The sequence below is a fragment of the Mucilaginibacter sp. P25 genome (assembly GCF_050859465.1).
In the GTDB taxonomy this organism is placed as follows: Bacteria; Bacteroidota; Bacteroidia; order Sphingobacteriales; family Sphingobacteriaceae; genus Mucilaginibacter; species Mucilaginibacter gossypii.
This window is the reverse complement of record NZ_CP193937.1, coordinates 6606099-6660697: the sequence shown is the minus strand read 5'-3', so window position 1 is coordinate 6660697 and position 54599 is coordinate 6606099. Positions and strand designations below refer to the sequence as shown.

The window sequence follows — 54599 nt, the reverse complement described above, 5'->3', positions numbered from 1 at the left end:
ACCATAGCCAGCGCTCACCCGGCTCGGCAGATATAACTACCGGATGGCCGGTAGCGTGGAAATGCTTGGTCATATGTGTATTAGGTGAACTATCGCAGCAAAGCGTAACGCCGCATGTTTGACAGGTACGCAAATGCAGCCATGTACCATGGTGCTTTATACATTCTTCGCAAACATAATCCTTAGGTTGGGTTATGCTTTCAATAGCTTCGATATGGGCGCAGGTTTCTTCCATAGGTATAGGTAGTTTATGATTAAACTTCGGCCAGGTATTTATGTACAAAACTTATCGCCATCGAACCTTCGCCTACGGCAGATGCCACACGGTTCATGGCCCCGGCACGCACATCGCCCGCGGCAAAAATACCGGGACAACTGGTTTCTAACAGGAATGGATCTCGTTTAAGCTTCCAAACTTTTCCAAAGCTTTCATAGCTGCGCAACTCGCGGCCGGTTTCAATAAAGTCTTTACTGTTTTTAATAATATCCAGCTTTATCCAGTCGGTATAAGGTTTAGCACCAATAAATATATATAATGCGTTAGCCGTTTTAACCACAGATTCTTTGGTCTTGCAGTTTTGTATCGTGAGCTTTTCAAGGCAGTTGGTACCTTCGGCCTCAATTACCTCGGTATTTGGCATAACCTTTATATTTGGCGTATCGGCAATCTGGTTGATCAGGTAGGCAGACATGGTTGCCGTCAAATCATCCCTGCGGATAATGATATGCACGTTTTTTGCAAATTTGGAAAGGTACATAGCTGCCTGTCCGGCCGAGTTGCCCCCGCCAATTACAAACACCTCTTTACCTGTACATGCCGAAGCTTCGGTAGTAGCCGCGCCATAATAAATACCTGCCCCGGTAAAGTTATCAACGCCTTTAACTTCCAGCTTGCGGTAATCAACCCCGGTGGTAATTACTACTGTACGGCTGATGATCTCGGGCCCATCATCCAAAATAATGGTTTTGTAGCCATCTTTTTGTTTGATATCGCTAACAGATTGGGGTGATAAAAATTCGGCGCCCAAACGCATAGCCTGACTTATGGCGCGACGGGTAAGATCGGCGCCGCTTAAACCTGCCGGGAAACCCAGATAATTTTCGATACGGGAACTGGTACCGGCCTGTCCTCCCGGTGCTTTACGCTCAATCAATAAAGTTTTTAAGCCTTCTGATGAACCGTATACAGCGGCGGCTAATCCTGCCGGACCTGCACCAATGATCACCACGTCGTAAACATCGGTGAGCTGGGTTGGATTTTTCCCCATTTTATCGGCAATATCCCTTATGGTAGGTTTTGTTAAACAACTGCCATCCTCAAATATCACCATCGGCAAATCATCGGTTGTGCGATTATTGATGGTAAGCAAACTGGCCGAATCGATATTTTTTTCGATATCAAACCAGCGATAAGGGATCAGGTTACCGGCTAAAAAATCTTTTATCACATGTGATTGCGGCGAAAACTGGTAACCTACCAGCTTCATACCCACAAATTCGGGGATGTAGTGGCTGTGCCAGTCGCCAAGCAGATCATTAATTACCGGGTAAAGCTTTTCCTCGGGAGGGTTCCATGGCTTCATCAGGTAATAATCAAGCTGCACATCGTTGATGGCTTTAATGGCGGCATCAGTATCGGAGTAGGCGGTCAGCAGTACACGTTTAGCTTCGGGGAATACTTTTTTAGCTTTCTCCAGAAATTTAACACCTTCCATTTCGGGCATGCGCTGATCGCACAAAAACAAGGCAACCACTTCCGAACTGTTTTTCAGTTCAATAAGGGTTTCATATGCTTCATTTGCCGATGTTGTGCTTAGTATTTTATATTCTTTGCCATACTGCGACTTTAAATCGCGGCTTATTGATCGCAGTACCTGCGGATCATCATCTATGGAAAATATTATCGGACGGCTCATAGGGTAAATATGCAGGCAAATTAACTAATATTTTTGGTAAAATCAGCTTTTTGCTAACCATTTATCGGGAAGCAAACTATAAACTCGGTATGCCCGGGCCTTGATTTTACCTTTATCGAACCGCGGTGCTGCTTCACAATACGCTGCACCACTTCAAGGCCCATACCAGTACCTTTACCCATTTCTTTAGTGGTAAAGAAAGGGTCGTATATACGGCTAACATTATCTTCCGGTATACCGGGTCCATCATCAATAATGGTTACCTCAACAAAGTCGTTATCTTTTTTAGTGCGGATGGTAAGCGTCCCTTTCTCATTCACTTCCATAGCATCAAGAGCATTATCGACCAAATTGGTCCATACCTGGTTAAGTTCGCCAATGAGTGCTTTAACCTCTGGCAGCGTATCATCAAACTCCTCAATCACCGTGATATTCTCCTTCCTGATCTTGTAGCCCAGCATGGTAATGGTATTACGGATACCCACATGAATATCGGCATATTGCTTATCCTGAGCACGGTCCATATGGGTAAACGTTTTAACTGAGCTTACAAGCTCGGCGATACGGCGTGCCGATTCCTGGATATCCTCGATCATTTTTTCGCCCATTAGCTTGGCGCTAAGCCAACCCATAATAATGGATACCGCATGTTCGGGTATATGCGCTTTCAGGGCCTCCAGGTTTTCGGTGGTAAAACTAAAGTCTACAAAGCTTTCGGCTATATCATAGGCGTCTTCAACGCCGTTATCTTCCAGCCATTCAGATATTTCATCTTCAAGCTGGGTGCGTTGTTTAAGTGTAAGGCGGGTATAGCATTCTTTTTGTTCAGGATCCTGAACAACTCGTCGGTAAGACCGTCAACCTGTTCATCGCTGGCCCTTATGGCAAACATATTTTTTAGGTGGGCGGGCACCATACGCAGGTGTTTTCTTAATGATAACGAGTCGCGCACTATGGCCGATGCCGGGTTATTAAGCTCATGAGCCAAGCCGGCAGACAACTTGCCTAAAGCCATCATTTTATCATTTTGCTGCTGCATGGCAGTAAAATCTCGTACGCGGGTGGTCATGATATGAACCAGCGCCTGGGTAAGCTCAAAATGGTTCCGAATCATCTCCATGATCTCGCCCGTGGGATAGCTTAATACCGTTAATTCGCCAACGGCCTGTGCATAACCTTTGGCTATAAGGCCGCGCGAATAGGGCATATAGCCGGTGATACTTCCTTTTTCAACCAGGGTGTAATCACGGCGCGAACCTTGCTGCATCATAAAGAAGCGCATATTGCCTTCGATGATAAAATGCGGGCCAGTAAGGTCCTGCCCCGGCTCCATCAGGTATTCACCATCTTCAAATGTTAAGATCTCGCTTTTATCAATCAGCCACTGCAGCTGATCGTCGGGTATATTGGCTAAAGCTTCAAAAGCTTTCAAGTCTGATACGCTTACCTGTAGTTCACTTACCTTTTGCATAATTTAAAAGTAGGGAATATTATTTAATGATGTAAAAATGAGGTGAAAAATTGCAATAGGGTGAACCTGACCGCTGGTTTCTTTGATTGCGTTGATTCTATCTGTGTTTGGAATAAATGGATTTGAGGATTTATGATATTGACTTAAAGAATTCAAGGAATTAATTGATGTTGAGCAATTCTATAAAATCAAACAATGGTACGGTGATAGCATCCACCATAAGCTTAATGACATTAAAATCCTTTAATCCGGTAAATCAGCTTAATCCCGGTTCAATTCCACCTACTCAAAAACACCCCGAAAGCTTCTTTGTACTGATCGCCAACGGTGATATTTACTTTGCCTATCTGTAAAGCGTTGCGGGTAATGGAGTTAATTTTATTGAGCGAGACAATGAATGAGCGATGTACGCGCATAAACCGTTTGGACGGCAGTTTTTCTTCTAAAACCTTTAAACTGGTGAGGGACAGCAGCGGCTTTTCTTTATCCTGCAGATAGATTTTCACATAATCTTTTAAACCTTCAATATAAAGAATTTCGTTAAGTGCTATACGAACCAGTTGGTATTCGATCTTTAAAAACAGGTATTCCTCTTCTTCCGGCTTTGCGGCGACTACGGTTGCAGGGATGTTTGAGCGGTTCACCAATTCAAAATAAGTTAAGGCTTTATTTGAAGCATGCAGAAACTCTTCGTAGTTAAAAGGCTTGAGCAGGTAATCGAGAGCATCAACCCGGTAGCCTTCAATAGCAAACTGGTTGTAGGCGGTGGTAAAAATAATGCGGGGTTTAGCTGCTCCGCGACTGTCAAGCACCCGGGCCAGCTCCATGCCATTAAGGTTAGGCATTTGGATGTCCAAAAAAATAAGATCAACCTTTTGATCCTGCAAGCCGACAAGCGCCTCTACGGCACTGCTATAACGGCCGATCAGTTTCAGGAAGGGGTTTGCTCGATAAAAGCACAAACCAGGCCCAGCGCAAGCGGCTCATCATCAATCGCTATGCAGTTAATTATCATGACAGGTTAAGGGTTAAGTGAACAGTATAGATATTGGCGGTTACATCTTCAGTAATATCCAGTTTATATTTTCCTGCATACAGCAAATCAAGCCGGCGAATGGTATTGGTTAAACCGATACCTTTATTTTCGCCAATGCTTGGGTTATGATCTTTATAGATACCATTTTCTACCTTTAACTCCAGCAGGTTATCATGTTGATCGATAATGATGTGGATAGCACTCGGCTCTGTAGCGCTGATGCCGTGTTTAAAGGCGTTTTCTACAAAAGGTAAAAAAATCATTGGGGCCACGGTTACATCATCAGTATGTGCAGGCGGTGTAAATGTAACGGTTACTTTTTGGGTAAGGCGCAGTTCCATAAGGCTGATATAGTCTTTAATGAAAGCTATCTCCTGGCTTAATAATGCGGTGCCATGCTGCGTATCATATAATACATACCGCATCATGCGCGAAAGCTGGTGCAATGCCTTGCGCGATGTTTCGGCATTAACATGCGTAAGCGCATAAATGTTATTAAGCGTATTGAAAAAGAAATGAGGGTTGATCTGGGCTTTCAGGAATGATAATTCTGAACTGATCTTATCCTGCTCCAATGCCTGGCGCAGGCGGATATCCATTTGCCATTTTTGGATTGCGGTAATGCTGGTGCTGATCCCTAAAACCAACGCTACGATAACGGTACCAAAAAATCCCATCCTCCGCGGTCCCTTGGTTTTGGCGGGCGGTGCTGCCGGTGAAAAACAGCTTCCATATGCTCATGCATATGCAGCACCTTATCAGCCCAGCTATTGAGCATTAAAAAAACAATTACCACCCCCACAACAGCCATAAAGTACATCCCTATGCGATCATGTAATAAAAACCGTGGAACAAGTAATTTGCTGTTGAAGTAATAAGCAGCAACAAGTATAAAAAGAGTAACCGCCTGTTTGACCCAGAACTGGTACGGTATTTCAACATTCCAGCTAAGGGGTTGGTAGAAGAACAACAGCAATCCAAAAACTACCCATATTAAAACATGGATGAGTATTGTGATGGTGTTGCTTTTTGACTTAAGGCTCATTGAAAGAGTTTACTATAGTGCACGAAAAATAAATTTACATATATAATTCAGCAATATTACAAATCAATAAAGCTTTAGGACAATCATAATCGCCCGGGAGGCAAAAAACACCGATGAGCGCTTTGATCTGATCTTTAAAGGCTGCTAAAAGCTTTATACAGAGTAATTATCCGTTTTCATGGGCGAAAAGTGGTGCCCTGTCTATACATTAATAGTGCCTGTCCATTATGTTTTTTACACTACAAGCAATGCTATTGTTTTGTGGCTGTTAAACAGCACAAAATGAAAATCCTATACTCCTTTGCGGTAATAATTGCCTTAGCGCTTGTATTACCATTTAACGCAAATGCCGAAACCGGTCGTACGGTTAAAGGTGTCGTAAAAGACTCTACCGGTTACCTGGTTGCGGGTACGAGCGTAAAAATGCTTACCGGTACCGACAGCACTACCGTTATTACGGGTGCCGATGGTACCTTTACATTTAACAATGTGACAGTAAGCCAGTTTAGTTTAGTTTTTAGCTCGATAGGTTATGAACCACTCAGGCGCAGGTTTGTGTTGGCTAATGATAACAAGCCGGCTAATTTGCCGCCGGTTATCCTGAAAATAGGAACTACGATGTTAAAAACCGTAATTATCGCGGATGTGAACCCGGTAAAGCTTAAGGAAGATACCATTGAATTTAATGCCGATGCCTATAAGGTGCGCGATAATGCCCCTGTTGAAGATGTGATTAAAAAGCTGCCCGGCATGGATGTTGATAAAGATGGAAACATCACCGCCCAGGGCAAAAGCGTGACTAAAGTGCGTGTTAACGGCAAGGATTTTTTGGAGGCGATGTTAAAACCGCCACTAAAAACCTACCTGCCGATATCGTACAAAATATCCAGATCATTGATGACTATGGCGATCAGGCAAATCTCACCGGTGTAAAAACCGGCGAACCGGATAAGGTACTGAACATTACCATTAAACAAAATAAAAACTATGGTTACTTTGGCCAGGCCAGCTTAGGAGGGGGCCGTGATGCCATTCCCGGTGTCTCAAGCGATAAGGAGAGCAACAGGTATGTGGCTTCGGCCAATGTGTTTAGCTTTAACGGCAACAGGCAGCTTGCCTTTTTAGGTAACCTTAACAATACCAATACCAATCTGTTTAGCTTTGGGGGTGGTGGTCCAAGAGGCGGCGGACCGGGTGGGCCTCCGGGAGGCAATAGCAGCTCATCGAACGGCATCACTACAGCACGTTCATTCGGGTTTAATTATCGCGATAGCTGGGGCAAGAAGATTACCGCTTATGGTAGTTACAGCTTTGCCGATAATTCGGTGAACACCATCAGCAGTACCATTCAAAATAATCTTTCATCAACCAACCCGAGCACCAATACGCAAACCAATAACCAGCAGGACGAAAAGCTGAACCACCGGGTTAACTTCAACATTGAGTATAAACCCGATACCGTAAACTATATAAAGATCACCCCAACATATGCCTACGCCAGCACCAACACCACATCTGATGCAACCAGCTTGCTGCTCCGGAATTCGGAAACGGTATCAAACTACAGCCTCGCCAACCTTAGTAAATCAACCGAGCCCAATTATGGTGTTAATGTATTGTTTAACCACAAGCTTAATAGTCATGGGCGCAACTTCAGTATAAATGTCGGCGCAGGGAGTTATACCATTAACAAATATCAAAATCCGGTTTATACCTATATTGATGGCGCCCGTAATGCCCCTCTTAACCAGTTCATCAATACCGATAGCCGTACGGATAGCCTTGGGACTACCGTATCGTACATGGAACCGATAAGTAAAAAGGGCTACATGGAATTGAACTATGCCTACCACTACGCCTATACCACTGCCGATAAAGCTACCGACACCCTGGCCGGTGATGGAAATATAAACAGGTATGATTTGTTGAGCAATAACTATAATTCAACCTTCGTTACCAACCGGTTCGGGCTTAACTATCGTTTTATCGATAAAAAATACAATTACACTTTAGGTATTGTGGCCCAGCCAACGCTGTTAAGAGGATCGTCGATAGTTGATGGTACACCGTTTACAACCAATAACAATACATTTAACTGGGCACCTACTGCAAGGTTCATTTATAACTTTTCGCGTAGCCAATCGCTTAGTTTAAATTATAACGGCAGCAGCAATCAGCCTACTTATACAGAATTGCAACCTGTTACAGATTTCAGCAATGCATCATACCCGGTACAGGGTAACCCCGATCTGAAACCGGAGTTTAATAATACACTTTCGTTAAAATACAATAAGTTCAATTTTGAAAGCGGCAACGTATTTTTTAGTAACCTGTCGTTCATTAAAACTGATAATAAAATAGTAGCCAATACCATTACCTATCCTAAAACCTATACGCCCAACAGCAAACTGGCCGGAAGTATTTTAACCCAGTATTTGAATGCCGATGGCTATTACTCGGCACAAGGATTTTATGTGTTTGCTAAGCCATGGCAAAAAAGAAAATATAATCTGTTCATGATAGGTAACATTTCATACAATAACAACGTCTCATATATAAGTAATGTGGATTCCGCTACCTATAACATGACAACCGAGAAAAATATCGCCAAAAACCTGGTGTTATCTCAAGGCGCACGCTTTAGGGTAAGCATTACCGATGTTATTGATGCCGAAGCAAGTACTACTTATAGCGTTAATACCTCAAGCAACTCCATCAAACAGGCAAACGTTAACAGCAATTTCCAAACCCTTAACCTGGGCGTTAATGGCAAAAGCTATTTTAAAGACTGGACATTGAGTTATGATTATTCAAAAATGATCTATTACGGCTATACCGGTGCTACTAATCCTAATATATTGAATACCTATGTAGAACGCCGGTTTTTGAAGGGCAATGCAGGCACCCTGCGCTTTTCGGTCATGGATGTGTTTAACGAAAACACCGGTTATACAACCACTCAGAACGGCAGCTATATCACTCAAACCAACAGTAACCGTTTGGGGCGTTACTATCTGCTAACTTTTACGCTTAAGCTGCAGAAATTTGCCGGCAAAAGGCCAACTATGGAACGTGGCGGACCAGGTGGTCCACCTCAGGGCGGCGGTCCCGGCGGACCGCCACCGTTTTAATGAACGGCAAGGTTCATAAAATATTAAAAACCTTCCCATCCCTGAGAAAGATGGAGAGTTCAGATCAAAACATGATGATCTGAGATTTAGTTGATGTTATCATAAGATAACTGCAGGGCGTTCCGAGGTGAGATACGGGACGCCCCTTTTTTATTAATTATACGTTAATGAACTTATTAAGGTTTTGATTTTTCCGTTAAACTCACTTATTATTTAATCAATCTGTATATCAATCCAATAACCGTGAGGTATTATTCTCGTTTTTATTATTATTTAATTAAGCTACACAAACCAAGATTAAACTTTTATGTATTGATTTACCCGGGCCGTTTTTGCGGGGCTTCGCAGCTCGAATATTTTGTTAATTTAGCTCCTCATAAAAAATAAGCTTTTTTTACAGTTTTTATCTACATTTAGCCCGTTGTTTGTAAATAAAACTGAATGAAGCCGCTTTTACTTAAAGTTTCTGCCGATCCTGCGCATTCCTTTAGCGTAAGGCATGATGTATCACCGGATATCAATAACCGCTGGCATTGCCATCCAGAACTAGAACTGATTTATTTCGCAAGTGGCGGCGGAACGCAATTTATAGGCGATAGTATTAAACAGTTTGAAGCCGGCGATATGGTTCTGGTTGGCTCAAACCTGCCACATTACTGGCGCTTTGATGATGTACATTTTGGCAGCGGTGCAGAGCATATTCCGGTAGATACCGTTGTAGTACATTTTTGCGAAAACTTTTGGGGCGATCAGTTTCTTCAGCTCCCGGAAAATAAGCTGATCAAGGTATTGCTTGAACGCTCTAAACGTGGATTGCAGATAACAGGCGAAACAAAAAAGCAGGTTGCCAACACTTTAGCCACTATGCTCAACACAGATGGGGCAGAAAGGATCATTATGCTACTCAAAGCATTGAATACGATAGCAGGCAGTTCGCCGCTTAATTATTTAACTTCTATAGGTTTTAAGTACGATCATAATGAATCGGAAAGCGATAGGCTCAATAACATTTATGAGTACTCGGTACGTAATTTCCGTAAAAAGATCTACCTGGAAGAAATAGCAGATATAGCTGGCGTAAGCGCTAACTCTTTTTGCCGATACTTTAAATCAAAAACCCGTAAAACCTACTCGCAGTTTGTAATCGAGATAAAAGTAGGTTACGCTTGCAAGCTCCTGATTGAAAACAAGCTCAACATTAAACAGCTTTGTTACGATAGTGGGTTCAATAATTTCTCCACTTTTCACAAGCATTTTAAACAGGTAACAGGTAAAAGCCCACTCATGTACCAAAAGGAGTTTACGAAGAAAACATAATTTTTTGCTATCCCCGAGTGGTTTTAATTGTATTGAAAATAACTCGGGATGGGCTGACCTTTAGAAAAAAGGCAGTTCATGACAGGGCAGCAGTCCCTTCAATATCCTTTTCCATAAGGATGAAAATAATTCTATTATCCTATCCTGGGAATAATTTTTTAAATTCACGGTGATATATCTCTCGTTTTGCGCACTTATTATTAAACGCATTGATCATGGCACATGAGATAGTTTTTGATAAACCGGCCGCCCAAAGGGAACAACTCATTACGGAGCTTTACCAAAGCGCTTTCCCAACAGTGGCTAAATATATAAGCAAGATGGGTGGTTCCTTTGACGACGCAAAAGATATTTTTCAGGATGCCCTTGTTATTTATTATGAAAAGGCGGTGAACAGTGATCTGTCCCTGCATAACGGTGAAAAGGCTTATCTGCTGGGTATTGCCAAACATCTTTGGTTCAAAAAGTTTAAGGGTGACCGCAATAACCTGCCGCTCGATAATTGCACCGAAGATTTTGATGTTACAGATGAAACTGAAGATCAGCCATCGTCAGTTAAACTAATGAGATACCTGGAAACGGCCGGTAAAAAATGCATGGAGTTGCTAAGCGCTTTTTATTATCATAAACTACCCATGAAGGAGCTTGCGGATTTGTTTGGTTACGCGGGCGAGCGGTCTGCTACTGCGCAGAAGTATAAATGCATTGAAAAGGTAAGGGAAACAGTTAAAGAACAATCACTGGCTTATGAGGACTTCATTGAATGAGATCAAAGAAATTGACGATCATGTGCTTGGGCAAACCGCGCCTGATGATGCACTGTTGTTCGAGGCCAAACGGATCATCAATCCAAGCCTTAAGTATAAGGTGATGTGGCATAAACAAACTCTGACCCTGGTGCAGCAATATGGCCGTAACAGCCTTAAGGCCGAAATTGAAACCGTACATCAAAAGCTATTCAGCTTGCCTGAGCATGCGGGTTTCAGGCAAAAGGTCATGCGTTTGTTCGGTAAACGCTAAACATCAAATTTTATGAATATCAATCAAAACGAGTTCCGCAAATATGCGGTGGGGCATCGCCGTGTCCGAAGTTTACATGTCGACAGGTTTATTGCGCAGGTGAATAACAGCCAATTAAGGATGGGTATGACGCCCTATATTATGGAAGAACGACAGCTCAATATCTCGCAAATGGATGTTTTTTCGAGGCTGATGATGGATAGGATTATTTTCCTGGGCACTGCGATAGATGAGCAGGTGGCTAATATCATCCAGGCGCAATTGCTGTTCCTGCAATCGGCCGATGCTAAAAAGGATATCCAGATCTATATCAATTCACCGGGCGGTTCAGTATATGCCGGACTGGGAATTTATGACACCATGCAGTTTATATCGCCTGATGTAGCTACCATCTGTACTGGTATGGCTGCCTCAATGGCTTCGACATTACTTTGCGCCGGTGCCAACGGCAAACGGGCTGCGTTGCCGCATTCACGCGTTATGCTGCACCAGCCATCAGGTGGAGCGCAGGGGCAGGAATCGGACATTGAAATTGCTGCCAGACAGATCTCTAAAATGAAGAGAGAGCTGTACGAGATCACAGCCAAACACAGCGGGCAAAGCTACGACAGGGTTTATGAAGTATCCGACAGGGATTACTGGATGATAGCTAAAGAAGCGAAAGCTTTTGGGATGATAGACGAGGTTTTGGGAGCTAAGGAGGACTGATTAGCATATTGAAGACTTACGAAGTAATTAAACTTCGTAAGTCTGGTTATTTAGATCACTTATTCAACGCATCTACCTTATCAAAAAACTCATTTTGCAATTTGATGGTACTGGTATCGGCCTTAATTGCTTTGAGCGCTTGTACAAAGCTGGCTATTTCATGCTCTGCTATAAATTTGCCAAATTCGGGTGTAGCTTTAGCACCTTCACCGGCATAGTGGTTAGGGTAAGCGGCATACCACCATATAGGTGTATAAATATTAGCCAGGTTTAAACGGTGCTGATTATCGCCCGATTGTGATGCCGCCCTGTCCATCTTCATCAGATCTGGGCGATAGTAAAGCATCGACGCGGTTTCACTTTCGCCGGCATCTGATCACCTTCAATAGCTGATTTATGCATTTTGCGGTATTGATCTGTGTATTCCTTATCTGCACCATGCGGGTTATAAAAATATACTGCATAGCTGTGACGTTTGTTGAGCAGAGATTGCATAAAGAACTGGATAAACTCGGGATTGCCGCCATGGCCGTTCAGTATTACTATTTTATCAAACCCGTTTCGCGCAATTTCATCACAGGTAGCTTCCAGTAAATCCCAGATCACTTTGCTTGGCAGGGCAAATGTTCCGGGCTGATGGCGGGCCTCATTGATCTGTCCATAAAAATAATCGGGAAATACAACAGCATATTCCGACTTAACAGCATGGGCAGCCCACTCACGTACGTGGATCAGGTCGGTTCCCAAAGGGGAATGGGGGCCGTGTTTTTCCAGGATCCCAATGGGCAGGATACAAGTTTTCGACGATTTTGCGAGCGCAGCAGGAAAATCTGAGGCAACAAGCTCGTCCCAGCGGGCAGGTATTTGCTGGGCAAAGGAATATGCAGAAAGCAGTAGCGCTGCAAACAGTAATAAATAAGTTTTCATAAATTATAGGTTTAATAACAGGGTATAGCAAACTGTATTTGAACTGAAATTTACGAACTTAAAATATTGTTTTTCAACAGGTAATTTAAAAATTACAATGAAGAGGTTAATGGATATTGGGCAATGAGTAGCAGAAAATAGCCCCTTTTTCCTTGTTGTTTTCAACCCAGATCCGGCCATTCATTTTTTCGGTAAAATCTTTACAGATCATGAGCGCTACGCCCGCGCCTTTTTCCTTTTCGTTACTGTACTGCATGTTGGCTTTAAAATTAAAGAGCAACTTCAGCTTATCGGGCGAAATACCTTTTCCCTCGTCCTGTACACAAACAGTTACATCGTTGTTATCGCTTGATGCACCTATAGTAATGGTTGAATTATCTGGCGAAAACTTAATGGCGTTATGTATAAAATTGCGGTGGATAAACTGTACCAACTCTTTGTCGGCGTGAATAACAATGGCCGGATCCACTTTGATTACGAACCTAAGCCCGCGGTCTTTACCCATTAAATAAAATGGTTGTATTGCCTCATCTATCAGGTCCTTTAAAGGCAGTGGAACAGCTTTGTAATTAAAGCCCGACAATTGCTGTTTGATCCATTGCAATATGTTTTCAAAAATCTCCAGCGAAATATTTGAAGAATGCTCCATGGTATCTACCAATTCCATCAATTCTTCCCGTGTAAAAGTATCGGCGTCTTTAAGTACTGTTGCCAGTGTTTTGAGTGCGCCTATTGGCTGCCTGAAATCATGCGCAAGAATAGATACCAGCCGGTTGTTGAATTCATGATCTATTTGCAGTTTTTCGTTTCGTAGCTGTACGGTGTGATTAAGCTCTTCCAATGTTTGGCCATGCTTTTTCTTCAGGTTGTAAAGGCGGTAAGTAAATATTACGGTAATGGCGGTTATCACAAATAAAACACCAAGTACAATCGCAAGCACCTGCCTGTTTTGGCTCCGGATGGTTATAGCTTCCAGTTCCTGGTCTTTCAGGGCATAATCAATATAATCAAAGCCTGTTGTATTAGTGTACTTCTCCTCGTCGTCATATAGTTTCAGCAATTTTGAACTGTAGCGCTGTACTTCGGGCAGATTATTTTGAGCAATATAAATATCATATAATTTTTTCCCGAAGATTTTTTCATAATAGTGATAGCCGCTTTTTTCGGCAATAGAAAGTCCCTGTTTGTAGTAATCAATAGCTTGGGGAACATTATTTTCGAGGTACAAATCGCCAAGGTTCATGACTATATCAAGGCTCAGGTAATAAAGCTCCATGGCTAAACCATTATCTACTGCTTTTTGTAAAACCGCCACACCTTGTTCACGGTTATTGCTTTGAAGGTATAGCAATCCCTGTACCTGGTCTGCTTCAACGAGCATACGTTTATCTTTATACCTTGTGCCAATTTCGCGTGCTTTATCAAGGTAGATTTCAACCGAATCTTTGGGGATTTGCCCGGGGTATAAGAGGAGGTAATTGCACAGCACCAACGCCACGATAGAGTCGCGCTGCAGGGTTTTACCAATGTTTAATGCCCGCTTAAAAAAGTTTATCGCTTTTTTATCTTCCTTGTTCTCGTTAAACACAAGGCCAATATTCATTAACCCCTGTACAACGTTTGAGGTATCATTTAATTCTTTGTACAGGTTATAAGCCTCGTTATAATAGCGTAGTGAAAGCTGCAGATTTCCTTTAAGATCATAAACAATGCCTATAACATTTAGTGCATCGGCCTTTCCGGCCTTATAGCCAAGCCGCTCAGCTATAGTTCTGGCCTTTTTAGCATAATTGAAAGCACTGTCGATATTTTGCTCATACATAAGCATCCCCAGCCTGTTAAGCGTATTTACATACTGTATGCTATCATGAGTTAAGGGCAAGTCTTTTTTTAGTTTATTAACCTCCCTGAATTGGCCGAAACATTCAGATACAGCAAGCAACAGTAATACTAAAAGGCTTACGTTTTTTTTCATTAATTAATATTTGCAAAACGGGCTAACGGTTCATGATATAGCCTAAAGCTATTATACGGATAAAAAGCTGTATGGTTGAAGAATGTTAAATAAAAAAGGCTCAGGTACAGTTAGTTTTACTGTTATTCAAAAATATTAAACCTTCTGCAGGTAATACCGGATAATGGCTCAAATAAAAAATGATTCAAAGAACTGTTATAGCGAATCGGGATTAGGAATAAAGTTCATAAATGCCTGAAACTTGGCATAATAGTTTTGCATGTTTAACTGGTAATAATAAGCACCGCGTTTTGAGCCTGCTTTATCCTTATCGGCCAGTTTAATGAGTAAACCGGTTGCCAGCACCCTTTTACTGAAATTGCGTTTATCAATAGTGGTATTAAACACGCTTTCGTAAAGAGTTTGCAATTGCGGGATGGTAAACTTAGTGGGCAAAAGCTCAAACAGGATAGGGTGCATAGCTGCTTTGTAGCGGATGCGTTTGCGGGCCTGCTCAACCATTTCCTGTTGGTCAAATATCAATTTAGGGGCACGTTTAAGCTGAAACCACTCGGCATGGTAATCATCACTGATCTGGGCTTCATATTTATGGATATCAACCAGTGCAAAGTATGCTACAGATACTGTACGCTCAATAGGGTCGCGCTGGGGTTGCCCAAAAGTATATAATTGTTCAAGGTACACGCCCTCCAAGCCGGTTAATTGCTTTAAAATGCGGTTGGCACTTTGATCAAGACTTTCATCTGGCTGAACAAAGCCACCCATCAGGCTCCAGTTTCCCTTTTCGGGTTGAAAGCCTCTTTTTATCAGTAGGATCTTTAAAACTTCGCCATCAAAGCCAAAAATGATACAATCAACAGCTAATAATAACCTTGTTTGCTTGGAGTACTTGAGCATTTATAAACAGTAATAATTTTATGGTAAAAACAAATATAGAATAACATTCGATATAAGCTTGCAAATTTGCTGTGTTACACCCGTTAAAAAAGCATTAATTTACAATTGTTAATCAAATGTGTAAATTAATTGTGCTTTTTACAATAATAATTAACACTTATTCATTATTTATTCGCCCCATGCCGATATTACCAGCATGCGGTTGCCGCCGTGGTTACGATGCTCGCACAAATAAATTCCCTGCCACATTCCTAAAGCCAGTCTTCCATTGCGGATAGGAATAGTTACTGAACTGCCCAGCATCGCAGCTTTCAGGTGGGCAGGCATATCATCAGGACCTTCATCATCGTGTAAATAATCCGGGTCGTTTTCGGGTACGGTTTTACTGAAATACATTTCAAAATCCTGCCTTACGGTTGGGTCGGCATTTTCATTAATGGTTAATGATGCCGAAGTATGTTGGATAAATACCTGGCAAATACCGGTTTTTAACTCGTGTATTTGAGGTAGGGCATTAATTACTTCGGCCGTGATGAGATGAAAACCTCTTTTGCGCTCCCTAAGCTGAAGGATTTGCTGAAATATTTTCATAAACAGTTTGCTTTATAACAGTGTTGCAAACATATCTATAAAGATTGTTCCGTTTTGTTTTGAATGGCGTGCCAATTAAAAATTGTTTGCAGGTTTACATTACTTATGCAGCAATGGCCGGATTAAGATCATCGCTTTGAACTGCGAACAAGCGATCAATGAAAGCTTTTATCTTTTCGATGAAACTTTTCCTGACCGGTTTTTCAACCATTTGAATTTGATTATCGTCCGGAAGCTTTGGAGTATCGGCGTCCTGCATTTCCTCCAAAACAATTTCACGGATCTCAGGGTCACGGTTTACGATCTCATCCAATTCGGTGAGCTCGTTAAAGGTGGCTGTACCGTTTTTTTGCCGCTTAATAAGTATTTCAAAACGGTCCTGGTTGAAAGTACGCCTTTCCAGTTGCTTGCCGTGTCTCATGATATATACAGTAATCTTTATTAAGAACTCAAATTAAGTGCCATGTATTTATAGTATTGTTAGTCAATTAATTACATTTGTTTTCAATCCAGTAATGTGCATCGTTATAATACATTTATTGTTCGTTTTCGCGCAGGGGTATCTATTATTTAGATAGGTTTTGATGAACAGTATTGGTACTTTTAATGTAACTATCTATTAGTTATGAATTGGTGGCCATATGAAAAATTTTCCATTATAAGTCCGCTCAACCCCGAAGAGGTAAGATTAAGATTGACAGAACAAGTAAGCCCTGCTTTCACAGGAAGTTTCTTTGAACAATTAACCAACAGGTATCCCACTCCTTTTAAAGGGTATGTAAATATTAGTGAGTTTAAAATTGAACCCGTAGTTGTTGGTAGGAATTCGTTTATACCTTTTATAAAGGGGCGCGTGGAGTTTGCGGAAACGGGAAGTTGTCTTTATATAACCATGGCTATGCACCAGGAAATAGAATATATTATCATTGGAATGGCTGCTTTTTTAATGGTCGCGGGTTTTGGCGGTTGGATACATTCTTCAATGTCTGATAGGTTTGATCCCTTATCAATAACTCCATTTGGTATGTTGGTATTCATTTATCTTATTATGATATATGGCTTCAACTCGGAAAGTAATAGCTGTAAATCTTTTTTATTAGAATTATTAGAAGGAGATTATGAGCGATAGCACTACCACAAAACAAATACAGGGCATAGCCCCCTTGCTTCAGGTTTTTGATATGCCCGTGGCCTTAGGATTTTACCGCGATGTGCTGGGTTTTGAAATAGTGCAGGCATCTGGCGAAGGAGATGATGTTGATTGGGTTTTATTGAAACTTAATGGTATAGAACTAATGCTCAACACCGCGTACGAAAAGCCCAACCGCCCTGCCGAACCCGATGAGCAACGCACAGCAGCGCATACTGATACCTCACTTTATTTCGGTCACCCGGATATTGATATGCTATATAGCTATTTATTAAGTAAGGGCATGCACCTTAAACAACCTCAAATTACAGGTTATGGCTGGAAAGCCATTTATCTGCTTGATCCGGATGGATATCAGTTGTGCTTCCACTGGTCTGTACCATAATATTATAACCGCTCATAGTGAGATTCCGGCCCGTCTGCTGCAAGGGGAACTGTTCCGTAGAAAGTGAGTATTTTACCTTCTATCCTGAAAAATGTGATGCTTTTGCTGGAGGTATCTTTGTCATACATGATCTGCTCATGTGCATTGTCATATTTACGGGTACGGTAAGTGCCGCTGTTTATCAGGGTGTCTTTTTTAAATCGTTTGTAGGTACTGGCGGTAAAAACAATAATGTTGCCGTTGCCTGCCTTTATCGAATTAAGATCTTTGGGAGGCTCGCAGTAACAACTGGTGCCGCGGTACTCCCACCTGCCAATCAACTGATCATTATTAGGGGTATTGTCTTTTTTACAGCCTGATAAAACGGCGAGTATGCCAAATAAAAACAGCTTTTTCATAGCATAAGGTTTATAATACTTTACGTTAATACCAGGCAAAACGCTACAAGTTAACTTTGTTAGTAACACTTTCAATACACAATTTGCAGGCATCAATTAATTGATAACTTTGGTGTAAACCAATGTATTTCCTATAAAATTTATGAAGCAGCATAACTTATCAAGGCGCAGGTTTATTGGCAGCAGCGCACTTGCCGCAGCGGGGCTTTTAGCATTTTCAAAATCATCATTTGCGGGCGTGATTTCAGGTAGGGTTGATAAACCCAACTCGCTTATCAATGGCGTACAAATAGGCGTGATCACCTACTCATTCAGGAGCATGCCTAGCACAATTGAAGATTTACTGAGGTACTGTATCGACTGTAATATTAACGCCATTGAACTGATGGGCGATGCCGCCGAAATGTACGCCGGTGCCCCTAAACATGAAGCTGGCGAAGACTGGGCTGCATTTGGGAAAAAGATGGCCGAATGGCGCGTCTCCGCGCCAATGGATAAATTTAAGGAGATCAGGAAGATGTACCATGATGCCGGTGTCAATATTTATGCCTGGAAACCCAATGCCCTCGGTACTAAAAACAGCGATGCCGAAATTGATTATGCCTTTAATGCAGGGAAAGCTTTGGGTGTAAATCATGTAACTGTTGAGTTGCCTGATGAGGTTCAAACCAAACGCCTTGGTGATATAGCCGCCAAACATAAAATGATGGTTGGCTACCATGCCCACACCCAGGCCACGCCAACCCTTTGGGACGCGGCCCTGGCCCAGTCAAAGCATAACGGAATTAATTTGGATATCGGCCATTATGTGGCAGGTACCAGCAGCAGCCCCGTTCCCTTTATTGAAAAATATCATGACCGTATAACCAGTATGCACATCAAAGACCGTAAGTTTCATGACGGTCCCAATCAGCCCTGGGGGCAGGGCGATACCCCGATAAAAGAGGTGCTGCAACTCCTTAAAAATAACCATTATAAATTCCCGGCCACTATTGAGCTGGAGTACAAGATACCTGAAGGATCAGATGCGGTAAAGGAGGTGAAAATTTGCCGGCAGTTTGCTGCTGATGCACTGGCATAAAGTATTGTATTAGTTTATTCGTGATACGAATGCCTCTTATTTGTAAATTTATATTTATTTGAATATAGATATGGATAACTCATGTAAACTAAAGTTGGAATGGATTCCTGCCGCCTATAGCAGAGTAACAGACCATAGTTTTAACGATACATCGGCTGATAAGCTTAAACAAAAGCAACCTGCAAACGGGATTTATGAAAGCGGCAGAGGGTTTACAAAGCACAAGGTTTACCGGCGGAAACCATAAGAAGTTGCTTTGCTGATGTTCGGCATATAAGCCTATCTTTATCAAATGGAATCTAAAATATTTTCATACAAGGCAGATGGTATTATACTTACCCCGGTTGACGATCAGTTAAGTATCAGCCCCGTATTTGATCGCAAAGAATTGCTGAGCAAACTGAAGGACCTTTTTCACGATGATGACTATAAAGTTGATGACCGTACCCTCGATTATAAAATTAAGGATGGTCAGCTTTACATTGAAGGCGTAGTAACGAAACAGGTTCCGGCAAAATCGATAGGATTTATGGGCGGAAAGTAATTAACTGCAATACCCCGGCCTTATTTTTTTGCTTGTCTTTTTTGGGGATCAATTAATGGCGTTTCTTTCCTAAACCCGTTTAATCAAGCCTGTTTACTCTGTAATTTAATGCTGCAGTTGTACCTCCGGTTACATCAATGGTAACGCCTGTAATCTGGCCAGCCAGATCCGATGCCAGAAAAACCGCTGTATTGGCAATATCGGCCATTAAGGGTAGTTTTTTGAGCATGGTATCAGCTTCCATTTTTTAAGGATAGGGTCCATAACATCGGGCATGGTGTCAATTGCGGTTTTAAACACGCGCGAATCGGGCGAGCCTCCCGATCGGATATTAACCACCCGGATGCCGTAAGCACCCAATTCGGATGCCAGTGTGCGCGAAAAACTTTCAACACCGCTGCAAGCAGGGCCAAAGCCACCTGTGTGAGGATAGCCTATACCTCCTGGCGTAGCTGTAAGCGATAAAATTACCCCCGATTTTTGTTTCATCATCATCTTGCCAGCTGCAATGGCCGTCATGAAACGGGTTTGCATCGTAAGCGTAATCGGCTTTACAAAATCTTCGGCCGATATTTCGATAAGCGGTACGTTCTGCACCACATCAACTCCAACGGCGTTAAATGAGATATCAATCGTCCCTGCGCTGCTTACCACTTGCTGTAAATGCCGATCAATTGCTTTTTCGTCAAATGCATCTACAATTGCTATTTCAGCCAATCCCCCTGAAGAAATAATTTCATCGGATATCTTTTTAATTGACCTGGGGTTAGGCCCGGTTAAAAATACGCGCGCGCCGGCGCCGGCCAGTGCCTTTGCAACTGCACCGCCTAATGAACCGCCTGCACCGTAAATTACCGCGTTTCTATTTTGAAGCATCATGATGGTAGTTTTATTTAAAGTTAGTTTTAAAAACACCGGCTACATAACAAAACTAATTGTAAATGATGTTTGAGGGAAGGGGAAAAGATGACAATTACGGAGGGAGCGGGACAAGAAAAGGAATATGCCAAATTAAATACGAATGAACTTACCAGGTAAATTTAAGACCCAATAGAGGCTATTGAGCTATATTCTTTACTTGATAAGGTTAAATTGTGTTTGATTGCCTGCCACATTAACATTCGCTAAAGGGAATCTGATGGCAATTAGCAAACAAACGTAAACGGCTTATTTATAAGCCTCAGACCATTTTGATAATATACAGTTGCTTAATCTTAAGCTCCCGCCTTTTTTCTGATCCTTAACAAGCCATTGGCAGTAGTGGCGTAAATAACGCCTTTTGAATCCTGAACTATCTGGTAAATAGTAAAACCAGGGAGCGGCGAATTGTTGTTGTGGTAATTTTCCCACCCATTATTCAGGTCAAACCTGGCAATGCCCGATCTCGTCTGTACCCAGCCACAAAACATGCTCAAACTTATCATACAACATGGTATTAACATGGTTAGCAGGCATGCCCGAGTTTTTATCATTATAATGCAGCCAGTTACCATTAAACTTTAGTACGGCTATACCTTCTTTATCACTATCATTTTCACCAGTTTGTTTATTACAATCAACCAGTGAGAAGTAAACATTTCCTTTTTCATCCTCCACCGCGCCCGAAATACTGGCATTTTTCAGCGGAGTGTTGTTAAGGCTGTTAAATGAGGTGATAACGCTTTTATCAATCATGATGGTTCCTTTTGACGTACCAATCCAAAGCCGTTTCTGACTATCTACATAAGCAAAAAGTACATTGCTTGAGGGCATTTCAGGCATCGATTTTTTGTTTATCACTACCACTTTATCTTTCCTTTTTACAACAAGACCGTTTTGAGTGGTGAAAAGTAATTCGCCATTGCGGCTGTTCAGCACCTGGTTAACCCCACCTGCCAAAAACTGCTTAAAATCAAATAACTGCCAGCCACCGCTGCCGTACATAAATATTTTATTATCGTAATAAACCCATTTATTATTATCTCGGTCGATGGTTACTTCCTTTATGTTAGCATCTGACGGGAATGGCGAATTATATTCATTAACCGGGATAAATGTTGTTCCCTCAAAGCGGGTCATCCCTTTTTCCGTAGCATACCATAACAGATCTGATTGATCCATAGCGGCTGATTTGCCGATGTTATCAACCAGGGGCGAGTTATATTTTGTCCATACCGTAAAGTCGTAGTTTTTTAATGATGGATTGGCGTAGGTGAAAGTTTTATTGTAGATGGTTGGATCGCCGGGTGGTTTCATTTCGGCAAGATCCAGCCTTTGTACCTGGCCGTAAACGCCGCCACTTATAAAGCGAAAGATCACATTTACAGATGAGGCTACCGGTTTGCCATCTACCTTGGCCGGCTTCCAGATGCAACCGTTCAGATAGGTAATCAACTCGTTGGTGAGCGCGCTTTTGCTCGCATCATTATGGCTAAGCACGCAGCTAAAACCCCGCTCATCCACCAAAACCTGGAACGTTATGGAACCGGTAGCTTCTTTTAGCAGGTAACGGTTATTGATCCTCGCAGAAACAAAATCAATGGCAAGCTGATCGCAGCTGGCCTTTGTATCGCCGCAATCCATGCAATAATTGGTGATATTACACATCTCTACCTTTTGCAAAAAAAGATTTTGTGCAAACAGGGCCGATGGTAAAATGAAGATAAACAGGCAGATAAATAAAACTCTGCGGATTTTAGTTGGGGATAACAATGCCAGCATTACGCTTATAAATAAAAGAAAGCAAACCCGAAACTCCAAGCGAATGATAGTTAAATAATGTTAAACAAAGATACAAATCCTAAATGAGGATAATATGAAGCCTTTTGCATTTGACTTATATTTCTGTTAAACCTATTTAAAGCTCCTTTAGGTTCCTTTTTGTCCGCTTCGGCAGCAAATTGATACGGCACTTATGCCTATTAATTATCTTTGAGTAATATGCCGTCTCCATTACCAATTAAAAGCCTTGTCCGGCTCAACTGGCTGCTTGTATTCACTTTTACCGCGATCATATCGCTGTACTTTATTTTTTTGCTGGACGAGAGATTCCTATATAAAGTGTTTTATATGGGTATGACTGCGTTAGGAATAGGTTTGGTAGCATTTGTAAATGTCAGGATCCTGATTTTATTGGCCCGGAAGCACGGCGTCAGGGGAAAAGCACTTAAGCGGTACCGTTATTTTTTTACATATGCTGCCAGCGCCACTATATACCTGATGCTGGCGCCTGCGTTTGATTATTTTGAACATAAAAGTAAATCATTCCCTTTTCCGTTTTTCCTGGTCATTTTCTTTATTTCCGGTATCCTTGTAAATACAATGATTATCCTGTTGCAGGACTTTGTGATCCTGCAGGCCGATAAATCCCATGCCGATCTTGAGCTTTCCCAGATAAAAGCCGCTCATGCCGAGGCTACAAACCTTCTTTTAAAACAACAGATCCACCCTCACTTCCTGTTTAACGCACTTAACACACTCAAAGCACTGTACCACAAAGATCCTGTTGCGGGCGATAATTATATTGTTCACCTGGCTAATTTTCTCCGGGCCTCGGTTTATAATCATGCCGCAAAAACTTCGAGCCTTGCGGATGAGCTGGCACTACTGCTCGACTATCTGGAGATGCAAAAGATCAGGTTTGGTTCGGCATTAAATTGCGTTATTGATTTGCCCATTGATATTTTAAACGACCGCTACCTGCCGTCTTTTTCATTACAACCGCTTCTTGAAAACGCGCTTAAACATAATGAGCTAACCCAACAGTCGCCGCTTGTGGTAAAAATCTTTTGTTCGGAAGACAGGATAGTGGTATCCAATACCCTTAAAAAGAAAAATCTTAATGTAACTTCAACTCATCATGGTCTGGCCAACCTTGCCGAGCGGTATAGCCTGTTATCAGGTGATGAAGTTATTATCAGCGAAAATAAAGACACATTTTCTGTAAGCATCAGATTATTGAATAATGAATATAGCGATCATAGAGGATGAGCCGTTAGTTGCCGATGACCTTGAACTAAGTATAAAACAACTGATTAGCGAGCCGGTAACCGTAGTACAGCTTCATTCTGTAAAGGAAGCCGTTACCTATTTTTCGGGAAGTAATAAAGCTGATCTCATATTCAGTGATATTCAACTGGGCGACGGGTTAAGTTTCGAAATCTTTGCCACGATATCGATTGACGTCCCTGTGGTTTTTTGTACCGCATACGATGAATATGCGCTGGATGCGTTTAAAGCAAACGGAATAGATTACATATTAAAACCCTTTACAACAAAAACGCTTCAACTGGCACTTGAACGCTATGGGCAGTTGAAAAAAGTATTTCAAACGCATCAGCCACCGCAATATGAGGCGCTTATGGAATTGCTGACTAAAAAAGAAACCACCAGACCTTCTTCTGTATTGGTTTATCACCAGGATAAGATCATCCCGATAAAATTAGATGATATAGCGTTGATCCATCTTTCAAATGAAGTTTCACATTTGGTAACTTTTTCAGGTAAGATATTTTACCCTAACAAAAATTTGGATGAGTTGGAAAAGACATGCGGAAGTTATTTTTTCAGAGCTAACCGCCAGTTTTTGGTGAGCAGGAAGGCTATTGCTGATGTTTCCAGCTTTTTCTCGCGTAAACTTTCTCTCAACCTCAATATCGCATTCAGCGAAAGAATTGTGGTAAGTAAAGGCAAGGCTTCCCAGTTTCTTGCATGGCTGGCAAAAGCCTGATAGATCTGTGTACATACATCCTGTTAAATGCTCTACTGGCTTTAAGCTTTGAGCCTTCCGCTTTAAGCTAAATAGCTGTAACGCATCTGCCCATTTTTTCCACTTCCGGTGCCACTTTGCCCGCTTCGGTTACCTTTTCCTTCTATAGGCCACAGCATAAGCTCACTTTTGCGCTATCAATAACAAATGCGCTTTCGGGCAGCAACATTATCTCAAAAATTGAAATTAAAATTTATGAAAAAGCTACTCTTCATTTTAACTTGTTTAATCCTGGTATCAACTAAAGGTTTCAGTCAGGGCATCCTTTCGCGCCTGGAATTTGGGCTTAAAGCAGGCGCCAACTATAGCAATTTTACCAATGCCAGTTTCCCTACCGATCCGTTGGTTGGCTTTCATGCGGGCGCTACTGTTGCATTTAAGTTCACTGATAATTTCCTGGTGCAGGAGGAATTTCTATTTTCATCGCAGGGTGCAAAAATTAAAGGCGGCTCCCTTGGCAATCAAAACCTCAAGCTTTCCTATATTTCGGTTCCCTTTTTATTGAAATACCGTGCTAACTCAGGCTTCTATATCGAGGCTGGTCCGCAGGTAGGTATGAAAGCCAAAGAAGATGTTTCGGGCTTAAGTGCCGGTGATTTTGCTAAAAAACTGGACCTGGCAGCGGCCGGAGGTATTGGATACCAGTCAAAACTGGGCCTTGGTATTGGTGTAAGATATGTTTACGGCCTTTCAAAGGTAGGCAACTTTAATATCTCCAATATCAACAACGATTTTAAAAATAATAACGTTCAGGCCAGTTTGTTCTATGTGTTTTAAACAGCTAAGAGATATTAGCATTGAGCTTTGTGCTTTGTGCTTTCAGCTTTTTATTTAAGCTTAAGAGCCTGGTATGAAAATGCCGGGCTTTTTTACTTTTGCACCATGAGCTACGAAGAATTGAGTGAATACTTTACTAATGTTACATTACCCCAGGAATTAAGGTTAGATCGCGCTACAACTCAGCTCCATGTTGCCGATTTTGTTAAGCAATTATTGAAAAACATGAAAAACTATCCTGATAATTGGCGTCACCAATACCAGTTAATGAGGATCAAGAATGCCCTCGAAAATCCATATAACGGCCCGGAAATTCCGAGGTTTTAAATATCCGGCTTAAGAAAACAGGTCATTTTCGCCTAAATAACTCCTGATCATTTTTAAAATGGGTTCGCCTAAGTCTGTTGCTTTTGCATCACCGAAACTTTTTAACTGTGAAAGCTGGTTTAATGACCGTGGTAGCTTAGCAGTGATATCGCGCAGCATATTTTCAGACACCAGCGTATGTTCGGGGATTTTACGTTCGAGGCTGGTTTCTTTACGCCAGTTGAGTAATTGCTTGTATAGTTCGGGGTTAGCAATTTCTTTCTCTTTTGGCAGCGCTTTAGGGTTCCAGTTTTTGTATACAGGTTTGTAACTCATCCCGGCCTCCTGTACTGATGATAAAACATCCCTGCCCGATGTGGCAATGGGCAGGCGTACAAATGCCGCCGTTTTTGCTTTCAGATTAACTAATAAATGATTTAAACTGTCGTAAAACTCGGCAGGAGGGTTGGTGTTATTTACAGCGGTGTAAAAACTGTTAATAGCTTCTGAAAAAACATTCAATTTAGGCAGAAAATAGCTGGCAGCGTTTTTGAGTCTGCTTATAAACGGTGCATTGTTCCAGATAAGCTGATCATCAGGTAAAGCGCCCAGTTCCTTCCTGATAAAACGGTCGCCGATGGTTTTAATTTCAGTTTCCCAGTTATGGTCAGTTTTGTTGATGGTTTCGGATAAGGGGCTATTTTTAATCGCGCCGTTTAGCATGATGGCTTTAAGTTGCCTCCATGCACCTGTAAGCATCGAAAAATCAAAGATGTCCTTCATTTCTTCCAGGGCTATTTGCCGGATAGTACTTTCCAGCAGATTTTCATCGGGTATGGAGACAGCTGCATTTTGCATAAAGCTGATGATCTCCGGATCGGTGCGGATATTTTCGGGGCGTACCGGCGATTTCAGGATCATGCCCTCAAGCGAACGGCAACGGCTTAGCGCAACATAAGCTTGCCCGAAAGCAAAGGCGGCGTCGACATCAATAACCGCTTTTTCAAATGTAAGCCCCTGGCTTTTATGTATGGTGATGGCCCAGGCCAGCCTAAGCGGATATTGGCTAAACGAACCGTTATTTTGTTCATTTACTTTTTGCTCATTTTCGGCCAATGCATATTTTACGTTTTGCCAGGTTTCGGGGATCACTTCAAACTCAGAGTCGTCATCAAGAAAAGTTAAACGGATGTTGCCTGGCCCCATAGCAGCGATACGCCCTGTTCGGCCGTTATAATATTGCTTTTTGCCCGAGCTGTCATTTTTAATAAACATTACCTGCGCGCCAACTTTCAACACCAGTTCCTCTTCGGCAGGGTAGACCTCTTTCGGGAAATCGCCGGTTATGGTGGCTTTAAAAGTATGTGCTTCGCCGTCAAGTTCCGTTAAACGCTGCTGGTTAATTTCATTAACCAGTTGGTTATGGGTTGATAGGGTTACATAATCTTTAAGCCAGTTGGCATTCAGATTAGGGTTATAATGCGCATTCAGTTTGTCGAGCATTTCGCTGTCTGCATAGCCGTTCCTGATGCTATTCAATATCTCCACAAACACCGGGTCTTTTTGCCGGTAAACCTGTGTGAGCTCAAAAGTTAGCACCGGGAATTTTTGAAAAGCGAGGCTATCGAAAAAATAAGGGCCTTTATAAAAATTTCTGAGCACCGGCCAGTCCTTTTCATACACTGGGGGCAATTGAAATAGGTCGCCAATCATCAATAACTGAACACCGCCGAAGGGGCGTGTTGATCCTTTAACCTGGCGTAATACGGTATCAATGTAATCAAGGGTATCGGCCCGCACCATACTGATCTCATCAATAATAAGTAGGTCGAGACACTTTAATATGTTTGATTTTTCGAGACTTACCTGCCTGAGCAGGGTGCTGTGATTGTTATGATCGGTTACAGGCACTTGCGGCCCGAAAGGCACCTGGAAAAAGGAATGAATGGTTACGCCACCGGCGTTAATAGCTGCCACTGCGGTAGGAGCTACAACCGCCAGGTTTTTGGTAACGTTTGCCCTGATCCAGCGGAGAAAAGTGGTTTTACCGGTACCTGCCTTACCTGTTAAAAATATCGGCCGGTTAGTATTTTCAATAAATTTAAGGACGAGTTCATGAAAAGGCTCCAACACCATACACTTGCTATATTATCGATTCCCGGATCAGGAAATTATCTTCAAATTTAATAATTAGGTGCGATAGTGCTGAAAACTGTTTGTCAACATATTAGAAAACGACTTTAAATAAAACACACCCAAACGGATAAATTAAGTACTTTCTTTGCCCTTTTCTAAGTGCCTGTTTCTTACACGGACATCAATTACAAACCATAACAGGTGTGGCGATAGGTGTAAATATTTGATTAAAAATGTGTTAAATTTAATTTGCGAAATTTTTAAAAATATTTTGCCAGCACCTGGTGGAAGTTATATATTTGCGGCCACCAACGCGAAAGTAGCTCAGTTGGTAGAGCACGACCTTGCCAAGGTCGGGGTCGCGAGTTCGAATCTCGTCTTTCGCTCTTAAGCCTTTCCCTATTCAGGGAGAGGCTTTTTTTATACTTCTATATCATCTATTCCCCCCAATAAAGTAATAATTGGAGACTGGGCAGAAATTTGAAATGCTTAAATTAACCCAAAGCAATAGCTGCGTTTTTACTGCTTCCAATTGGGTTGAGATCATTTTAGTAAAAGCCTATCTGTAACAATATCAATACAATGAAGATAGATAATGAGGGTTGGCCGAGGCAGCATCATGGCAGGGTTAATTCTTCCCCGGTTCGGGAAAGTTTATATACGCTAATTGAGCTTATGGGCGGGCACAAAGGCTGTTTGCTTGTAAAAATTGCCTCAATATTTCAGGAAAAAGTTTTGCGGTAACTGTACCAGCGGATAACTTTTAATAGCTCATCTTCTGAAATAATATTGTTGCCTGTGGGCTGAAAAACCAGTTCTTTATCCAGTATTGTGGCCCGCAATAGTTGGGACGAACCCGCACTGGTTTGCGTTTCCGGTTCGAAAACGCAGACGCTACTGCCTGAACCGGGAATTAAGATAACGTCGACCCCATCTATGGAGTTCAGTAAATAATTTTGATCCATGCTATACCTTTTGCAAAAAGTATACCTGTTTAGTAACTATCTCTATCAACGTGGATGACCGAAAAATAAAATATAACCGTCAGCGTCTTCCAATTCAAAGCCGCGCAAGCCATCAGGAGTATTTTGTAGTGGTACAGTGAAACTAGCACCGCGCGATATAAACTCTGCGGCCAGCGTATCCGGCTCAGGTACACTAACATATGCGTCCCACCGGGCATCCGGGGCTTGCTTGTAGTTCGGAAGCGGATCCCCGCTTACAGATTTCGGGAAGATCATTGCCCCATCCCGCTGTACAATAGCAAAAAACGGATCGTGATCTGGCTCCTGGAAAACGGTATCAAAACCGAGTTTCTCCAGATAAAAGGATATTGCCGTTGTGACATTGCGTACAATGAAGAATGGAGCAATGCCGGCTATATGTGGCTGATTCATAAGTTGATTTTACAAGACCGCATGTATAAATATATGAAGCAGGTACTGGATTGGCAATATGTGAAATATGGTTCTCCTTACTGAATAATGTGAACATAAAAATAAGTCTGTCGGATATAAGTCTTACCCGACAGATTTGCATTGTAATGTCCTTTATGGCCCGTTATAAATAATTGTACAACACAGTAATTGTAAAGTGCTTATGATATTAATTTTTGGCTATAGTAGATAGTCTTGCTAATGAGAAGGCGCCGATGGCCATTACAATATCACGCACAGCCACATCTAAATAGTTGCCGCTTGCCAATAAACTAAGTGCGATTAATACTAACCAGGCACTAACAAGATAAGCTCCTTTTTGAGGATTAAAAAGCACTAATATTCCGGCCACAATTTCAATTATGCCAACAATCATCATAAATACATGTTCGCCAAAAGGAAGCATGGCTTTAATTGTTGGATTGAGATAATGTGACCAATCAGTCAATAGGTTGGTGAATTTGTCGGCTCCCGCTACAACAGGCACTAAACCATAAGTAAACTTTAAAAGAGTTTGAGTGTTTTTAGTTTGATCTTCCATGATTATTTTGAATTAATATCCATTAGAGATTGCCTTTGAACAAAGGGTTACAAAGTTTAATTAGAGGTAATCTGTAACCCTTTAGCTTTACAGTGCTCTATTATATAAATCATATTTTATGAACCCACCTGCCGATCATATGACAGATACTTTCAGTGACGAGGAGATTGTAAAACGAGTAGTTAATGGCGAAAAGCATTTGTACGAAAAACTAATGCGCAAATTCAACGAAAGATTGTATAGGATCAGCATGTCCATCATTAACGACGATAAGGAGGCTGAAGACATTATGCAAACGGCCTACCTGAACGCCTATCGCCAGTTGTCTAATTTCAAACATCAATCGAGTTTTAGCACTTGGCTAATCCGGATCCTGATTAACGAGAGCCTGTTGCACAAAAAGAGGAAAGCTCAATTAGAAAAAACACTTACCGAACATATTCGCATTGATCACCAACCTGAAACACCTTTAGATAATCTTATGAACAAAGAATTAAAAGCTATTTTAGAAAAGGCGGTATTAACGCTCCCCGAAAAATACAGGTTGGTATTTGTAATGAGGGAGATACAGGGAATGACCACTAATGAAACAATGGAAGCGCTGGAAATAGGGGAGTCTAATGTTAAAATAAGATTGAACCGGGCCAAAGAAATGTTACGCACCGAGTTAAATAGTTATTGGCAGCCCGGAGAACTTCTGGAATTTAACCTTACTCGTTGTGATGTGATCGTTAATTATGTGATGCATAAAATCAATGCCGGTTGATAATAATGTTACCAGAAATTTTGTTTTTACTATGGTTAATCTTTTAAAAACAAACCGCGATGGGTAACAATCTGGTCTTCGTCGATTTGTTTGCCACTGGCGGAGATAGCAAAGCCGGGATCAGTATATTTGTTTTAAGGAGAGATCACTCTTAATGATCGGCTTCGTTACTTTTAAACGACTTATAAACCGCCCTTCAATTAGTAAACCGCATGAATAAAACAGCATTCGCCCCCAATTTTAAAGCGATGAGATTTGACATGGTCAAATTACTCGTCGTAAGCATATTATGGATTCCGATGGTTTTTATTTCAAACAAATGTTCAGCGCAGGCCACACCCTCACGGGTTTTACTTGCACTTTCAAAAAGCGATCATAATTTGGCGATCATCAACCCGCTGACTTTAAAGGTTATTGCACGCGTGCCCGTGGGTTCCGATCCTCATGAAGTTATTGCCTCAGCCGATGGAAAGACGGCTTATGTTTCCATCTACGGTGGAGGAAGCCTGCACGAGCTGAGCGTAATTGATCTTGTGGCGCAAAAAGCGCTGCCCGCCATTGATACCAAACCATTGATGGGGCCGCATGGACTCACATTTGCAGGAGGAAAAGTTTGGTTCTCGGCCGAAGGCGCTAAAGCTGTTGGCCGCTATGATCCTGCAACCGGCAAATTTGACTGGGCCATGGGAACAGGCCAGGATAGAACGCACATGATCTATGTAACCGATGATGGGAAAAAGGTGTTCACCACAAATGTATCTTCAGCAACGGTAAGCATTTTGGAGGATAGTTTGCTGAAGCCAACGGGGCCTCCGGGCGGTTTTGCACCTCCGGCACGCCATGACTGGGTGCAAACTGTTATCCCGGTAGCTAAAGGTTCTGAGGGCTTTGATCTATCACCCAATGGGCGCGAATTATGGACTGCAGGTGCTGAGGATGGCAATATTTCGATCATCAATATCGCGACCAAAAAGGTAACTGCCACAATTGATGCAAAGGTAACGGGTGCCAACCGACTTAAGTTCACGCCGGATGGTAAACGTATTCTGGTTACGAGCCTCCGCACTGGCGACCTGTTTATTTTTGATGCAGTATCGCACCAGGAGTTGAAACGTATAAATACAGGGCATGGCGCGGCCGGCATCCTGGTTGATGATGACGGATCACGTGCATTCATAGGCTGCACCGGCGATAATTATGTGGCAGTGATCGATCTCAATAAATTAGAAGTGGCCGGGCATATTGATATTCGCGGGGCTGATGGTTTGGCCTGGGCGGTGAGGCGTTGATGCCGTGATAATTTATTAGCTTTAGGCTTCGTATTCTGCTTTTAGTCGTATAAAAAAGTATTTACAATCAAAGGGGTAAGTAAGGGACAGTTAAGTATCATTTTATTAGCATATTGCTGTACCAATTATTTTTACTGTAAACCCAATTATGACAAAAAATCCTGCCCCGATAGTTAAACCGGCTATCCTGATTTTATTACTGTTATTTTCATTTATACAAATTAACCTTTACGGTGCTGTAAAAGGGACCCGGATAGTTAACCTGCAGGTGGAATATACTGACCATCCTATTGGGATTGATGTTAAACTGCCCCGGTTTAGCTGGCAAATGCTGGCCCCTGAAGGATCGAGAGGCTATAACCAGGTTGCTTATCAGATCATCGTAAAAGATGCACAGGGAAAAGTGGTATGGAATAGCACCAGAATAAAAAGCGGAACAGCCTTAGCTGTGGTTTACGCAGGCTCGCCGCTTAAAGCCGCAACCCGCTATAGCTGGACGGTAACTGTTTGGGATCAGGCAGGCGGTGTTTCTTCCTCGGGCTCCTGGTTTGAAACGGGGCTCATGGACACGGGAATGTCGGCATGGGATGGCGCGCAATGGATAGGGGGAGGAGATAATGACCTGGTGCTTTATGCACATTACCTGCCGCTGTATAACCTGAAATATAAAGTGGCTATCGCTCCGGGGAGCTCCAGGGCAAGCCTGATTTTTGCCGCTAATGACCCACGGCTGATGAACAGTAACAGGAATATTTTTCAGCTTGCCAATAAAAAGAACCAATCTTATTTTAAAGTAGAGGTGGATATTTCAGGGCTGGATCAGGGAGGCAATGCACGGATCAACGTATACAGAGCAGGGTATTCGGAAAAAGATACATTGGATAAAGTATTTAAAAGCTTCCCAATAAAAACCGACCTGATTGGCAACGGTAATAAGAACAAACAACACTCCATATTGATCAATAATGAGCTTGGTACACTTACATTCACTGTTGATGATAATAAAACATTTTTAGCCGATGAGAAAGATGCAACTGCTATAGCCCAGCCTGTGCCTGCAAACCGCGACGCCGTGATAACACTTAATCCGCTTGGCCGCCGTGATGTAATCTCTTTTGGAATGCTTGGAGAGATAGGTTTTTCTGTAGATAAAGGTCAGAAAGCCGAATTTTCTGAGCTGACGGTTTCCAATTTCAGGTCGCCGCGCAACAATTTATTCAGCGAAAAGCCCGAAGAAAATAATTACAAAGGGATTTTTAAAGAAGCTGTTATTACTCCTTCATCCGGTTTAGTTATAAAAGATGGGAAATATGAGGTAGACGGCGGAAGTGCGGGCGCATTTATCCTTGCCGATCCCAGTCATAACGCTATGCCTATGCTGCGCTCGGTTTTTAATGCCGATAAAGGTATTTCGCAGGCAAGGCTTTATGTAACGGCAAGGGGGATTTATGAAATCTATCTTAACGGTAAACGGGTGGGTAACGATTATTACAACCCCGGCCTTACACAATATAACAAAACTCATCTTTATCAAACCTACGATGTAACCGGTATGGTAAGTAAAGGGAAAAACGCTATTGGTGCTATGCTCGGCGAAGGCTGGTGGAGCGGTTTGTTGAGCTACGGCTCGGTCTGGAACCATTTTGGCGACAGGCAATCCTTGTTAGCTAAGCTGGTTATTACTTATACTGATGGTTCGCAGGAGGTGATCAAAACCAATAACAAAAACTGGAAATATTTTAACGATGGTCCTGTTGTTTACAGCAGCCTGGATATGGGCGAGGTTGACGATGCCACAAAGGAAGTTGCAGTTAAAGACTGGAACACGGTAGCTTATGATGATCATAACTGGCAAAAGGCGCAGGAAGTATCTCTAAAAGGAACAACATATATGGGGGATGACGTTGACTATTTCGGGAAAAAGATCCCGCTGGATTTTGATCATATTTCGATGATCGGGCAGATCGGAACATCGGCAGGAATTTATAAAACCCTTACTGCTAAAGGAGTGAGGGAAGTTAGAAAAGGTGTTTATGTATATGACATGGGACAGAATTTTGTAGGTGTGCCCAAGATCAGCATCAAAAATGGTATCTCTGGAAAAAAACTGACCTTGCGTTATGCCGAAATCCTGTATCCAAACCTGAAGGAGTCTGGTAAAAATGTCGGTATGATTATGACCGAAAATTACCGCGCAGCGCTGAGTCAGGATCTTTATATCATGAAGGATGGCGATCAGGTGATCCAACCGCATTTTACATCGCATGGTTATCAATATATCGAAATTACCGGCATTGACAAGCCGCTGCCGTTAGAGGATGTACAGGGCCTGGTTATAAGTTCCGTAAAAAAACTCACTGCAAATTACACTACCTCTAATCCAAAGGTGAACAAACTATGGTCCAACCTAACGTGGTCAAACATCGATAACTTCCTTACTATACCAACCGATTGCCCGCAAAGGAATGAGCGGATGGGCTGGTCGGGCGATATCAGTATTTTTTCGCGTACTGCAACTTATGTATCCAATGCCGATCAGTTTCTGCGCAGGCATATGCTGGCCATGCGTGATTTGCAAACTGAGCAAGGGCGATTTACCGATATAGCACCAGTTGGCGGTGGCTTTGGTGGTGTGATCTGGGGGAGTGCAGGCATCACCGTGGCCTGGGAAACTTACCAGCAATATAATGATGTATCATTACTTGCCGAACATTATGATGCCATGTGCAGGTATATGGATTACATCGACTCAACTATTGATCCTAAAACCGGCTTCAGTACGGATGGTGTGCTGGGCGACTGGCTTGGACCACAATATATGCAGCTTGGTACTGCTTTCCCGGTTACAGCTTATCATGTTTATGATTTGGGCATTATGACAAAGGTGGCCGCTATTTTAGGAAAGAAAGATGATGCTGAGAAATTCAGGAAAAAATATGAAGAGCGAAAAGCCTTCTTCAACAAAACATTTGTTAACGCTGATAAAAAAGCCGTAGGTGTTGTTGGTGGTGGGATGTTTGGCGAGCCCGGCAAAAAAGAGTTTAAAGTTTCGGATACGCAAACGGCCTACGCAACAGGTTTGGCACTTGGCGTATTTAGCAACGAAAATATCAGTTATATGGCAAAGAACCTTGAGGCTGCCGTTGAACACGAGAATAAAGATGACCAGGGGATTGTCCGCCCTGCTTATTCTCTTATGACCGGATTTGTAGGTACGGGCGCGATCAGTAAAGCTCTTTCAGATAACGGGCACTCGGGCCTTGCTTATAAAATGTTGCAGAACGAGCATTATCCGTCATGGCTGTATGCTATTGACCAGGGCGCTACAACTATTTGGGAAAGGCTGAACGGATATACTGTAGAAAACGGCTTTGGCGGTAATAACAGCATGAACTCTTTTAACCACTATTCATTTGGTGCTGTTGGTCAATGGATGATTGCTTATTCTATCGGGATTCAGCGTGATGAACCTGGTTTTAAGAAATTTATTTTGCAGCCTGAGCCCGACCCCACCGGGGAGATGACCTGGGCTAAAGGATCTTATGATTCACCTTATGGACGGATAAACAGTAGCTGGTCCGTAAGCGGTAAAACATTGACCTATGATGCAACTGTTCCGGCGAATACCTCAGCTACATTGTTTCTTCCGGCAGTTACTGTTAAAGGCATAACTGAAGGTGGTAAGCCTGTGGCAGGGGCAAAGGGTATCAGCTTTATCGGGTTTGAAGGAAACAAAGCAATTTATCGCTTGATGCCGGGAGCTTACCGGTTTACATCAAGCTTATAAAGCTATGCCCGAAGCAATTTTGGAAGTATTGATCGCAATGATTATTAAGTTGGGGATCGATACTTCCAAAATCTATAATGAACCTTACTTGATCAGTGTAACAAGTGGTTTATCTTTTTCAACAATATAGGTAGCAAGCTCACTCGCTTTGGTGGTTCCTACATTTTTCACCGAATGCACGGTTCCGTAAGGGATAAATAAAACGTCGCCGGCTTTAAGCGTCACCGGTTGTTGGCCTGCTACCTGGTATTCCAGTAACCCACCAAGTACATAAATAATTTCTTCGCCGAAATGTGTATGCTGCGGGAATGACATTCCTTTTTCAACATCTACGCGTACCTGTACCATTTCACGGCCGGGAATACTAAGGTCATGTCGCTGTAACTCTGTGCGGCCTGCTACGGTTTGCTGAGCCAGGACAGATGATGGAAGTGTAAGTACTGCAAGAACTGCGATAATAATGGCGGTAGCCAGTTTGTTTTTGTTAGTTTTCATAGCTTTTGGTTTTAATTTTTAGTAAAACTACAGCCTCACCCATCCTTTAGCAATTGCCATATCAATGAACCGGACTAAATCATCGTTCATGCAGACATTCGCTATACCGAAATAGCCGTTTTTTGAACCCGGATTTTGTTGTGCAAGCCAGTTTTATGTACTGACAGGTTTTTAACAATGTTTCGACCAGGATAGATAATATTTTCGGGAATCGATGCTGTTCCTCAAAAGATGAGTGCGAAAGCAGGCATGCTGCGTAATGTTTAAACCAAAATAAAATAGCTATTGTTTTAAGTCCAAAGAACGAAGAGAATTTTAATTTACCGCAATTCTATCAATGCTTTTTAGCTTAAACAAAGCGGCATACGTCGTGAAAATATCAACCATTGTTGCTTTGCTTTAATGCTAATGTTAAAAGCAATGGTATATTGAATATTTGTCAGGTCGAACTGAAAAAAAGCATTTTTTGTGAAATTTTTTCAGTGATCTCAAGTGTTTACTCTACTGGCATTAGCTTTGAATTAAATGAACCGGTTTAATTAATATAAGTTTTAATCATTAATTTATTTAAGGAGGAAGACCTATGACATTGGTTAAATTTAATGCCGACAAAAAGAATAACAGTTCGTTATTACCGTCATTTAATGATGTTTTTGAATCAATCTTAAACGATTCTTTTTTCAATGACCGCTTGGTAGCGCGCGTTCCCGCAGCTAACATCAGCGAAACCGAGGATCATTATCATGTTGAACTGGCTGCGCCCGGCCTGAAAAAGAAGATTTCAAGATTAACCTTGATCGCAATGTGCTGCACATTTCGGTAGAACGACAAAACGAAAGCAGCGACGTTCAAAAAAATTACAGTAAACGTGAGTATAGTTACAGTTCATTTGTACGTTCGTTTACGTTGCCCGACAGCGCCAACGCCGAAAATATTGAGGCGTCTTATACAGACGGCGTCCTGAAGATCGATATTGCTAAACGCGAAGAAGCTAAGGCTATACGCAGGCAAATTGACATTAAATAAGTGGGATAGTTTTTTAAATGAGGCTCCTGTTAAAGCAGGAGCCTCTTAATTTATAGCTATGGAACTCGGGTTTTATATTTTGCTGAGCGTTAGAACACCGGCAGGATTTGATAGTTATGGACAGTATTTTTTAGGTAATGACCGAAATTTCGCCGACCTGCTTTTTGACAACTTTAAGGGTAGGGAACCTTTGAGCTCTGATTTACTGCATATCGACCTGATGGAAACGACGGATGAAATCCCGGTAAAAATCAAGTCGATATCCTGTACACTTGAGGAGCTAACCTGCACTATCAAATTGATTGTCCGGGGTATCTTCCGGCAGAAAAACCTCACAGAATTTAACGGATATGGACAGGCAACAATGGAGTGAAATGCTCATCGGCATGCTCACGATACTGGTGTTATTGACAGAATTGTTTTTATGTTTAACCAGCCCAGGTCACCGCTTGCCCGAAATGAATCAGAAATTATTGCTCACCGGCGCCTTGCTTTGGATATCGGGCATTCTTTTTCGTATAAACAAAACAGACAGCGATGACTGGGCGATATAACATTGACACGCTTGTTCTGCTCTTAACTTCGTGAAATCGTATTTTTTCCTGATTGGGTGCAGTCTTCGTACTCCAGGTTTCCACGGGGCGTTTTTGCAGCAAGTGGATTAAAAACGGTAACCCATACCTACGCCGATTATCCAGGGCCTGATTTTTACATCGGCCGGTATGTTTTTCAAAACCGGCGCAAGTTCGGGTTTGCCCGCAGGCGTTAAATTGGATGCATCAACCTTTACATCGGTAGAGAGAAATATTTTCTTCAGATCAATATTCAAGAATACTTTTTTACTGATATCGAAATCAGCACCCAACTGAGTTGCAAAAGCAAAACTGTTGTTGTAATCAATGCCGCCTACGGTTGAACCTTTATCGGCATTGTAAAAAATAGTGTAGTTAAGCCCCGCGCCGATATAGGGTTTAAAAAGGGTACCTGTGGGCAAATGGTATTGCAAAGTAAGCGTAGGCGGAAGCAACCATACTTTACCGAGATCAACATCGGCCGAAGAGCCGGCACCAATAGCACTCAGGTTGGATCCTTTTGTTTTTACCTGGTGCTTTGTTGTCGCCAGGATTAATTCTGCAGAAAAGTTTTTGGCAAAAAAGTAGGTAAAATCGAGCTCGGGAACAACAGTATTGGAAATGTTTATGTCTCCGCCGATAACGCCTATCGTCGCACTTTCCTGGGGGATAACCCCAATTGCCCTGAGGCGGATATCCCATTCATTTTTTTGCTGAGCGAAAGCGGTTATCCCGCTTAATAAAAATAAGATCAAAGTAGTAAAGAAAATCTTTTTCATAATGATTTGTATTAAATTATGGGGCAAATGTATCCCGCAGGTGATAGACTTTGCCTGACCGGAAACAGTTGTTCTCATGATACTCATCATTTCGCGTTTACCCGGTTTATCACTGGAATGGCGACCCGGAAGCGAGCATAATACCGATGCTGCCCGCAATAAAAAAGACCCGCCCAGGGAGCGGATCTTTTTAAAGTAACTTAGTTTGAGTAGGCGCTTAGGCACGGTATATTGCGTCAATGAGCAGTTTGGCCCGGCCTGCCGTAAAAGTTTTTGTTATTTGCAGATTAGGGTGTAGCTATTTCAAGTACAATCCGGCCATCTACCTTACCATTTTTCAGGTCGGCCAAAACTGTATTTATGTCCTCTAATTTTGCGGTATGTATGGTGGCTTTAACTTTTCCTTCCACGGCGAACTCGATGGCTTCCTGCAGATCTTTACGAGTACCTACAATTGATCCCCTGACGGTATAGCGGTTCAGTACGGTTTCAAATATGGGGAGGTCGAAACTACCGGGCGGTAATCCATTCAGCGCGATAGTCCCTTTTCTTCTTAACGCGGATATACCTTGTTTAAACGCGATGGGTGATACAGCGGTAACCAACACGCCGTGCATACCCCCTGTTTCTTTTTGTAAAAACGTGCCGGGGTCGGTAGTTTTGGCATTAACGATCAGCTCGGCGCCAAGGTTTTTAGCTAATTCCAGTTTTGTATCGTCTACATCAATAGCCGCAACATGCATGCCCATGGCTTTGGCATATTGTACAGCTAAGTGCCCAAGGCCACCTATGCCGGAAATAGCTACCCATTCTCCCGGTTTGGTTTCCGTTTCTTTAAGGCCTTTGTAAACGGTAACACCCGCGCAAATGATCGGTGCCATCGCGGTACAATCCGAGCCTGCCGGGAAATGCCCAACATAACGGGAATCGGCCACTACATATTCCGCATAACCGCCGTCAACGCTATAGCCGCCATTTCTCTGGTCGTTACATAAGGTTTCCCAACCGGTAATACAAAACTCGCAGCATCCGCAGGCGCTGTACAGCCAGGGTACACCTACAATATCACCTTCCTTCAGGCCTTTAACATCAGGACCAAGCGCTACTACATAACCAATAGCCTCATGGCCGGGGATCAGTGGCATTTTGGGTTTAACCGGCCAGTCGCCGTCTGCCGCGTGCAGGTCGGTATGGCAAACACCACTGGCTATTACTTTAACCAGTATTTCATGTTGGCCCGGCTCGCGAACCGGCATTTCTTCTATTTGCAAAGGCTGGCCAAATTCGTGCACTACGGCGGCTTTCATTTTTTTAGGTATCATATTTTCAATGGCTTATGACTAATGATTTTTTTATTAATGCAAAGCTTGCGGAATTTAGCGGCTTAAATAGTGATCAAAATCACCTGCTGTGGTGATATGGGGCATTCAACTGGGGAAACTGCACGGAGATCTAAAAAAATGGGAAAGATAACTACGCTATTTTCCTTCATAAATGACCCCGGATGTCGGCGTTTCTTTCAATTCAATTTTATTAAGCCCATCCAATTTGTCGGTTATGCTTTTCCAGATCCATATGGCCAGGTTTTCGGCCGTGGGGTTTTCCAAACCAGGGACTTCGTTCAGAATGGTATGGTCCAACTGGTCAACTATTGGTTTAACCGCGTTTTTGATCAGGGCGAAGTCAAGCACCCATCCTTCGGGGCTTGTTACCTCGCCTTCAAAATAAACTGTTAAATGGTAGGTATGGCCATGTATGTTCCTGCATTTGTGGTGCAGCGGAACGTTGGGTAAAAAATGTGCAGAATCAAAAGTGAAGCTTTTGTAAACGATCATATAATACGCTTTTTGCGATTTTTAGTTTGCGGGCAAAAGAAGCGCGGAAAGTATTTTAATAAAATGATCTGTATTTCTTTATTCGTTGATTGAAATCACTCGCGCATTGGTTAAAATATCTCTGGGTTATATTTACTATACCGGCAGTAATGATTTTTCGTGGTACTTGCCCGTGTCCGCAAGTTCATAATTCGGTACAAGTTTTTCACGCTGGTAAATAGTTTTTTCCTTATTAGTTTTTTGGGGTAGATGTTGTTTTATAGATGTTGACAATCAGATTGATAAATGACAATCGTCACTATTTTAACACCCGGTACGCTCCAACTTTACATTATCAATAACGATGTTATGAAAATATATGAAAGCGATGATATACCTGTTGTTTTTAGAACACACCTGCAAAAAATGATGATAATACAGGGGCTATTGTCGACGGGCACTTAAATATAACGACATATAACCTTAATAGCCTGTTTGAAAGCCAGCTCTATAATAGCGAACCACAACATAAAAAATATCAGCCATATCAATTAATCAATCCTTTAAACATGAAAACAATCTTAGTACCCACCGATTTTTCGGGACCTGCAAAAAACGCGGCAAGCTATGCTATAAACCTTGCGCAAAATATCAAAGCAGGTTTAATATTATGTCATGCCATCAAAATACCTTCAGAAACGCCCATGGCAGCGCAAGTAGCCTGGCCTTTAGAGGATTATACGTCGCTCAAAGCAGATGCAGATAAGGAATTGGAGCAACTTTCTGTAACCTTACAACAGGAAAGCCCTTACGCTAAAGCGGCGTCAGGCCATAATGTTATTACAACGTACTGCGACGTAGGCGAGGTAGTTGATGTAGTAACAGGCAAAATAGATGAAGAAAAAAGCGTAATGGTTGTTATGGGCATGTCGGGAGCAGGAGCTATGAGCAGATTTTTTTAGGCAGCAACACACAGGACATGATCGGCGATGCCGCCTTCCCGGTTTTACTTATACCATCGCAAGCAAAATATCACCCTGTAACAAAAATAGCTTTTGCTACCGATTTGAACAGCAGCGATATAGAAATGATCCATTCGGTGGCAAGCCTGGCACGCTATTTTAATGCAGAGCTATTGATAGCCCATGTAACCGACGAGAAGTACGAAACAGGAGATGAAAAACAGCAGGTTGAAGCTTTTTAAATGAAGTTACCTGTAAAGCCAACTATCCTAAAATTTATTACAGGCACATTAAAGGTACGGGTATAATGCGCGGGCTCGATTGGCTTAGCGAGCACGGAGTGATTGATATGCTGGTGATGGTGCACCGTAAAGTTAACCCGCTTGAGCGCCTGTTCGGCATCAGTTACACTAAAAAACTTTCGCATCATATTGAAATACCTCTGCTGGTGTTGCCGGAGGGGCTTCCACCGCTGCATTTCTAAAAACAGGGGATGGGAGTGAGCGTATAAGATCGGATAGCAACGTGTGTTACTCTTTGTTTTAAGCTGTGAAAAATGATACTCATCACTTTTCCATCCAACAGCCATCATTTTTCAAGTGGTGGATTACAGCCATTTTTGATCTTATAAATAGATCATCAATGGCTGTAAATATACTTACCCAAACTACCTGCTACCACTGCGGTAACGATTGTGATAAAGATCATTATGTATTGGATGACAAAGATTTTTGCTGCACGGGCTGTAAAGGTGTTTACAAGGTGCTATCCAATAGTGGGTTATGTAACTATTACAGCTATAATGAACATCCCGGCGCAACACGTACCCACGTGGAAAAGCGGTTCGAATACCTTGATGATCCTTCGATCATAGCAGACCTGGTTGATTTTACAGACGAAAACATTACCATATTAACGCTTTATATCCCTTATATCCATTGCAGCTCATGTATTTGGCTGCTTGAGCAGTTAAACAGGTTTAACCCTGCCATTTATTACAGCCGGATTGACTTTTTAAAGAAACAGGTAAACCTGCGCTTTAATAACAAGGAGATAAGTTTAAGACAGGTTGTGGAACTATTAGTTGATATCGGTTATGAGCCACTTATTAACCTCCAAGATGTTATTAAAAAACAACAAACCGGTGCTGGCGATAATCTTGTAAAAAAGATAGCGGTGGCCGGGTTTTGTTTCGGTAATGTGATGCTGCTCAGTTTTCCGGAGTACTTGGGATTATCGGAATATGAGCAAACTTTCAGGCATTTTTTTGGCTGGTTGAATGTGCTGTTTTCGCTGCCGGTTGTTTTTTACAGCGGGAGGGAATATTTCCAATCGGCCTATACAAACCTCCGTAATAAAATATTGAATATCGATTTTCCGCTGGCGCTGGGCATAGCCGTGCTTTTTTGCGTACGCTGATTGAGGTACTAACCCATGCGGGAGCCGGTTTTGCCGATACGCTTTGCGGGCTGGTGTTTTTTTACTGGTGGGTAAATTTGTTCAGCGAAAAACCTATTACCATATCTCTTTTGAGCGGGACTACCGCTCGTTTTTCCCTGTTGCCGTACAGGCTGTTGATAACGGTATTGAAAAGCCGCTGCCCTTATCAGCCCTGAAAGTAGGTCAGCGGATCCGCATTCGCAGTAATGAGATTATTCCGGCCGATGCGATATTACTAAATGGTGAAGCGCGGATTGATTTTAGCTTTGTTACCGGCGAATCGGCTCCTGTGACAAAGGTTTGGGGTGAAGTGGTTTATGCCGGTGGCCGGCAAATGGGCGAAGCTATTGAATTGGAGGTAATTAAACCAGTATCACAAAGCTACCTTACCCAATTGTGGAATAATGAAGCTTTTAGCCGTAGTCAGGACAACCGGATGCAAACCTTTAACCAAAAGGTAAGTAAGTATTTCAGCATTGTTTTACTGATGATTGCATTGGGTTCATTAGTTTTCTGGTTGCCGGTCGATGTTTACCGTGCTTTTTCGGCATTTACAGCGGTGTTGATTGTAGCATGCCCCTGTGCGCTGGCTTTAAGTACACCGTTCACTATGTCGGCGGCACTCAGTATTTTTGATCGTAATTTTTTCTACCTCAAAAACACCGCCGTTGTTGAACAACTGGCCCGTATTAATACAATCGTGTTAGATAAAACCGGCACCATTACTATTGGCGGCGAAAACGGTGTAAGCAACAATGCACAGCTAAGCAGTTACGAGGAACAGCTCATATACAGTATTTGTAGTAATTCGGCCCATCCCTTAAGCATTCAGATTTGCGATTACCTCCAGGGGGCGGATAAACTTCGGGTAAGTAATTACCGGGAAATAGCCGGAAAGGGGATTACTGCCTGGGTTGATGGGCATAATGTTCAAGTCGGCAGCCAGTCGTTTTTAACGGGAGGAGTAGATATCGCAAAATCAACTGAAGTACACCTGATGATTAACGGGCGATACGCCGGTTATTTCAGCTTTGCAAACAAGTATCGCGAAGGGCTTGAAGATATTGCGCGGCTGGCCGCGGATTATAAAATTTACCTGTTATCAGGCGATCAGGACCGGGAGCGGAAAAATTTACTGCCTTATTTTAAGGGGGAGGGATATATGCTGTTTAACCAATCCCCGCAGCAAAAGCTTGACTTTATAAAGGCTTTACAGCTGGCCGGTAAAAAGGTAATGATGATAGGTGATGGCTTGAATGATTCGGGTGCTTTAAAACAAAGTGATTTGGGGATAGCTATTACGGATAACGTTAACAATTTTTCGCCCGGCAGCGATGCTATTTTGGATGGGCGTTCGCTCAGGTTGCTGCCCGCATTTCTTAAATTCTCAAAGGATAGTATCACCATTATCCACATTTCGTTTTTTATATCGCTTTGCTATAACCTATTAGGATTAAGCTATGCAGTAAGCGGCAGGCTTTCACCGCTCATAGCGGCCATATTGATGCCTTTAAGTACTGCAACCATCATTTCGTTCACAAGCATAGCAACACACCTCGCCGCTAAAAAAAGAAAATTATCATGAACATTATTTATTTCCTGATCGGGTGCAGCGTATTGCTTGCACTTGTGTTTTTGGGCGCTTTTTTTGGGCGCAGCGTAACGGCCAGCATGATGATCTGTATACCCCATCGGTAAGGATCCTGCTGGATGATGAACCAACTGATAAAGATAAAAAATGACCAATGTCATTATTCGGGCAAACCGTAATCATTCTGTCGGCGGCAGCCCCTCAATACTTTTACACCATCAAATTATTTAATATCATATGCAGCCCGAAAATTTTTACTATGACAACAAGATCGTCCGTAATTTTGGTATCGCCACGGTGATCTGGGGTATAATTGGGATGACCGTAGGCCTCATCGTAGCCATACAATTGTATAGCCCGGGGATGAACATGGGCAACCAATACACTACATTTGGCCGCATCCGGCCCTTACACACCAACGCGGTGATTTTCGCTTTTGTGGGTAACGCTATTTTTATGGGTGTTTACTATTCATTACAGCGGCTGTTAAAAGCGCGGATGTTTAGCGATGCCCTTAGTCAAATTCACTTTTGGGGCTGGCAGCTCATCATTGTTTCGGCTGTTATTACGTTGCCCTTAGGTTTAACCACCTCGCATGAATATGCTGAACTTGAATGGCCAATAGATATTGCAATTACCCTTATCTGGGTTGTGTTTGGCATTAATATGTTTGGAACCATATTTAAACGCCGCGAACGGCATTTATATGTTGCCATATGGTTTTACATAGCCACGTTTGTCACCATTGCCGTATTGCATATTGTAAATTCATTTGAACTGCCGGTATCAGCCTTTAAAAGCTACATGGTATATGCCGGCGTGCAGGATGCACTGGTACAATGGTGGTATGGCCACAATGCGGTGGCATTTTTCCTGACCACCCCATATCTGGGCATGATGTATTACTTTTTGCCCAAAATGGCCAACAGGCCTATCTATTCCTATAAGTTAAGTATCCTGCACTTTTGGGCGCTCATTTTTATCTATATCTGGGCCGGCCCGCACCATTTACTGTACACCACGCTTCCCGGTTGGGCGCAGTCATTAGGTGTGGCCTTTTCTATTATGCTGTTAGCGCCAAGCTGGGGCGGCATGATCAATGGCTTGCTCACCCTGCGAGGTGCCTGGGATAAAGTTCGTGACGACGTGATCCTGAAGTTTATGGTAGTTGGCTTAACTGCTTATGGTATGGCCACGTTTGAAGGTCCTATGCTTTCATTGAAACAGGTGAACGCCATAGGCCACTTTACCGATTGGATAATTGCCCACGTACACGTTGGCGCTTTGGGCTGGAACGGCTTTTTAACCTTTGCCATCCTTTACTGGCTTATTCCGCGTATTTATAAAACGCAGTTATATTCAAAAAAGATGGCCTCGTTTCATTTTTGGATAGGTACGCTCGGGATCCTGTTTTACGCTATACCAATGTATTGGGCTGGTTTTACCCAGGGTTTAATGCTTAAAGAGTTTACACCCGAGGGGATACTGAAATATCCCGCTTTTCTGGAAACAACGATGCGCATATTGCCTATGCATGTTATGCGTTCTGTAGGTGGTGGATTATACCTGCTGGGCGTTATTGTAATGGCATATAACCTTTGCCGCACCGCGCTGCAGGGCAAACTCGTTGCAAATGAGCCTGCCCAGGCTATGCCGTTGCCTGCTTTAAGCACAACCGGGCATGAAGAAACATGGCACCGGGTATTGGAACGCCGACCAATACAAATGATGATAGCCGCATTGCTGGTTATACTGGTGGGTACTTTTATTGAGTTGATGCCAACGCTGACTATATCATCAAATATCCCAACTATCGCGGCGGTAAAACCTTATACTCCGCTTGAGTTGCAGGGACGTGACCTTTATATCAGAGAGGGCTGCTCAAACTGCCACTCACAAACTGTAAGGCCTTTCCGCTCAGAAACCGAGCGCTATGGCGAATACAGCAAGGCCGGCGAATTTGTTTATGATCACCCGTTTTTATGGGGATCAAAACGTACCGGGCCCGACCTGGCGCGCGAGGGCGGCAAATACGGCAATGCCTGGCACTATAACCACTTGATGGACCCACGCCTCATGTCGCCGGGGAGTATTATGCCAAATTATGATTGGCTGTTAACCCAAAATCTTGATACGGCTACCACAGCCGCCAAAATAAAGGCCATGCGCACACTGGGTGTCCCATATCCCGAAGGATATGAAAAAATAGCCAACAACGATCTTAGTAAACAGGAAAAAGAAATTGCCGATAACCTGTATAACGATCATATAAAGGTTAAAAACAATAAAGAAATAGTAGCCTTGATAGCTTACCTGCAACGTTTGGGTACCGATATCAAAGCAAGCAAAACCGCCGCTAAATAACAAAAGCAATGTTTAAGCAATTTACAGAACACATTTCGGGTGCCCAGGGTTACCTGTTATTTTCTCTGGGGATCTTCCTCGTATTTTTTATTGTAGTAGCTATCCTGCTTTTCAGGCTCAGGAAACAGCATGTAGATCATATGCGTAATCTGCCTTTGAAGGATAGTCATGGTGAATCCCTTAATTCTTACAACTTATGAAATACCGCCGCCTGTTAATTTTACTTGTATTGATGATACCGTTACAACCGGCAATGGCCGCCGATGACAGCCTGATACCGGGCGATTTGATGAACGAGATAGGGTATGGAGCAATTATAGCCATGCTGGTATTATTTATTGTAGCCATGCTGGTATTGCTCAGGGCGCTTAGGGTATTGACAAAAATAACGCTCCGGGCGCAGGGGTATACAGAAGAGCAGATCATAGCGGAGATGAAACCCGCCAAAAAAGTTAAAAAGCCTAAAACAGAGGTTTGGAACAAATTACTGTCGTTAAGACCAATGTCTGAAGAAAAGGAGCTGATCATAGCACATGATTATGACGGTATCCAGGAGCTTAACAATCCTATTCCTGGCTGGTTCAGCTACATGTTTTATATCACCATTGTTTTTGCAGTTGGTTACATCCTCATTTATCATGTTTTTGGCTTTGGGCAGTTACAATATGATGAATATAAAACGGAGATGGCCCAGGCAGATATTGCCAAAAAAGAATACCTGAGCAAGGCCGCTAACCGGGTTGACGAAACAACAGTTAAACTTGTTACCGATCAGGCTGTATTGGCTTCCGGGCAGGCGATCTTTAAACAAAGCTGCGTTCCCTGTCACGGTGATCACGCACAGGGTGTAGTTGGCCCCAATCTTACCGATGACTACTGGCTGCATGGTGGTAAGATCAATGATGTGTTTAAAACCATAAAATATGGCGTACTGGCCAAAGGAATGCCCAACTGGGAGAAACAGTTATCGCCCAAGCAAATCTCGGATGTGGCAAACTATATAAAATCATTGCATGGCAGCAATCCGGCTAATCCTAAAGAACCGCAGGGCGAAAAAGATGCGGATGACATTGCGGCAAAAGGCAAAAAGATAGCAAAAATATAACGATTATGGACGGCTTACTGGCGGCAAAAGAAAACGGGAAAAGACAGTGGATGTATCCGCTGGTACGTAAAGGCAGGTTTTATAAATGGAGAAGCTGGTTAAGCTATTTTTATCTCATTTTCTTTTTGCTGGGCCGTTTTTACGAATCAATGGCCAGCCGTTGTTGCTGCTCAATGTGATAGATCGGCAATTTGTACTGCTGGGGCAGGTGTTTTGGCCGCAGGATATTTTTCTGTTTATGCTGGCTTCGCTTGTTTTTTTGGTTTGCGTGGTAATATTTACTATTGCTTTCGGTCGTATTTTCTGCGGTTGGATTTGCCCTCAAACCATATTTATGGAAATGGTTTTCAGAAAGATAGAGATTTGGATAGAAGGGGATGCCAATAAGCGTAAAAAGCTTGACGCTGGTGCCTGGACACGGGAAAAAATCATCAAAAAAACAGCCAAACATGCTTTGTTTGTATTCGTATCCTTTCTGATCGCCAACACTTTCCTCGCTTATATCATCGGCAGCGAAAGCCTTGTTAAAATTATTGTTGAGCCTGTTGCAGCCCACTGGGTTGGTTTTATCAGTATATGGGTATTCACCATTGTATTTTATTTGATTTACAGCCAGGTACGTGAGCTGGTTTGCACATTGATATGCCCTTACGGGCGTTTACAAAGTGTATTGATTGATGAGCATACTTTAGTAGTAGCTTATGACGATGTGCGTGGCGAACCACGGGGCAAGTTAAGCCGTAACGCGGACCCCTTTAACCTGAAAGGCGATTGCGTTGATTGCAGCCTGTGCGTTGCTGTTTGTCCTACAGGTATTGATATTCGTAAAGGAACTCAAATTGAATGTATCAACTGTACTGCCTGTATAGATGCCTGCGACCAGGTAATGGACAAGATAGGAAAGCCCCGCAACCTGATTGGCTACTTCTCCGAAAATATGATCAGGCTGAAAGAAAAGCCCTCGTTTACCGGGCGCATGATGGGATATACCGCGGTAATAACCGTGCTGGTGGCTGTACTTGGTTATTTTATTTTCAGCCGGAGCGATATGGATATCACCGTTATGCGCAGTGCGGGAATGCTTTATCAGCAACAGCCGGGCGGTTACATCAGTAATATTTATAATGCCGAAATCATTAATAAAACCAATCAGGATAAAGTGATCAGGATAGGGGCGGATGATCCGGCTGTTAAGATCAGTTATATCCAGGCGCCCGGACCGGTTGCAAAGGGCGGATCGGCTAAAACGGTGTTTTTTGTCATGCTCCCTGCATCAAAAGTACATGCCGCCAAAACTACCATTAAACTGAACTTGTTGCTTGGCGGTAAGGTGGTTCAATCTGTTAAAACCAATTTTATAGCACCAACAAATGATTAAGCATATAAACTGGGGAAAAGGAATAGTAATAGGCATGCTGGCTTTTATGAGTTACATTGTAGCCATGGGCGTTGCCATGTTCAGGCAGCCCGACGATGTCGATCCGCATTATTACGAAAAAGGGCTTGCGTTTAATGCCGATTATGATAAAGAGAAGCAAGTACTTAGCGATAAAGCACAGCCATCAATCAGCATTAACAACAATATTCTGCTAGTAAAGTTTACAGGTCTGGTAAAGGGAACAGCAGATTTGAAGCGCCCGGACGACGGCAAAATGGACAAACATATCAACCTGGAGAGCAACCTGGCGGGTAATGTTAATATTCCGCTGACTGATGTAAAGCCAGGTAGGTGGCAGCTGGTTTTTAATTGGGAAAGCAACGGCAAAAAATACCTGTATACCAAAGAAATATTTATACCATGAGCACCAGTCAAATCGCTTTTTTTATAGGCTTGTTTGGTAGTGTTCACTGTATAGGAATGTGCGGCCCGCTCGCCTTCGCTATCCCCATTAACCACAGTAGCTTTTGGCTGCTCTTGTGGGATAAGTTGGTATATAACCTTGGGCGTACTATAAGTTACGCAACCCTCGGGTTAATAACCGGGCTCATCGGTAAGCAATTATGGCTTTCAGGTTTGCAGCAGGGGGTAAGCATCATTAGCGGGATACTGATCCTGCTGGCGGCCGGTTCAAGATTGTGGAAGTTGAAAATTAGTAACAAAAGTACTGGTAACTGGCTGCTGAAGCCTTTTAATGCGTTGCTTACTTACGCGTTACAGCATCGGGCCGGCCATTTGGCCATAGGCTTGTTAAACGGCTTTTTACCCTGCGGTTTTGTTTACCTGGCGCTCATCGGTGCGGTAAACACTTCGTCAGTGGGTGCTTCCGTGCAATACATGATTTGGTTTGGTTTGGGTACCCTGCCTTTAATGCTGGCAGTCACTGTTGGCAGTGGATTTGTTAACCAGGGCATCCGAAGAAAGATGAACAGGGTGGTTCCCTATTTTATGCTATGCCTTGGCGCCTGGTTTTTACTGCGCGGGCTCGCACTTGATATTCCTTATCTGAGCCCGCCATCGGCCAGCGGAACTGTTATTTGTAAGTAACACCGTAGGCAGATTGATTAGCCTCATGTTTATTCTAAATACATAATATTAAATTAATTATATGCACAGCTTTCATATACCTGTTTTAGGTTTGGGATACTCTGTTGATACACCGCTAAAAGTGGCCCGGTACGGTATCTCGTCCGTTGTTTCAATTGTTGATGATGAACTCGTTGAGCGTATGCGGCAGTATCATTCAACTCAAAATGGTTTGCCATTTACGCCAATTTTAAAAAGCGGCCCCGACAGCCGTTCAAAACGGATTACAGCCTATCTTAATTTATTAAACGAACTGGTAAATAGGCAGTTTGAAGAACTTAAACAAATGCCATTTAACCAGGGAATGGACATCGACCGTTACTTTAACCTATTACCTGAGGCTTCGGCTTCAAAGCAGGGTTACGAACTGATGAACGAGTATCCTGAGGGGGAACGTAAACAGATCTTTCAAGATCTTTTGCGCGCCAGAATGAACAAAGGTGCTATTGATGTAAATATCATGGCCAAAGTTGATAAAATGAACTTTGACGCAGACGGCAATTATACCGGCGATACCCATACCGACGCGCTTGCTGCTTTAAAAGGCTTTGCTGAAAGCGATCTGGATTCATCAGTGGTACTTTCGGCGGGAATGAACCCGAGGCTGTACAGTTACCTGGAAACTTTTAAGTGTTTTTATCCTGATGGCAATAACGAGCTTCGTAAACGGATCGTTTTAAAGGTGAGCGATTTTCGTTCGGCGCTGATCCAGGCTAAGTTTTTAGCAAAGAAGGGGCTGTGGGTATCAGAGTTCAGGATTGAATCGGGCCTGAATTGTGGAGGGCATGCTTTTGCTACTGATGGCCTGCTGCTCGGACCCATCCTGGAAGAGTTTAAACTGAAAAGGGAAAATATGATACACGAGCTGCTTGACCTCTATCAACCTGCACTTGCCGAAAGGGGGTTTACAGAGGCCAGTCCGGCGCAAAAGATCAGCGTACAGGGTGGGATAGGCACTATGCAGGAAGATGTTTTTTTGCGGGAGCATTATCAGATGGATGCTACCGGTTGGGGCAGCCCGTTCCTGTTGGTACCCGAAGCCACCAATGTTGATGAACATACGCTGCAACAATTGGCAGGCGCCGGCCATGATGATTTTTATGTAAGCTCGTCATCCCCGCTGGGTATCCTGTTCAATAACTTCAGCAAAAGCTCGGGCGAAGAGCAAAGACTTAGCAGGATAGCAAATGGCAGGCCGGGTAGTCCCTGCAATAAAAAATATTTAGTATCAAATACCGAGTTTACCGAACATCCCATTTGCACAGCATCACGTGAGTACCAGCATCTGAAAATAAAACAGCTAAAACACAGTGAGCTTCCGGTAGATGAAATTCAAAAACAGATAGATGCTGTTACCGAAAAGGTTTGCTTATGCGAAGGGCTTTGTGCATCTGCTTATATCAAAAACGATATTCTGAAAGCCCGGGAAAACAAGGCAGTAACCATTTGTCCCGGACCAAATATCGCCTTCTTTTCAGGGGTTTATACGCTTGATGATATGGTTAGCCATATCTATGGGCATATCAACTTGCTTGAGGCAACAACCCGCCCTAATATGTTTATCAATGAGCTAAACCTTTATATCGATTACCTTAAAAAGGACATTTCGGGCTATGTAGCAAACCTCAACGAAAAGAAAGGAAAATACCTGCTCAAATTTAAAGACCAATTACAGCAGGGCATCACATACTATAAACAGCTGATCCCGCAAATAAGCAACCAAACCCAGGATTACCTGGAGCGGATGCTGAAGGACCTGGTCTTATCAGAAGAGAAACTGCAATTGCTAAATATCTAAAACAAAGAAACCGGGAATCAATCCCGGTTTCTTTGTTTAACTGATAGTTGGTGTTGTCAAAGCCTTATCCAGTCATGCTGAATAACTGCGTAGTAGGCTTGTCGGCCCATAGGCGGGCATCAAGCGCCATACATATATTGCGTAAAAAGCGTTTACCCATGGGGGTAACAGTAATGCACCATGAATTTAATTCAACCAGCCCGTCCTGCTCAAATTGGCGCATACGTTCCAGCCCCTCTAAAAAAGCTTCACTTGTTTCATTATGCAGGTTCCAGCAGGTTTTGCCGTTACACATGATATTTAAAATATGCCTGCGAATGCTCAGATCATCGGCCGTAAGCATATGACCTTTAAATACCGGCAGTTGGCCGGCGTTAACCAATTGCAGGTATTCCTCTACTTTTTTTACATTTTGGGCAAATGCATACCAGCTATCGCTTATGGACGATACGCCCAAACCAATCATTAATTGGGTATATTGATGGGTGTAACCCATGAAATTACGGTGCAGCGTACCATTTTGTTCGGCTAAGTAAAGACTATCCGTAGGCAAGGCGAAATGGTCCATGCCAATTTCATGATAACCCAATGCTGTAAATAATTCGCGTCCGCATTCATACAAAGCCCTTTTTTCATTAGCATCGGGCAGATCATTTTCGGTGAAACGGCGCTGACCGGGTTTTATCCAGGGTACATGGGCATAACTGTAAAAAGCAATCCTATCGGGCATTAATTTCGCCACTTGGGCAATGGTATCCTTTAGCCCGTTGATAGTTTGAAGCGGGAGGCCATATATCAGATCGAAATTAACGGATGTATATCCGATCCGTCGGGCTTGCTGCGTAACCAGTTTTACCAGTTCAAAACTCTGGATCCGGTTAATGATAAACTGAACCCTCGGGTCAAAATCCTGGATGCCGAGGCTTATCCTCCTGAAACCAAGATTATATAAAACCTGTAAATGATCAACAGTTGTATTGGCGGGGTGCGCCTCAAAACTAAACTCGGCCTGGGGATGAATAGTTGATGAATTTAATATACCATTGATCAGTATGGCCAGGTGTTCGGGTTTAAAAAATGTAGGTGTGCCGCCGCCAAGGTGTATTTCCCTGATAACGGGTTTGCTTTCAAAGGTATTGACGTACATGGCCCACTCCATTAAAACAGCTTTAATGTACGGCTCTTCTACCCGGTGGTTTTTGGTGATGCGGGTGTTACAACCGCAATAGGTACACAGGCTTTCGCAAAATGGCAGGTGAATATACAGGCTGATCCCGTCACGATCGTTACTCTCCTTAAAAGAAAGCGATACTGATTTTCGCCATTCCTCTTCATCGAAGTTTTCAATGTTCCAATAAGGTACCGTAGGGTAACTGGTATAACGGGGAGCAGCAACGTTGTATTTATCAATAAGGTGCTGGGGAATTTTCATAAATATTAAGCTTTGGTAGTATCAACCGTTGATAGCTCACCGGTCGCTTTGCAGTTTTTTGCACACACACACGCATTTCCAACGCACTTTTTAGCCTGCCACTGATCAAGATTTTTTATGGTTTGATTAGCAATTTGCTGTAATGCCTCACTGGTTAAAAAAGCCTGATGGGGGGTGATGAGGACATTTTTAAAGGTCATCAGTTTTTCCAGCAATGGGTCTCTATCGGTATCATGTTGATGCTGCTCAAAAAACAGGCCTTTTTCTTTTTCATAAACATCAAGTCCTAAATAACCTATTTTACCGGTTTCAACAGCCCGTAATGCTGCTTCAGTATCAATTAACCCTCCCCGCGAAGTATTCAGGAGCATGACTCCATCTTTCATCAAAGCAAGAGTCTCATTATTTATCATATGATAGTTTTCGGGGCAGAGGGGGCATGTAATGAAATTATATCGGCAGTAGCAAGCAGGTCATTCATAGCCACTTGTTCAATTCCTGGCAAGTTTGATTTTGCAAGCGGATCGTATCCAATAACACGACAGCCAAAGCCGTTAAAGATAGCGGCAGTCGCCTGCCCGGTATGTCCCAGGCCAATAATGCCAACTGTTTTGCCGTATAAATTAAACCCCATGAGGCCATTCAGCCTGAAATCAAACAGGTGGCTATGGGCGTTTGATTCGGCTAAATGCCTGTTTAGGGCAAGTGCCATGGCAACGGTATGTTCGGCAATAGCCTGCGGCGAGTATTCAGGTACGTTGGCCAGTTTTATGTTGCGCAAAGCTGCTGCTTCCTTATCGATATGATCTGTACCAACCGACCGGGTAGCAATATATTTAACGCCAAGATCGGCCAGTTGGTTGATAACATAGGCAGATACATCGTCATTGGTAAAAACAACCACCGCTTCCTTACCTTCGGCATAAACCGCGGTTTCAGAATTTAACGGGTTAGAGATAAGGGTAATATCATGTTTTTTTGGTTCGCTCTGGCCAAAAATTCCTTTTCGAACGCCTTGATACTGTAAGCTACAACTTTCATCTATACACATTTATATTAAACAAAACTACCTGGCTGGCATCATCAAAACCATGAGCGCGGTCAGTGATAAAAATGACCTTTATCAGTTTCTCATTTTTACCAGTTTGTTAAGGTCTGTTATATTGATGGTTGCACCTTTCTTTTCTATCAGGCCTTCCTCTTTAAAATCAGAAAGCGTACGGCTTACCGTTTCGGTAGCCATACCGGCCATTGATGCCATTTCTTCCCTTGATATTTTAAATTCCTGCGTTTCGCCGTTTTGCTTGTTCAGCCTTACCA

General features: G+C 42.7%; 64 protein-coding genes, 1 tRNA gene and 2 pseudogenes (2 of these 67 cut by a window edge). 38 read left to right on the top strand and 29 right to left on the bottom strand.

Annotated features, from left to right (window positions below; all coding sequences use genetic code 11):
* The 5 genes from ACRQ5D_RS33570 to ACRQ5D_RS33550 form a co-directional block, all read right to left on the bottom strand.
* Positions 1-235, bottom strand: the 5' portion of a protein-coding gene (locus ACRQ5D_RS33570; RefSeq protein WP_091170227.1) for a UBP-type zinc finger domain-containing protein. It extends 32 nt beyond the left edge of the window; the window shows 235 of its 267 coding nt (coding positions 1-235); its start codon is at positions 233-235; its stop codon lies beyond the left edge, outside the window.
* Positions 236-254: 19 nt separating this feature from the next.
* Positions 255-1916, bottom strand: coding sequence for an FAD-dependent oxidoreductase (locus ACRQ5D_RS33565; protein ID WP_091170224.1), 1662 nt, complete (start codon positions 1914-1916; stop codon positions 255-257).
* A 53-nt stretch (positions 1917-1969) separates the two neighbouring features.
* Positions 1970-2548 (bottom strand): sensor histidine kinase, encoded by a 579-nt coding sequence (locus tag ACRQ5D_RS33560; RefSeq protein ID WP_432327951.1) that lies wholly within the window; start codon positions 2546-2548, stop codon positions 1970-1972.
* An 86-nt stretch (positions 2549-2634) separates the two neighbouring features.
* The gene (locus ACRQ5D_RS33555) at positions 2635-3387 is read right to left on the bottom strand and encodes a Crp/Fnr family transcriptional regulator (protein WP_432327949.1); all 753 of its coding nucleotides are present in this window, start codon (positions 3385-3387) and stop codon (positions 2635-2637) included.
* Positions 3388-3659: 272 nt separating this feature from the next.
* Positions 3660-4274 carry a LytR/AlgR family response regulator transcription factor gene (locus tag ACRQ5D_RS33550; protein WP_432327948.1) on the bottom strand — a complete coding sequence of 205 codons (615 nt, stop codon included), beginning with the start codon at positions 4272-4274 and terminating at the stop codon, positions 3660-3662.
* Here ACRQ5D_RS33550 and ACRQ5D_RS33545 point away from each other — a divergent pair.
* Positions 4233-4412 (top strand): hypothetical protein, encoded by a 180-nt coding sequence (locus tag ACRQ5D_RS33545; RefSeq protein WP_432329970.1) that lies wholly within the window; start codon positions 4233-4235, stop codon positions 4410-4412. The two genes, ACRQ5D_RS33550 and ACRQ5D_RS33545, sit on opposite strands and share 42 nt — an antisense overlap.
* Here the strand turns inward: ACRQ5D_RS33545 and ACRQ5D_RS33540 are convergent.
* Both ACRQ5D_RS33540 and ACRQ5D_RS33535 read right to left on the bottom strand, forming a co-directional pair.
* Complete coding sequence (locus ACRQ5D_RS33540) at positions 4399-5100, bottom strand: sensor histidine kinase (RefSeq protein WP_432327946.1); 702 nt, start codon at positions 5098-5100, stop codon at positions 4399-4401. The two genes, ACRQ5D_RS33545 and ACRQ5D_RS33540, sit on opposite strands and share 14 nt — an antisense overlap.
* Complete coding sequence (locus ACRQ5D_RS33535; RefSeq protein WP_432327945.1) at positions 5073-5468, bottom strand: hypothetical protein; 396 nt, start codon at positions 5466-5468, stop codon at positions 5073-5075. The genes ACRQ5D_RS33540 and ACRQ5D_RS33535 overlap by 28 nt, the downstream gene beginning before the upstream one ends.
* 282 nt (positions 5469-5750) lie before the next feature.
* Here ACRQ5D_RS33535 and ACRQ5D_RS33530 point away from each other — a divergent pair, with 282 nt between their 5' ends.
* The 6 genes from ACRQ5D_RS33530 (at position 5751) to ACRQ5D_RS33505 (ending at position 11644) form a co-directional block, all read left to right on the top strand.
* Entirely contained in the window at positions 5751-6401 is a 651-nt protein-coding gene (locus ACRQ5D_RS33530) for a carboxypeptidase-like regulatory domain-containing protein (protein ID WP_431198888.1), read from the top strand.
* 137 nt (positions 6402-6538) lie between these two features.
* Positions 6539-8599 (top strand): outer membrane beta-barrel protein, encoded by a 2061-nt coding sequence (locus ACRQ5D_RS33525; RefSeq protein ID WP_431198887.1) that lies wholly within the window; start codon positions 6539-6541, stop codon positions 8597-8599.
* 441 nt (positions 8600-9040) lie between these two features.
* Positions 9041-9916 carry an AraC family transcriptional regulator gene (locus tag ACRQ5D_RS33520; RefSeq protein ID WP_091170212.1) on the top strand — a complete coding sequence of 292 codons (876 nt, stop codon included), beginning with the start codon at positions 9041-9043 and terminating at the stop codon, positions 9914-9916.
* A gap of 215 nt (positions 9917-10131) precedes the next feature.
* Entirely contained in the window at positions 10132-10683 is a 552-nt protein-coding gene (locus ACRQ5D_RS33515) for an RNA polymerase sigma factor (RefSeq protein WP_091170209.1), read from the top strand.
* Positions 10664-10936: a hypothetical protein gene (locus ACRQ5D_RS33510; RefSeq protein WP_143020803.1), complete on the top strand. Its 273-nt coding sequence runs from the start codon at positions 10664-10666 to the stop codon at positions 10934-10936. Before ACRQ5D_RS33515 ends, ACRQ5D_RS33510 begins: the two co-directional genes overlap by 20 nt.
* Positions 10937-10948: 12 nt before the next feature.
* Entirely contained in the window at positions 10949-11644 is a 696-nt protein-coding gene (locus tag ACRQ5D_RS33505) for an ATP-dependent Clp protease proteolytic subunit (protein ID WP_091170202.1), read from the top strand.
* A 55-nt stretch (positions 11645-11699) separates the two neighbouring features.
* On the opposite strand, the gene ACRQ5D_RS33500 is transcribed toward ACRQ5D_RS33505, so the two are convergent.
* From ACRQ5D_RS33500 to ACRQ5D_RS33475, 6 genes are all read right to left on the bottom strand, one after another.
* Positions 11700-11990 carry a creatininase family protein gene (locus tag ACRQ5D_RS33500; RefSeq protein WP_143020802.1) on the bottom strand — a complete coding sequence of 97 codons (291 nt, stop codon included), beginning with the start codon at positions 11988-11990 and terminating at the stop codon, positions 11700-11702.
* Entirely contained in the window at positions 11966-12571 is a 606-nt protein-coding gene (locus ACRQ5D_RS33495; protein WP_091170195.1) for a creatininase family protein, read from the bottom strand. Before ACRQ5D_RS33495 ends, ACRQ5D_RS33500 begins: the two co-directional genes overlap by 25 nt.
* A gap of 106 nt (positions 12572-12677) precedes the next feature.
* Entirely contained in the window at positions 12678-14546 is a 1869-nt protein-coding gene (locus ACRQ5D_RS33490; protein WP_091170192.1) for a tetratricopeptide repeat-containing sensor histidine kinase, read from the bottom strand.
* Positions 14547-14741: 195 nt separating this feature from the next.
* Positions 14742-15443, bottom strand: coding sequence for an NUDIX hydrolase (locus tag ACRQ5D_RS33485; protein WP_090533328.1), 702 nt, complete (start codon positions 15441-15443; stop codon positions 14742-14744).
* A 168-nt stretch (positions 15444-15611) separates the two neighbouring features.
* Complete coding sequence (locus tag ACRQ5D_RS33480) at positions 15612-16034, bottom strand: secondary thiamine-phosphate synthase enzyme YjbQ (protein WP_091170188.1); 423 nt, start codon at positions 16032-16034, stop codon at positions 15612-15614.
* Between the two features lie 103 nt (positions 16035-16137).
* The gene (locus ACRQ5D_RS33475; RefSeq protein ID WP_091170184.1) at positions 16138-16455 is read right to left on the bottom strand and encodes a hypothetical protein; all 318 of its coding nucleotides are present in this window, start codon (positions 16453-16455) and stop codon (positions 16138-16140) included.
* Positions 16456-16659: 204 nt separating this feature from the next.
* Here ACRQ5D_RS33475 and ACRQ5D_RS33470 point away from each other — a divergent pair, with 204 nt between their 5' ends.
* Both ACRQ5D_RS33470 and ACRQ5D_RS33465 read left to right on the top strand, forming a co-directional pair.
* The gene (locus ACRQ5D_RS33470) at positions 16660-17163 is read left to right on the top strand and encodes a hypothetical protein (RefSeq protein WP_091170180.1); all 504 of its coding nucleotides are present in this window, start codon (positions 16660-16662) and stop codon (positions 17161-17163) included.
* A complete protein-coding gene (locus ACRQ5D_RS33465) occupies positions 17153-17569 on the top strand; it encodes a VOC family protein (protein ID WP_091170176.1) in 417 nt (138 codons plus the stop codon). Before ACRQ5D_RS33470 ends, ACRQ5D_RS33465 begins: the two co-directional genes overlap by 11 nt.
* Before the next feature lie 2 nt (positions 17570-17571).
* Here the strand turns inward: ACRQ5D_RS33465 and ACRQ5D_RS33460 are convergent, their stop codons facing one another.
* The gene (locus ACRQ5D_RS33460; RefSeq protein WP_143020800.1) at positions 17572-17967 is read right to left on the bottom strand and encodes a hypothetical protein; all 396 of its coding nucleotides are present in this window, start codon (positions 17965-17967) and stop codon (positions 17572-17574) included.
* Between the two features lie 142 nt (positions 17968-18109).
* Between ACRQ5D_RS33460 and ACRQ5D_RS33455 the strand changes: the two genes are divergently transcribed.
* Complete coding sequence (locus tag ACRQ5D_RS33455) at positions 18110-19048, top strand: sugar phosphate isomerase/epimerase family protein (RefSeq protein ID WP_091170168.1); 939 nt, start codon at positions 18110-18112, stop codon at positions 19046-19048.
* A gap of 292 nt (positions 19049-19340) precedes the next feature.
* A complete protein-coding gene (locus tag ACRQ5D_RS33450; RefSeq protein ID WP_091170165.1) occupies positions 19341-19592 on the top strand; it encodes a hypothetical protein in 252 nt (83 codons plus the stop codon).
* A 79-nt stretch (positions 19593-19671) separates the two neighbouring features.
* On the opposite strand, the gene ACRQ5D_RS33445 is transcribed toward ACRQ5D_RS33450, so the two are convergent.
* From ACRQ5D_RS33445 to ACRQ5D_RS33430, 4 genes are all read right to left on the bottom strand, one after another.
* Positions 19672-19836: an SDR family oxidoreductase gene (locus ACRQ5D_RS33445; protein WP_431198884.1), complete on the bottom strand. Its 165-nt coding sequence runs from the start codon at positions 19834-19836 to the stop codon at positions 19672-19674.
* Positions 19800-20471 carry an SDR family oxidoreductase gene (locus tag ACRQ5D_RS33440; protein WP_431198883.1) on the bottom strand — a complete coding sequence of 224 codons (672 nt, stop codon included), beginning with the start codon at positions 20469-20471 and terminating at the stop codon, positions 19800-19802. Before ACRQ5D_RS33440 ends, ACRQ5D_RS33445 begins: the two co-directional genes overlap by 37 nt.
* Positions 20472-20806: 335 nt before the next feature.
* On the bottom strand, positions 20807-21001 hold the full coding sequence (locus tag ACRQ5D_RS33435; protein ID WP_431198882.1) for a hypothetical protein: 195 nt from the start codon (positions 20999-21001) through the stop codon (positions 20807-20809).
* Positions 20955-22292, bottom strand: a complete 1338-nt coding sequence (locus ACRQ5D_RS33430; protein ID WP_431198881.1) for a two-component regulator propeller domain-containing protein — start codon at positions 22290-22292, stop codon at positions 20955-20957. Before ACRQ5D_RS33430 ends, ACRQ5D_RS33435 begins: the two co-directional genes overlap by 47 nt.
* A gap of 219 nt (positions 22293-22511) precedes the next feature.
* Here ACRQ5D_RS33430 and ACRQ5D_RS33425 point away from each other — a divergent pair, with 219 nt between their 5' ends.
* The 4 genes from ACRQ5D_RS33425 (at position 22512) to ACRQ5D_RS33410 (ending at position 25443) form a co-directional block, all read left to right on the top strand.
* A complete protein-coding gene (locus ACRQ5D_RS33425; RefSeq protein WP_091170158.1) occupies positions 22512-23561 on the top strand; it encodes a sensor histidine kinase in 1050 nt (349 codons plus the stop codon).
* A complete protein-coding gene (locus tag ACRQ5D_RS33420) occupies positions 23536-24300 on the top strand; it encodes a LytR/AlgR family response regulator transcription factor (RefSeq protein WP_091170155.1) in 765 nt (254 codons plus the stop codon). The genes ACRQ5D_RS33425 and ACRQ5D_RS33420 overlap by 26 nt, the downstream gene beginning before the upstream one ends.
* 234 nt (positions 24301-24534) lie before the next feature.
* Complete coding sequence (locus ACRQ5D_RS33415) at positions 24535-25116, top strand: porin family protein (RefSeq protein ID WP_091170337.1); 582 nt, start codon at positions 24535-24537, stop codon at positions 25114-25116.
* Positions 25117-25221: 105 nt separating this feature from the next.
* The gene (locus ACRQ5D_RS33410) at positions 25222-25443 is read left to right on the top strand and encodes a DUF6965 family protein (RefSeq protein ID WP_129570495.1); all 222 of its coding nucleotides are present in this window, start codon (positions 25222-25224) and stop codon (positions 25441-25443) included.
* A 9-nt stretch (positions 25444-25452) separates the two neighbouring features.
* On the opposite strand, the gene ACRQ5D_RS33405 is transcribed toward ACRQ5D_RS33410, so the two are convergent.
* Positions 25453-27558 carry an AAA family ATPase gene (locus ACRQ5D_RS33405; protein WP_091170148.1) on the bottom strand — a complete coding sequence of 702 codons (2106 nt, stop codon included), beginning with the start codon at positions 27556-27558 and terminating at the stop codon, positions 25453-25455.
* Between the two features lie 313 nt (positions 27559-27871).
* Here ACRQ5D_RS33405 and ACRQ5D_RS33400 point away from each other — a divergent pair.
* Positions 27872-27944, top strand: a tRNA-Gly gene (locus ACRQ5D_RS33400).
* 336 nt (positions 27945-28280) lie between these two features.
* On the opposite strand, the gene ACRQ5D_RS33395 is transcribed toward ACRQ5D_RS33400, so the two are convergent.
* The 3 genes from ACRQ5D_RS33395 to ACRQ5D_RS33385 all read right to left on the bottom strand — a co-directional run bounded on the left by ACRQ5D_RS33395 (position 28281) and on the right by ACRQ5D_RS33385 (position 29535).
* A complete protein-coding gene (locus tag ACRQ5D_RS33395; RefSeq protein ID WP_091170144.1) occupies positions 28281-28523 on the bottom strand; it encodes a hypothetical protein in 243 nt (80 codons plus the stop codon).
* A 45-nt stretch (positions 28524-28568) separates the two neighbouring features.
* Positions 28569-28955 carry a VOC family protein gene (locus tag ACRQ5D_RS33390; RefSeq protein ID WP_091170141.1) on the bottom strand — a complete coding sequence of 129 codons (387 nt, stop codon included), beginning with the start codon at positions 28953-28955 and terminating at the stop codon, positions 28569-28571.
* 208 nt (positions 28956-29163) lie between these two features.
* Entirely contained in the window at positions 29164-29535 is a 372-nt protein-coding gene (locus ACRQ5D_RS33385) for a hypothetical protein (RefSeq protein WP_091170138.1), read from the bottom strand.
* 118 nt (positions 29536-29653) lie between these two features.
* On the opposite strand from ACRQ5D_RS33385, the gene ACRQ5D_RS33380 reads away from it, so the two are divergent.
* The 3 genes from ACRQ5D_RS33380 (at position 29654) to ACRQ5D_RS33370 (ending at position 35377) form a co-directional block, all read left to right on the top strand.
* Entirely contained in the window at positions 29654-30301 is a 648-nt protein-coding gene (locus ACRQ5D_RS33380) for an RNA polymerase sigma factor (RefSeq protein ID WP_091170132.1), read from the top strand.
* Positions 30302-30513: 212 nt separating this feature from the next.
* On the top strand, positions 30514-31590 hold the full coding sequence (locus tag ACRQ5D_RS33375) for a YncE family protein (protein ID WP_218134452.1): 1077 nt from the start codon (positions 30514-30516) through the stop codon (positions 31588-31590).
* Positions 31591-31738: 148 nt separating this feature from the next.
* Positions 31739-35377, top strand: a complete 3639-nt coding sequence (locus tag ACRQ5D_RS33370) for a family 78 glycoside hydrolase catalytic domain (protein WP_091170129.1) — start codon at positions 31739-31741, stop codon at positions 35375-35377.
* Between the two features lie 84 nt (positions 35378-35461).
* On the opposite strand, the gene ACRQ5D_RS33365 is transcribed toward ACRQ5D_RS33370, so the two are convergent.
* A complete protein-coding gene (locus ACRQ5D_RS33365; protein ID WP_091170126.1) occupies positions 35462-35872 on the bottom strand; it encodes a cupin domain-containing protein in 411 nt (136 codons plus the stop codon).
* Between the two features lie 583 nt (positions 35873-36455).
* On the opposite strand from ACRQ5D_RS33365, the gene ACRQ5D_RS33360 reads away from it, so the two are divergent.
* The 4 genes from ACRQ5D_RS33360 to ACRQ5D_RS33345 are packed head-to-tail and all read left to right on the top strand — an operon-like array spanning position 36456 to position 37452.
* Complete coding sequence (locus tag ACRQ5D_RS33360) at positions 36456-36695, top strand: hypothetical protein (protein ID WP_432327937.1); 240 nt, start codon at positions 36456-36458, stop codon at positions 36693-36695.
* Positions 36677-36898, top strand: coding sequence for an Hsp20/alpha crystallin family protein (locus ACRQ5D_RS33355; RefSeq protein ID WP_431198877.1), 222 nt, complete (start codon positions 36677-36679; stop codon positions 36896-36898). Before ACRQ5D_RS33360 ends, ACRQ5D_RS33355 begins: the two co-directional genes overlap by 19 nt.
* A gap of 58 nt (positions 36899-36956) precedes the next feature.
* Complete coding sequence (locus ACRQ5D_RS33350; protein WP_091170121.1) at positions 36957-37271, top strand: hypothetical protein; 315 nt, start codon at positions 36957-36959, stop codon at positions 37269-37271.
* Positions 37249-37452 carry a hypothetical protein gene (locus ACRQ5D_RS33345; RefSeq protein ID WP_143020799.1) on the top strand — a complete coding sequence of 68 codons (204 nt, stop codon included), beginning with the start codon at positions 37249-37251 and terminating at the stop codon, positions 37450-37452. Before ACRQ5D_RS33350 ends, ACRQ5D_RS33345 begins: the two co-directional genes overlap by 23 nt.
* Positions 37453-37559: 107 nt before the next feature.
* On the opposite strand, the gene ACRQ5D_RS33340 is transcribed toward ACRQ5D_RS33345, so the two are convergent.
* Positions 37560-38249 carry an OmpW/AlkL family protein gene (locus ACRQ5D_RS33340; protein ID WP_091170115.1) on the bottom strand — a complete coding sequence of 230 codons (690 nt, stop codon included), beginning with the start codon at positions 38247-38249 and terminating at the stop codon, positions 37560-37562.
* Positions 38250-38325: 76 nt separating this feature from the next.
* Here ACRQ5D_RS33340 and ACRQ5D_RS33335 point away from each other — a divergent pair, with 76 nt between their 5' ends.
* Positions 38326-38448 carry a hypothetical protein gene (locus ACRQ5D_RS33335; protein ID WP_256337470.1) on the top strand — a complete coding sequence of 41 codons (123 nt, stop codon included), beginning with the start codon at positions 38326-38328 and terminating at the stop codon, positions 38446-38448.
* Between the two features lie 88 nt (positions 38449-38536).
* On the opposite strand, the gene adhP is transcribed toward ACRQ5D_RS33335, so the two are convergent.
* Complete coding sequence (gene adhP, locus ACRQ5D_RS33330) at positions 38537-39571, bottom strand: alcohol dehydrogenase AdhP (RefSeq protein WP_091170112.1); 1035 nt, start codon at positions 39569-39571, stop codon at positions 38537-38539.
* 156 nt (positions 39572-39727) lie between these two features.
* A complete protein-coding gene (gene queD, locus ACRQ5D_RS33325) occupies positions 39728-40084 on the bottom strand; it encodes a 6-carboxytetrahydropterin synthase QueD (RefSeq protein ID WP_091170109.1) in 357 nt (118 codons plus the stop codon).
* A gap of 548 nt (positions 40085-40632) precedes the next feature.
* Between queD and ACRQ5D_RS33320 the strand changes: the two genes are divergently transcribed.
* The 14 genes and pseudogenes from ACRQ5D_RS33320 to ACRQ5D_RS33255 all read left to right on the top strand — a co-directional run bounded on the left by ACRQ5D_RS33320 (position 40633) and on the right by ACRQ5D_RS33255 (position 51847).
* Positions 40633-41025 carry a universal stress protein gene (locus ACRQ5D_RS33320; protein WP_431198876.1) on the top strand — a complete coding sequence of 131 codons (393 nt, stop codon included), beginning with the start codon at positions 40633-40635 and terminating at the stop codon, positions 41023-41025.
* Between the two features lie 17 nt (positions 41026-41042).
* On the top strand, positions 41043-41267 hold the full coding sequence (locus tag ACRQ5D_RS33315; RefSeq protein WP_432327933.1) for a hypothetical protein: 225 nt from the start codon (positions 41043-41045) through the stop codon (positions 41265-41267).
* Positions 41268-41332: 65 nt separating this feature from the next.
* Positions 41333-41509: a hypothetical protein gene (locus ACRQ5D_RS33310; protein WP_432327931.1), complete on the top strand. Its 177-nt coding sequence runs from the start codon at positions 41333-41335 to the stop codon at positions 41507-41509.
* A 158-nt stretch (positions 41510-41667) separates the two neighbouring features.
* Entirely contained in the window at positions 41668-42444 is a 777-nt protein-coding gene (locus ACRQ5D_RS33305) for a heavy metal translocating P-type ATPase metal-binding domain-containing protein (RefSeq protein ID WP_431198874.1), read from the top strand.
* Positions 42445-42511: 67 nt separating this feature from the next.
* Positions 42512-44050, top strand: coding sequence for a heavy metal translocating P-type ATPase (locus tag ACRQ5D_RS33300; RefSeq protein ID WP_432327930.1), 1539 nt, complete (start codon positions 42512-42514; stop codon positions 44048-44050).
* Positions 44047-44120 (top strand): annotated as a pseudogene (locus ACRQ5D_RS33295) (cbb3-type cytochrome oxidase assembly protein); the annotation flags it as partial. The gene ACRQ5D_RS33300 and the pseudogene ACRQ5D_RS33295, both read left to right, overlap by 4 nt.
* 24 nt (positions 44121-44144) lie before the next feature.
* A complete protein-coding gene (locus tag ACRQ5D_RS33290) occupies positions 44145-44207 on the top strand; it encodes a hypothetical protein (protein ID WP_432329949.1) in 63 nt (20 codons plus the stop codon).
* Positions 44208-44293: 86 nt separating this feature from the next.
* Entirely contained in the window at positions 44294-46420 is a 2127-nt protein-coding gene (gene ccoN, locus ACRQ5D_RS33285; RefSeq protein ID WP_091170098.1) for a cytochrome-c oxidase, cbb3-type subunit I, read from the top strand.
* Positions 46421-46428: 8 nt separating this feature from the next.
* Positions 46429-46620, top strand: a complete 192-nt coding sequence (locus ACRQ5D_RS33280) for a hypothetical protein (RefSeq protein ID WP_091170095.1) — start codon at positions 46429-46431, stop codon at positions 46618-46620.
* Positions 46617-47525, top strand: a complete 909-nt coding sequence (locus tag ACRQ5D_RS33275; protein ID WP_091170092.1) for a cbb3-type cytochrome c oxidase N-terminal domain-containing protein — start codon at positions 46617-46619, stop codon at positions 47523-47525. Before ACRQ5D_RS33280 ends, ACRQ5D_RS33275 begins: the two co-directional genes overlap by 4 nt.
* Positions 47526-47610: 85 nt before the next feature.
* On the top strand, positions 47611-48903 hold the full coding sequence (ccoG, locus tag ACRQ5D_RS33270; protein ID WP_432327928.1) for a cytochrome c oxidase accessory protein CcoG: 1293 nt from the start codon (positions 47611-47613) through the stop codon (positions 48901-48903).
* On the top strand, positions 48896-49327 hold the full coding sequence (locus tag ACRQ5D_RS33265; RefSeq protein WP_091170085.1) for a FixH family protein: 432 nt from the start codon (positions 48896-48898) through the stop codon (positions 49325-49327). The genes ccoG and ACRQ5D_RS33265 overlap by 8 nt, the downstream gene beginning before the upstream one ends.
* Positions 49324-50010: a sulfite exporter TauE/SafE family protein gene (locus ACRQ5D_RS33260; protein WP_091170083.1), complete on the top strand. Its 687-nt coding sequence runs from the start codon at positions 49324-49326 to the stop codon at positions 50008-50010. Before ACRQ5D_RS33265 ends, ACRQ5D_RS33260 begins: the two co-directional genes overlap by 4 nt.
* 61 nt (positions 50011-50071) lie before the next feature.
* Positions 50072-51847 carry a hypothetical protein gene (locus ACRQ5D_RS33255; protein ID WP_091170079.1) on the top strand — a complete coding sequence of 592 codons (1776 nt, stop codon included), beginning with the start codon at positions 50072-50074 and terminating at the stop codon, positions 51845-51847.
* 64 nt (positions 51848-51911) lie between these two features.
* On the opposite strand, the gene hemN is transcribed toward ACRQ5D_RS33255, so the two are convergent.
* The 3 genes and pseudogenes from hemN to ACRQ5D_RS33240 form a co-directional block, all read right to left on the bottom strand.
* Positions 51912-53279 (bottom strand): oxygen-independent coproporphyrinogen III oxidase, encoded by a 1368-nt coding sequence (gene hemN, locus ACRQ5D_RS33250; protein WP_091170076.1) that lies wholly within the window; start codon positions 53277-53279, stop codon positions 51912-51914.
* A gap of 5 nt (positions 53280-53284) precedes the next feature.
* Positions 53285-54330 (bottom strand): annotated as a pseudogene (locus ACRQ5D_RS33245) (2-hydroxyacid dehydrogenase).
* 72 nt (positions 54331-54402) lie between these two features.
* Positions 54403-54599, bottom strand: partial view of a response regulator gene (locus ACRQ5D_RS33240; protein ID WP_431198872.1) — the end only. It continues 907 nt past the right edge of the window; only the last 197 of its 1104 coding nucleotides appear in the window; the start codon falls outside the window, past its right edge; the stop codon is at positions 54403-54405.

Excerpts from the sequence above, each read along its gene's own strand:
- ACRQ5D_RS33365 (WP_091170126.1), bottom strand. The coding sequence starts at position 35,872 with ATGAAAACTAACAAAAACAAACTGGCTACCGCCATTATTATCGCAGTT.
- ACRQ5D_RS33495 (WP_091170195.1), bottom strand. The coding sequence starts at position 12,571 with ATGAAAACTTATTTATTACTGTTTGCAGCGCTACTGCTTTCTGCATAT.
- ACRQ5D_RS33555 (WP_432327949.1), bottom strand. The coding sequence starts at position 3,387 with ATGCAAAAGGTAAGTGAACTACAGGTAAGCGTATCAGACTTGAAAGCT.
- ccoG (WP_432327928.1), top strand. The coding sequence starts at position 47,611 with ATGGAGAAGCTGGTTAAGCTATTTTTATCTCATTTTCTTTTTGCTGGG.
- ACRQ5D_RS33280 (WP_091170095.1), top strand. The coding sequence starts at position 46,429 with ATGTTTAAGCAATTTACAGAACACATTTCGGGTGCCCAGGGTTACCTG.
- ACRQ5D_RS33460 (WP_143020800.1), bottom strand. The coding sequence starts at position 17,967 with ATGAAAAAGCTGTTTTTATTTGGCATACTCGCCGTTTTATCAGGCTGT.
- ACRQ5D_RS33430 (WP_431198881.1), bottom strand. The coding sequence starts at position 22,292 with ATGCTGGCATTGTTATCCCCAACTAAAATCCGCAGAGTTTTATTTATC.
- ACRQ5D_RS33450 (WP_091170165.1), top strand. The coding sequence starts at position 19,341 with ATGGAATCTAAAATATTTTCATACAAGGCAGATGGTATTATACTTACC.
- ACRQ5D_RS33520 (WP_091170212.1), top strand. The coding sequence starts at position 9,041 with ATGAAGCCGCTTTTACTTAAAGTTTCTGCCGATCCTGCGCATTCCTTT.
- ACRQ5D_RS33540 (WP_432327946.1), bottom strand. The coding sequence starts at position 5,100 with ATGGGATTTTTTGGTACCGTTATCGTAGCGTTGGTTTTAGGGATCAGC.
- ACRQ5D_RS33265 (WP_091170085.1), top strand. The coding sequence starts at position 48,896 with ATGATTAAGCATATAAACTGGGGAAAAGGAATAGTAATAGGCATGCTG.
- ACRQ5D_RS33410 (WP_129570495.1), top strand. The coding sequence starts at position 25,222 with ATGAGCTACGAAGAATTGAGTGAATACTTTACTAATGTTACATTACCC.
- ACRQ5D_RS33375 (WP_218134452.1), top strand. The coding sequence starts at position 30,514 with ATGAATAAAACAGCATTCGCCCCCAATTTTAAAGCGATGAGATTTGAC.
- ACRQ5D_RS33390 (WP_091170141.1), bottom strand. The coding sequence starts at position 28,955 with ATGAATCAGCCACATATAGCCGGCATTGCTCCATTCTTCATTGTACGC.
- hemN (WP_091170076.1), bottom strand. The coding sequence starts at position 53,279 with ATGAAAATTCCCCAGCACCTTATTGATAAATACAACGTTGCTGCTCCC.
- ACRQ5D_RS33260 (WP_091170083.1), top strand. The coding sequence starts at position 49,324 with ATGAGCACCAGTCAAATCGCTTTTTTTATAGGCTTGTTTGGTAGTGTT.
- ACRQ5D_RS33415 (WP_091170337.1), top strand. The coding sequence starts at position 24,535 with ATGAAAAAGCTACTCTTCATTTTAACTTGTTTAATCCTGGTATCAACT.
- ACRQ5D_RS33565 (WP_091170224.1), bottom strand. The coding sequence starts at position 1,916 with ATGAGCCGTCCGATAATATTTTCCATAGATGATGATCCGCAGGTACTG.
- ACRQ5D_RS33395 (WP_091170144.1), bottom strand. The coding sequence starts at position 28,523 with ATGGATCAAAATTATTTACTGAACTCCATAGATGGGGTCGACGTTATC.
- ACRQ5D_RS33490 (WP_091170192.1), bottom strand. The coding sequence starts at position 14,546 with ATGAAAAAAAACGTAAGCCTTTTAGTATTACTGTTGCTTGCTGTATCT.
- ACRQ5D_RS33385 (WP_091170138.1), bottom strand. The coding sequence starts at position 29,535 with ATGGAAGATCAAACTAAAAACACTCAAACTCTTTTAAAGTTTACTTAT.
- ACRQ5D_RS33530 (WP_431198888.1), top strand. The coding sequence starts at position 5,751 with ATGAAAATCCTATACTCCTTTGCGGTAATAATTGCCTTAGCGCTTGTA.
- ACRQ5D_RS33470 (WP_091170180.1), top strand. The coding sequence starts at position 16,660 with ATGAATTGGTGGCCATATGAAAAATTTTCCATTATAAGTCCGCTCAAC.
- ACRQ5D_RS33315 (WP_432327933.1), top strand. The coding sequence starts at position 41,043 with ATGATCGGCGATGCCGCCTTCCCGGTTTTACTTATACCATCGCAAGCA.
- ACRQ5D_RS33350 (WP_091170121.1), top strand. The coding sequence starts at position 36,957 with ATGGAACTCGGGTTTTATATTTTGCTGAGCGTTAGAACACCGGCAGGA.
- ACRQ5D_RS33485 (WP_090533328.1), bottom strand. The coding sequence starts at position 15,443 with ATGCTCAAGTACTCCAAGCAAACAAGGTTATTATTAGCTGTTGATTGT.
- adhP (WP_091170112.1), bottom strand. The coding sequence starts at position 39,571 with ATGATACCTAAAAAAATGAAAGCCGCCGTAGTGCACGAATTTGGCCAG.
- ACRQ5D_RS33345 (WP_143020799.1), top strand. The coding sequence starts at position 37,249 with ATGGACAGGCAACAATGGAGTGAAATGCTCATCGGCATGCTCACGATA.
- ACRQ5D_RS33335 (WP_256337470.1), top strand. The coding sequence starts at position 38,326 with ATGATACTCATCATTTCGCGTTTACCCGGTTTATCACTGGAATGGCGA.
- ACRQ5D_RS33320 (WP_431198876.1), top strand. The coding sequence starts at position 40,633 with ATGAAAACAATCTTAGTACCCACCGATTTTTCGGGACCTGCAAAAAAC.
- ACRQ5D_RS33560 (WP_432327951.1), bottom strand. The coding sequence starts at position 2,548 with ATGGGTTGGCTTAGCGCCAAGCTAATGGGCGAAAAAATGATCGAGGAT.
- ACRQ5D_RS33420 (WP_091170155.1), top strand. The coding sequence starts at position 23,536 with ATGAATATAGCGATCATAGAGGATGAGCCGTTAGTTGCCGATGACCTT.
- ACRQ5D_RS33405 (WP_091170148.1), bottom strand. The coding sequence starts at position 27,558 with ATGGTGTTGGAGCCTTTTCATGAACTCGTCCTTAAATTTATTGAAAAT.
- ACRQ5D_RS33465 (WP_091170176.1), top strand. The coding sequence starts at position 17,153 with ATGAGCGATAGCACTACCACAAAACAAATACAGGGCATAGCCCCCTTG.
- ACRQ5D_RS33445 (WP_431198884.1), bottom strand. The coding sequence starts at position 19,836 with ATGGAAGCTGATACCATGCTCAAAAAACTACCCTTAATGGCCGATATT.
- ACRQ5D_RS33340 (WP_091170115.1), bottom strand. The coding sequence starts at position 38,249 with ATGAAAAAGATTTTCTTTACTACTTTGATCTTATTTTTATTAAGCGGG.
- ACRQ5D_RS33435 (WP_431198882.1), bottom strand. The coding sequence starts at position 21,001 with ATGTTTTGTGGCTGGGTACAGACGAGATCGGGCATTGCCAGGTTTGAC.
- ACRQ5D_RS33515 (WP_091170209.1), top strand. The coding sequence starts at position 10,132 with ATGGCACATGAGATAGTTTTTGATAAACCGGCCGCCCAAAGGGAACAA.
- ACRQ5D_RS33275 (WP_091170092.1), top strand. The coding sequence starts at position 46,617 with ATGAAATACCGCCGCCTGTTAATTTTACTTGTATTGATGATACCGTTA.
- ACRQ5D_RS33255 (WP_091170079.1), top strand. The coding sequence starts at position 50,072 with ATGCACAGCTTTCATATACCTGTTTTAGGTTTGGGATACTCTGTTGAT.
- ACRQ5D_RS33475 (WP_091170184.1), bottom strand. The coding sequence starts at position 16,455 with ATGAGACACGGCAAGCAACTGGAAAGGCGTACTTTCAACCAGGACCGT.
- queD (WP_091170109.1), bottom strand. The coding sequence starts at position 40,084 with ATGATCGTTTACAAAAGCTTCACTTTTGATTCTGCACATTTTTTACCC.
- ACRQ5D_RS33305 (WP_431198874.1), top strand. The coding sequence starts at position 41,668 with ATGGCTGTAAATATACTTACCCAAACTACCTGCTACCACTGCGGTAAC.
- ACRQ5D_RS33505 (WP_091170202.1), top strand. The coding sequence starts at position 10,949 with ATGAATATCAATCAAAACGAGTTCCGCAAATATGCGGTGGGGCATCGC.
- ACRQ5D_RS33310 (WP_432327931.1), top strand. The coding sequence starts at position 41,333 with ATGCGCGGGCTCGATTGGCTTAGCGAGCACGGAGTGATTGATATGCTG.
- ACRQ5D_RS33500 (WP_143020802.1), bottom strand. The coding sequence starts at position 11,990 with ATGCTTTACTATCGCCCAGATCTGATGAAGATGGACAGGGCGGCATCA.
- ACRQ5D_RS33425 (WP_091170158.1), top strand. The coding sequence starts at position 22,512 with ATGCCGTCTCCATTACCAATTAAAAGCCTTGTCCGGCTCAACTGGCTG.
- ACRQ5D_RS33480 (WP_091170188.1), bottom strand. The coding sequence starts at position 16,034 with ATGAAAATATTTCAGCAAATCCTTCAGCTTAGGGAGCGCAAAAGAGGT.
- ACRQ5D_RS33510 (WP_143020803.1), top strand. The coding sequence starts at position 10,664 with ATGAGGACTTCATTGAATGAGATCAAAGAAATTGACGATCATGTGCTT.
- ACRQ5D_RS33535 (WP_432327945.1), bottom strand. The coding sequence starts at position 5,468 with ATGAGCCTTAAGTCAAAAAGCAACACCATCACAATACTCATCCATGTT.
- ACRQ5D_RS33380 (WP_091170132.1), top strand. The coding sequence starts at position 29,654 with ATGAACCCACCTGCCGATCATATGACAGATACTTTCAGTGACGAGGAG.
- ACRQ5D_RS33370 (WP_091170129.1), top strand. The coding sequence starts at position 31,739 with ATGACAAAAAATCCTGCCCCGATAGTTAAACCGGCTATCCTGATTTTA.
- ACRQ5D_RS33360 (WP_432327937.1), top strand. The coding sequence starts at position 36,456 with ATGACATTGGTTAAATTTAATGCCGACAAAAAGAATAACAGTTCGTTA.
- ACRQ5D_RS33440 (WP_431198883.1), bottom strand. The coding sequence starts at position 20,471 with ATGATGCTTCAAAATAGAAACGCGGTAATTTACGGTGCAGGCGGTTCA.
- ACRQ5D_RS33455 (WP_091170168.1), top strand. The coding sequence starts at position 18,110 with ATGAAGCAGCATAACTTATCAAGGCGCAGGTTTATTGGCAGCAGCGCA.
- ccoN (WP_091170098.1), top strand. The coding sequence starts at position 44,294 with ATGCAGCCCGAAAATTTTTACTATGACAACAAGATCGTCCGTAATTTT.